We start from the raw sequence: 57,671 nt of genomic DNA on the forward strand, positions 1-57,671 counted from the left end.
ATAGTGATGGCAGCCAGGGCATTCGGGAAATTATATTCTCCGATCAACTGTGTGCGAACCTGATGGCGTTCACCGTCCTTGCCGGCTTTCCATTCGAAAGCGAGATAAGGCGAATTGTCAGTAATCTGTCCGTTGACATAGAGATCATCTTCAGTTCCATAAGAAATCAGGTTCAATCCCTGCGCGATATTCATCAAATAAGCGTTATCGTGATGAATAAAGGTGATGGCATCTTTCTTACGGAGGAAATCATATAACTCTCCTTTAGTCTTAATCACTCCTTCGAAAGAACCGAATCCTTCCAGGTGAGCTTTACCTACATTGGTGATAATGCCATAATCCGGTTCGGCTATTTCACAAAGAAACTTGATTTCTCCCGGATGATTGGCACCCATCTCGATAACAGCAAGGTCATGCTCCGGTTTCAAACGCAATAGGGTGGTCGGTACACCGATGTGGTTGTTGAGATTACCTAAAGTATAAAGCACGTTATGGGCTTGGCAGAGAACACTGGAAATTAATTCTTTGGTGGTCGTTTTCCCATTAGTGCCCGTAATACCGATCACACGCGTTCCGAGTTGGCGGCGATGATAGTTGGCAAGTTGCTGCATTGTCTGCAAGCAGTTGTCTACAAGTATATATCGTTTATCACCTTCTACGGCATATTCGGCTTCATCAATAATGGCAAATGCGCATCCGGAGTCTAGCGCTAGTTTTGCAAATGCATTACCGTTGAATGACTCACCTTTCAAGGCGATAAACAAAGAACCGTCCGGGCAGTTCCGGCTATCAGTAGTTACTGATTGGCAATCCAGAAAAATCTGGTAAAGAGCAGAAAGTTTCATAACCTGATCTTTTATTTAAAACGCTGCAAAGATAGGCTATTCTTTCGGATTTGATGGGAGTTCGGACAGATTTTTACTTAGGCATATACCAAAGGAAGAGTCAGTATCATCCGGCATCCGTCCGTATAGGAAGAGTCGATCCGGAGGCTGCCTCCTAACTTCTCGGCAATGCTCCGGCATATCGGCAGTCCGAGACCGGTGCCTTGTGTGAAAGAATTCATTTTGTAGAAACGCTCAAATACCGCCTCCTGCTGATCTTTCGGAATACCAGTTCCTGTATCGGTGACACTGATTTCAATTTTCTTTTCAGCTTCCAGTACGGAATAAGCTATGCGGATACTGCCATGAGTTGTAAATTTGGCGGCATTATGTGCCAGGTTGTTCAACACCTGTGATATGCGTTCCGAATTACTGCGTATGAGCAGGTTTTCTTTTGCAGGTTCGAACAGAACTTCCACATCCTTTTGCCTGTTGTCTTTGGCCACTTCAGAGGCAAGTTGACAGATCGTATTCATATCTGTTTCATCATCTGTGGGCAGTTGCTCATATTGATCCAGTTCCGACAGAGCGAGCACGTCAGTGACCAGTCGGAGCAAGTCGTTACTGTTGCTCTTGATAATATTGACAAACTCCTGTGTTTCCGGACTATTGCTGTAGTGATCGCTTAACACCTGCGAGAAGCCTACAATAGAGTTGAGCGGTGTACGGATTTCATGGGTCATGCTCTGGATGAACGTTGTCTTCATCCGGCTGCTCGCTTCCGCTATGTCTTTGGCTTTACGTAATTCTTCCCTCGACACCGTAAGTTCCTCATTCTTTGTTTTGAGTTCTGCTTCCGAAACTTTCAGTTTGCGTTTCAGGAAGTTTTCTCTATAAAGGAATAAGAATAGAATACCTAATAAAATAATCAATGAGATAATCAATGTTGTTTTATTATGCAACTCCTTTTCCTGTGCCTGGAGCATTAGTTCTTTCTTTTCGGCATTGAGTTTCTCAACGTTTAGCAAGGTGGCAAATTCGCTGCTGGCTACTTGCTCATTGGCTATTTTTAAGGAGTCGTCGGTGTTGATATACATTTGCAGATATTTGACTGCCATGTTCATATTCCCCATCTTCTGGTAGATTTCTCCCTGTGTACGATAGTGACTGCTGCTAAGTATACTTTCGCTTAAACGGTGCTCTTCCTTTTCTTGCATCTCTGCAGCTTCCAATGCTTTTTGATATTGCCTGGTCTGCTGATAGTACAAACATTCTATATTATACAGTCTCTTTTTGATCGATTCCAGTCTTTTATCCTGTTCGAATGCAATCTGACATTCCTTCAATATTTTTTCGGCTGCCTGAAAGTCACCGAACTTGCTGTAGTAGTTAACGTACTCCAACTTGGCAGATATTTGCTGTGTAGAAGAATTGGCTGTTGAAATGGCCTTTTCCACAGCTCTCAATGCTTCTTTTTGTTTTTTCTGGCTGATGTAATAGTTGGCTATCTGGGCATACGTCTGGGAAATATTATAGTTTTCGATATTGTATTTTTCAGTTAGTTCGATTTCCTTCAACCGCCATTCGAAGGCCATCGAATCGAATCTTTTGATAGTGTAGATTTGCGACATAATGTTGTAGCAACGGGACAAACCGGTTTTGTCATCCTCTTTCTGAGCTTCTTTTAACATATTTTGCACTTCATAAAGTGCTATGTTTGTTCTGCTTGTTTTTAAGTAATAGGTAACTAGCCTGTTGGCCCATGCAAAATAATAATATTTAGGCTGATGAGTGGCTTTGGCGAATTCTTTTACTTTGTTGGTATAGTGGATGACACTATCTTCATTGGTTCCCTGAAAATAATAGTAATCCAGTCGGGTGGCTATGGCTACTGCCTGCATTCGTTCATCATGCCGTTCACCGGCCATTCTGAACAATGTGTCGGACATGCTAAGCACAACAGGCTCTAATAGGTATTCTTGACAACGTTGATAATATTCATAGAGAGTAGAGTCAACATTGAAAGTTTCAGCCTCTTTTTGAGCTTTAGCAGTAGTGGTAAAGAACAAAATGAGGAAAAGAAATCCTACGTGAAATAGGGTTAATCGGCTCATGGTATGAATTTTTCGGTTTCTTCTATAGTTTGCAAATATACGTTTATTTCTTCTTTTTAGTACGAATACTTGCTTTTTTTATCTACATTTGTAGGCGATCTAAAAGGAATGTTGTCAATGATGAAACCTATATCTCCTATTTATATAAATGTAAAAGGGCGGTTGCTCGATCTTGCTACTCCGCAGGTGATGGGAATATTGAATGTAACTCCCGATTCTTTTTATTCCCGCAGCCGGATGCAGACCAAAGAGGACATTGCTGCCCGGGCCCGTCAGATACTTGATGAAGGTGCTTCGATAATTGATATAGGCGCCTATTCTTCACGGCCGAATGCCGAACATATTTCTGCTGAAGAAGAGATGAACAGACTGCGTACCGGTCTGGAAATCCTGAACCATAATCATCCGGAAGCTATTATCTCTGTTGATACTTTCCGGGCTGATGTAGCCGAAGAATGTGTGAAAGAATATGGAGTTGCTATGATTAATGACATAGCTGCCGGTGAAATGGATCACCGGATGTTTCAGACAGTAGCCGACTTGGGAGTGCCCTATATTATGATGCATATGAAGGGAACACCCCAAAGTATGCAGAAAGAACCGTCTTATGATAACCTGATTAAAGATGTTTTCCTGTATTTCGCTCGTAAAGTGCAGCAACTTCGCGACTTGGGAGTGAAAGATATCATTCTCGATCCGGGATTCGGATTCGGAAAAACATTGGAGCATAATTATGAACTGATGGCGCATCTGGAAGAATTCCACATATTCGAACTTCCCGTTTTAGTGGGAGTTTCGCGGAAATCAATGATTTATAAATTATTGGGAGGAACCCCGCAAGATTCATTAAACGGGACAACCGTATTGGACACTGTTGCGTTGATGAAAGGAGCGCACATCCTGCGTGTACATGATGTGCGTGAGGCGGTGGAAGCTGTCCGGATCACAGAGAAATTAAAAATAGAGAGTGGATATGACAAATAAGAGGAGGGTGCATGTTTTTTGAGTTTGGCATAAAAGATTTTATCGATATCCTGCTGGTAGCTTTTGTTTTGTACTATACCTACAAACTGATGAAAGCTTCCGGCTCCATCAAGGTATTCACCGGAATTTTGGTTTTTATTCTGATCTGGCTGGTGGTGACACAAGTGCTGGAGATGAAACTGTTGGGTTCTATTTTCGACACATTGATGAATGTGGGTGTAATAGCGTTGATTGTGCTTTTTCAAGATGAGATACGCCGTTTTCTTTTGACTTTGGGATCTCACCGGCATGTCAGTGCATTGGCCCGTCTCTTTAGCGGATCGAAGAAAGAATCGTTGAAGCACGATGATATCATGCCCGTGGTAATGGCCTGTTTAAGCATGGGGAAACAAAAAGTCGGCGCATTGATTGTCATTGAGCATAATACTCCTTTAGATGAAGTCGTTCGTACAGGCGAATTGATTGATGCGGCAATCAATCAGCGTTTAATCGAGAATATCTTTTTCAAGAATAGCCCGTTGCACGATGGAGCGATGGTTATCAGCAAAAAACGTATCAAGGCGGCGGGATGTATCCTTCCTGTTTCCCATGATTTGAATATACCGAAAGAACTTGGCTTGCGGCATCGCGCAGCGATGGGAATCTCTCAACAGTCGGACGCACATGCCATTATTGTTTCAGAGGAAACGGGCGCTATCTCCGTAGCCTATCGCGGACAATTCTACCTCCGCCTGAATGCGGAAGAACTGGAAAGTCTATTGACAAAAGAAAACTGATTTTATTGTAATCACATACCGGACAAATGGTCGGAAGATGAGCATGGTAAAATGCCTCTCATCTTCCGACCATTGTTGTTTTATCTGCTATTTGGCGCTATTTTGCTTTATTTCCAACCCTTTTTGAATGATAATTATGCCCTTCTTTTTAGGTGAATCGCCTACCTTTGCCGTATACTATTAAAATTCTATTTTTGAATAAACCATGAAAAACAGATTGATTGCTTTACTGGTACTTTTTACAGTTATTTTCTTTAGTACTGCACAGGCGCAAACTACTGCACGGAAGTTTGAGGCAGGCAAGAACACATTCTTGCTGGATGGAAAACCGTTTGTGGTGAAGGCTGCCGAGTTGCATTACACCCGCATCCCGCAAGCTTATTGGGAGCATCGCATTGAGATGTGCAAGGCATTAGGCATGAATACTATTTGTATTTATATTTTCTGGAATATCCATGAACANCATCGCATTGAGATGTGCAAGGCATTAGGCATGAATACTATTTGTATTTATATTTTCTGGAATATCCATGAACAGGAAGAAGGAAAGTTCGATTTTTCCGGTCAGAATGATATTGCAACTTTCTGCCGTGCGGCACAGAAACACGGTATGTATGTCATTGTCCGTCCTGGTCCGTATGTATGTGCGGAGTGGGAGATGGGGGGACTTCCCTGGTGGCTGTTGAAGAAAAAAGATATAGCCTTGCGTACGCTCGATCCCTATTATATGGAACGGGTAGGCATCTTTATGAAAGAGGTCGGTAAGCAACTGGCTCCGCTGCAAGTGAATAAAGGGGGAAATATCATCATGGTACAGGTAGAGAATGAATACGGTTCTTATGGAATCGACAAACCTTATGTCTCTGCCGTGCGCGACCTGGTTCGTGAATCCGGTTTTTCCGATGTACCTCTGTTTCAATGTGACTGGAGCAGTAACTTCACCAATAACGCGCTCGATGACCTGATTTGGACGGTGAACTTTGGAACAGGTGCCAATATCGACCAGCAATTTAAAAGACTCAAAGAACTTCGTCCTGAAACTCCGTTGATGTGTAGCGAGTTCTGGAGCGGATGGTTCGACCACTGGGGACGCAAACATGAGACACGTCCTGCAAAAGATATGGTACAGGGCATCAAGGATATGCTCGACCGGAACATCTCTTTCAGTCTGTATATGACTCACGGAGGAACGACTTTCGGACATTGGGGAGGTGCGAACAACCCGGCTTATTCCGCCATGTGCAGCTCATACGATTATGATGCTCCGATTAGCGAACCCGGATGGACGACCGACAAGTTTTTCTTGCTTCGTGACTTGTTGAAAAACTATCTTCCGGCAGGTGAGACGTTGCCCGCAGTGCCCGCAGCTCTGCCTGTTATTGAAATCCCCGAGTTTCACTTCCATAAAGTGGCTCCGCTTTTCTCAAATCTGCCGGAGGCAAAACAAACGGTGGATATTCAACCGATGGAACAATTCAACCAGGGATGGGGAACGATTCTGTATCGCACCACATTGCCCGAAACGACTCTTGCAGGCACCACTTTGAAAATTACGGAAGTGCACGACTGGGCGCAGATATATGCCGACGGTAAACTGCTGGCACGCTTGGACCGTCGTAAGGGAGAATTTACAACGACCCTGCCCGCGCTGAAAAAAGGCACACAACTGGATATTCTTGTGGAAGCAATGGGACGTGTTAACTTTGACAAATCCATCCACGACCGCAAAGGAATCACTGAAAAGGTGGAACTTATTTCGGGTAACCAGACTAAGGAATTGAAAAACTGGACTGTATATAACTTCCCGGTAGATTATTCCTTTATAAAAGATAAGAAATATAGCGATACAAAGATATTACCGACTATGCCTGCCTATTATAAGAGCACCTTTACACTGGATAAAGTAGGAGATACTTTCCTGGATATGAGTACATGGGGAAAAGGTATGGTCTGGGTGAACGGTCATGCAATGGGGCGTTTCTGGGAAATCGGTCCGCAGCAGACTCTCTTTATGCCGGGGTGCTGGCTGAAAGAAGGAGAGAATGAAATCCTCGTTCTGGATTTGAAAGGTCCTACCCGGGCTTCCATCAAAGGTTTGAAGAAACCAATTCTCGATGTGCTTCGTGAAAAAGCTCCCGAAACACACCGCAAGGATGGAGAAAAACTGAAACTGACGGGTGAGAAAGTGGTCCATGAAGGAGCTTTCACTCCGGGTAACGGCTGGCAGGAAGTGCGATTTGCCACTCTGGTGAAAGGACGTTATTTCTGTCTGGAAGCACTTTCTCCACAAGCAAATGATAACATCGCAGCGATAGCAGAGTTTGATGTCCTGGGAGNGGTGAAAGGACGTTATTTCTGTCTGGAAGCACTTTCTCCACAAGCAAATGATAACATCGCAGCGATAGCAGAGTTTGATGTCCTGGGAGCTGATGGTAAACCGGTATCCCGCGAACATTGGAAGATTCGTTATGCCGATAGTGAAGAAACGCGTAGTGGCAACCGTACAGCCGACAAGATATTCGACTTGCAGGAATCCACTTTCTGGATGACAGTGGACAATGTTCCTTATCCTCATCAATTGGTAATTGACTTGAGCAAAGTGGAAAATGTGACCGGTTTCCGCTATCTGCCTCGTGCCGAAAAAGGGTATCCGGGTATGATTAAGGAATATCGTGTATATGTGAAACCTGCTGATTTCAACTACTAAACAGTGAATGAACAAGAATAAAACAATGGATGAAAAAGCATTGAAATGATGATGAATATGAAGAAAAATATAATTCTTTTCGCATTCCTATTTGTGGGAGTGTTGACTGGGTATTGCCAGCAATCTGCTTACCTGTTTGTTTACTTCACCGGCAATCGCATGAGTGAAGAAGCCGTCCGGATGGCTGTTAGCCTCGATGGATATAATTATAAAGCCTTGAATGGAAATCAGCCGGTACTTGATTCCCGTGTGATTAGTTCAACAGGTGGAGTACGTGATCCCCATATCTTGCGCTGTGAAGATGGGAAGACATTTTATATGGTGGTGACAGATATGGTGTCCGGCAATGGATGGAGTTCTAACCGTGCCATGATATTATTGAAATCAAAAGACCTTGTACACTGGACTTCCAATATCGTGAATATCCAGAAAAAATATCCCAATCAGGAGGATCTGAAACGTGTGTGGGCTCCACAAACTATTTATGATAGGGAAGCAGGAAAGTACATGGTTTACTGGTCCATGCAACATGGCAATGGTCCCGATATCATTTATTATGCTTATGCCGACAAAGATTTTACCGATATAGAAGGAGAACCGAAGCCACTGTTTCTTCCGGAAAACAAAAAATCATGTATTGACGGCGACATTATTTACAAAGATAAACTCTATCATTTGTTCTACAAAACGGAAGGGAATGGAAATGGAATTAAAAAGGCCACTACCTCCTCTCTAACCTCCGGCCAATGGACAGAATCGGATGACTATAAACAGCAGACGAAGGATCCGGTAGAAGGTTCGGGTATTTTCCCGCTGGTTGGTTCCGATAAGTATATTTTGATGTATGATGTATATACGAAAGGTAAATACCAGTTTACCGAAAGTTCCGATCTGGAACATTTCAAAGTGATTGACCATGCTATCAGTATGGATTTCCATCCGCGCCATGGCACTGTCATACCGATTACCCCAAAAGAGTTGAAACGCCTCTTCAAGGCCTATGGCAAACCCGAAGGTTTCTGAACTAAAATATCTCGTGGGACAGGAGAAAAACACCTGTCCCTGATTTGTTAAACCAATTGTTTTTCAGGCGGGTAATCTTCGCTTCCCAGTGAGTATTCCCATCCTTTTGTTTTCTTTTGAGTTATTCTGATAAGATGGATTCAACTAGTTGTAATCCAGGAAAACAGTATACGATATGGGGAAAAGTGTATATTTTACCCTTGTTTACTTGTTTCTTATATATTTTTAAGTGTATAATTACCAATTATTATATGAAACACGCTTGTTAGAATGATGAAAATCTTAACTTTGCGATTGATAATCTTAATGCAATATATACCATGAGAAAATTATTCCTCTTTTTAGTTGTCTTGTTTTTGTCGTTCCAGCAGCTCACTTTAGCTGCAATCAAAGAAATGACGAGTACACCCGATTCGGTTTATCTGTTTTCTTTTGCAACTTCCGGAGACGACGGACGCAGCGGACTCCGTTTTGCCTGGAGTACAGATAAAGAAAATTGGTTTGAAATTGGCCGGAACTACGGATATCTCCGGTGCGATTATAGCCGCTGGGGATCACAGAAGAAAATGCTCGATCCTTATTTGAAACAATCGTCCGATGGCGAATGGATTTGTACCTGGAAACTGAATGACCATGATGGATACGGCCAAGCTACTTCCAAGGATTTAATCAACTGGACCAGTCAGAAATATCCCCGTACTACGCCGGATTTTGACGGAGTGAGAGTGAAAGCTATTGTTGCCGGAGAAGAGCAGAAAGGAAATATCAACCGGGTAGTTTGGACCTTGGTGGATGGATTGGATAAAAATTATGGCTGGAATCAATATCGGAACTCATTACATGGAGAACGTCCGATACAGGATGGAGAACGTTTTGCCGGTTTGAAGCCTGTAAAAGCAACGGTCACTGTACAACCGGAAGGCGCAAAAGCCATTAGTGATGTATTGCTGGGCGCTTTTTTTGAAGACATCAATTATTCGGCAGACGGAGGACTCTATGCAGAACTTATCCAAAACCGCGACTTCGAGTACGACCCTTCGGACAGGGAAGGAGATAAGAACTGGAACAGCACTCATTCCTGGGCACTGAAAGGAGAGAAAACGACTTTCACTATTGATACTACCGACCCTATTCATATCAATAACCCACATTATGCCGTGCTGAATGTAGAACAACCGGGAGCTGCATTAGAAAATACAGGTTTTGATGGAATCGCACTGAACACCGGAGAGAAATATGATTTTTCCATCTTCGCCCGGGTTCCGCAGGCTAAATCAAATAAATTGCAGGTTCGTCTGGTAGATGGAAAAGGAAATGTGTGTGGAGAGACTTCTCTAACAGTGTCTTCCCGTCAATGGAAAACATATAAAGCGGTAATAACTGCTAAAGCTACTGCGGACACTCATCTCGAAATCATCCCTCAATCTGTTGGTGAATTGAATCTGGACATGATTTCCCTATTCCCGCAGAATACATTTAAAGGACGTAAGAACGGGCTTCGCAAAGATCTGGCTCAAGTGTTGGCTGATATTCATCCCCGTTTCATCCGTTTCCCCGGTGGCTGTGTGGCTCATGGTGATGGCTTGAAAAACATTTATCAATGGAAAAATACAGTAGGTCCGTTGGAAACAAGAAAAGCACAGCGTAACCTTTGGGGATACCATCAAAGCATGGGATTGGGTTATTTTGAATATTTCCAGTTTTGCGAAGATATTGGTGCGGAACCGCTTCCAGTGCTGGCGGCCGGTGTTCCTTGCCAGAACTCTGCCTGTCACGGCGACTTGAGAGGAGGACAACAAGGTGGTATCCCGATGAGCGAAATGGGAGCTTATATTCAGGATATTCTTGATCTGATAGAATGGGCAAACGGTGACGCTAAGAAGACCAAATGGGGAAAGGTACGTGCCGAAGCCGGGCATCCGAAACCTTTCAATCTGAAATACATCGGTATCGGAAATGAAGATCTTATCACTGATATCTTCGAAGAACGCTTCACAATGATCTTCAATGCCATCAAAGAAAAATATCCTGAAATGATTGTTGTCGGTACAGTGGGACCGTTCAATGAGGGTACAGACTACGTGGAAGGATGGAAGCTGGCGGACAAACTGGGTATTCCGATGGTCGACGAACATTATTACCAGACTCCGGGATGGTTCCTGAACAACCAGGATTTCTACGACAAATACGATCGTTCGAAAAAGACAAAAGTATACTTGGGCGAATATGCAACTCACATACCGGGACGAAAGGCGAATATCGAAACAGCACTGACAGAAGCTCTTTATCTTGCTGCCTTGGAACGTAATGGAGATGTTGTACACATGACTTCCTATGCCCCTCTTCTCGCTAAAGAAGGACATACTCAGTGGAATCCGGATTTGATTTACTTCAATAACCGGGAAGTGAAACCTACCACCGGCTACTATGTTCAGAAACTCTACGGACAGAATGCCGGAAACGAATATTTGCCGTCAAAGATCACTCTTGATAATAGAGACGATCAAGTGCGGAAACGCATTGCCGCTTCTATTGTCCGTGACTCGGCAAGTGGCGACGTGATTGTGAAGCTGGTCAATTTACTTCCCGTAGAGGTGAATACGAATGTCGACCTTTCCGGAATCGGTGCTATACAGTCTTCTGCAAAAAGAACCGTACTGACCGGCAAACCGACCGATACCCCGCTACCTGTTGAAGACACAATGGAAGTAGCAGAAAAGTTTGACTATCAATTACCTGCCTATTCTTTTACGGTGATCCGCATAAAGAAGGCAAATGAGAAATAACAGAAAAAAGTGAAGATAATAACGACATAAATAATATGAAGAAGATAATAAGTACCCTGCTGGCTAGTTGCTGTCTGACTTCTCTGATAGCACAGGAAGTGGTAGTGAAAGGGCCGGATGAAAAACTGCAATTGGTTGTATCTGCTTCTCCAGCCGAAAAGCCGAGTTATTCGATTACCTACAATGGAAAGACAATGTTGGAGAAATCTCCTTTGGGTATGAATACGAATATCGGTGACTTTGCAAAAGGGATGAAACTGACAGGACACGCTGTTACTCCGATCGATACTGTCTACCATCAGGATCGTATTAAAACCTCCAAAGTGCATTATCAGGCAAACGAACTGATTTGTAATTTTGAGAATTCGAAAGGGCAGAAAATAGATGTAGTCTTTCGTGTCAGCAATCACGATGTAGCTTTTCGCTATACTCTTCCGCGTCAGGATGGAAAAGGAAGTGTAACGGTAACTGCCGAAGAAACCGGCTTTCGCTTTCCGCAACAAACAACTACTTTCTTATGTCCGCAAAGCGATGCCATGATAGGTTGGAAGCGTACCAAACCCAGTTATGAGGAAGAGTATAAGGCAGATGCTCCCATGAGTGACCGTTCGCAGTACGGGCATGGCTACACGTTCCCTTGTCTGTTCCGTATCGGTGACGATGGTTGGGTATTAGTCAGCGAAACAGGTGTAGACAGTCGTTATTGCGGTTCTCGTTTGAGCGATGTAAGCGAAGGTAATCTGTATACGGTTGCTTTCCCGATGGCAGCAGAAAATAACGGTAACGGAACTTCTGCTCCGGCGTTTGCCCTTCCCAGTGCTACTCCCTGGCGTACCATAACTGTTGGCGAAACCTTGAAACCGATTGTGGAAACAACCGTTATCTGGGATGTCGTACGTCCTCTTTATGAAACGAAGCATGACTACCGTTTCGGACGCGGCACATGGAGCTGGATTCTCTGGCAGGATGGTAGTATTAACTATGACGATCAGGTGCGCTATATTGATTTTGCAGCTGCAATGGGGTATGAGTATGCCTTGATCGATAACTGGTGGGATACGAACATCGGCCGTGACCGCATGAAATCTTTGATAGAATACGCACGAAGCAAAGGAGTTGAACTCTTCTTATGGTATAGCTCTTCCGGCTATTGGAATGATATTGAGCAGGGGCCGGTGAATCACATGGACAATGCTATTATCCGCAAACGTGAAATGAAATGGTTGCAAAGTCTTGGAGTGAAAGGAATCAAAGTTGATTTCTTTGGTGGCGACAAGCAGGAAACGATGCGCCTGTATGAAGATATTTTGAGTGATGCTGACGACCACGGTCTGATGGTAATCTTCCACGGTTGCACCATCCCTCGCGGATGGGAACGTATGTACCCGAACTATGTAGGCAGCGAGGCTGTACTGGCCTCCGAAAATATGGTTTTCGGCCAGCACTTCTGTGATGAAGAGGCTTTCAATGCCTGTCTGCATCCGTTTATCCGCAACGCGGTGGGTTGCATGGAATTCGGTGGTTGTTTCCTGAACAAACGGCTGAATCGCAACAATGACGGAGGAACTACCCGCCGTACTACTGATATATTTCAATTAGCCACTACCGTATTATTCCAGAATCCGGTACAGAATTTTGCGCTTGCTCCCAACAACCTGAAAGATGTTTCCCCTGTTTGTGTGGACTATATGAAAACGGTTCCTACCACGTGGGATGAAACACGTTTCATTGACGGATATCCGGGAAAATATGTAGTCTTGGCACGTCGCCACGGTGACACCTGGTATCTGGCTGCTGTGAATGCCGGGAAAGAAATCGTAAAGTTGAAACTGGATTTAGATATGTTTGCCGGAAAAACCGTTTCTCTGTATAAGGATGATAAAAAAGGAGAACCTCAACTTGTGACGTTGAAAGTAAAAGAAAGCGGAAAAGTGCAACTGGAAATCCTTCCACAGGGAGGTGTTGTATTGGTGAACAACTAGATGATATTTCTTTTGGATGTGAGTTCGGGATAAATACCCTTATCCCGAACTCACATTTTTATTTGTTATTTACTTGTGGCTTGGTGGCAACAGTATTTATTGTGCAATAAATAACTGCTGTGTATGAGGAAAATAAACGATTTTTTTGTTGGTCTTTTAGCGTAAAGATGTTATCTTCGTTTATTGTTCAACCTTAAAACGGAAAACCATGCATACAAAACTAGTAAGTCTTTTCATAGCGTTGTTTCTGTGTTTGCCATTGTTTGCACAGAAAGAGTCAGTCCCCAGAATAGATAGTGAGGGAGTTTATTTAATTCCCGATGAGATGCCGAAGTTTCCGGGAGGCATGCAAGCCATGATGAAATACTTGGCAACTAACGTAAAATACCCTGTCGAAGCCCAGAAGAAAGGAGTTTCCGGTCGGGTGATTATCCAGTTCGTAGTGATGGAAGATGGAACACCGGGACAGGGAAAGGTAGTGAGAGGAGTTGATCCGCTGTTGGATGAAGAGGCTTTGCGCGTGGTGAAAACAATGCCTAAATGGTCACCCGGAATGGCGGATGGCAAGGCTGTCAAAGTGCGTTTCACTATTCCTGTAATGTTTAGCCTGTCGAAAAAGCAAAATGGCAATACTCCGAATATGAATATTCCTGAACTTACTGTCCCTAGCGGTCAGGAAGTCACTAATAAGAGTCTGGAGGGAGTATGGCAAAGCTGTCTTGTGCAGCCCGGTGCACATGATTTTCGGATTGCATTATTACCGGTCTTAAAAGTAATTTCTGCCGATAAAACATTTATAAACATCATGACACGTGGCAGGGATGCGAAATCGAATGCCATTATATTTTCCCAGGGAGAGTATCGTTTGCCTTCAGACAGCGTGTATGTCGAGATATTGGGAAAATCGTCCGATCCTGTTTTCGTTCCGGGAACAGAGAATGAAATTAGTGTTGAACGTCTCCACGACAATCTGATTAAGTTATCGTTCTCAATGCCCGATAAAGAAAAACGATGGGTGGAGTATTGGTTCCGTGTTCCGTCGCCTGATGTGAAGATAATGGCTGATTGATAATTTCTCTCTGTATAGATTTGCCATTGTTGAAGGAAGAGTACATTCGTTTTAGAAGACTTATTTGAAACGATAGTTCCCGGAAAGTTTCGTTTTGAATCGTTGCGGGATCTTATGGAAATTCAAGAAAATACCCTTCACCTTTCACAATGCCCTATTCATCGGCATTAGCGGGTGAAGGGCAGGCTTTCACTTTCCTTTCACCTTTCTACCCTGGTTTTCACAGATTGTCTAGTCTGCTAAATCTTTTATCTATAGTTGGCAGAAGAAGTGTTAGCAGATAGCTTCCAGACTATTATAGGAAAACTTCTTTTCTATAAGGGATAAACTTCCTTTGTATAGGAACCAAACTTTCTTTGCATCATAAGAAAACTATAAATGCAAGCTTTGATTATATAAATGAAACTTGCATTTATATAATCAAAGCTTTTGTTTTTATAAACGCAACTTGCAATTATAGATTGCATTTAATGAAAAACAAGTTTACATACTGGTAATAAGAAGTTTACCAGTAATCAAAAGAAAGTTTGTTATTAATGAAAAAGAAGTTAGTTAGTAATGAGTGGGAAACAGGTTAGATATGTTTTTAGAAGTAACAGGTGGAGAAGAATTATACAGGGTTAAGAAAACGGAGGGTGAAAGGCGGATGAAAGAGCAGCCTTCACCCGCTAATGCCGATGAATAGGGCATTGTGAAGGGTGAAGGCTGTACTTGTAAAATTGAAAAACAGGTGTTAGAGGGAAATTTACCGATTGGTTACTGTTTATTTCCCCAGTGTGAGATGGTGGGAATAAAGTTGAAACTTTATAATTTTAAGTCTACTCTCTTTCCCCTATAAGAAACAGATTGATCGAATGTCATAGCATCACCGTCACCACAACCTTTTCCCGGTTCTACAATGATAATGTTGAATTTACGATTTTTCAGCATTCCTTTGTAGTTACCTTGCCGGTCGTTAATCGTCAGGGTACGGTCTTTATCATTCCATTTCATGGCAATGGTAGTGTATGCTCCCTTTTCGTAATTGTAGTTGTCGAACTCATCTTCGTAAAGAGTCAATTCAGCGTCGGCGCCCGGATAAATGCGAAGTGTCAGATTATCCCATTTCTTTTCGGTGGAATATTGTACAGCCGGTCCCCAGGGTAGGATAGAACCAGCACGGACATAGACAGGCATGATGTCGATAGGCACTTCACGCTGGATGGTTTGTCCGCCTTTCAGGCTTTTCCCGGTCCAGAAATCAATCCATTGGGCACCTGCGGGTAGATAAACATCTGTCTTTCCTATCTTATTCATATTCTTCTGATAGCCGTTCTGTTTGTCGTCCTGCCATGTATAAAGCGAATCAGTTACGGGGCGGACAAGGAAATTACGGCCAAACATATACTCTGTATCCATCTCGAGTACTTTCTTATCTTTAGGAAAATCCATCATGAGTGGTCGGATGATGCTGCCCGCTTTGTTGGTAACTTCCCATGAAGTGCTGTAGAGATAGGGCAAAAGGCGATAGCGCAGGTGAGTATATTTTTCGAGTGCGTCATACGCCCAGTCTCCTTTCTTGCCGAACTGGTATATTTCCACAGCTACCGGACTGGAATTGTGTGAACGCATGATCGGCTGGAATGCTCCCCACTGATACCAGCGCACGTGCAATTCATGATAAGCGATATTGTGTACATTATTGTTGTATTTCCGTGCGAAGAATCCGCCTAGGTCGGTATTCCAGTATGGTATGCCGCATAGTGAGTAATTTAGTCCTGCCGCCAGTTGTTTCTTCATCACTTCCCAGGTGGAGACTACATCGCCGCTCCATGAATGTGACGCATAACGTTGCTGTCCTAGGAAAGACGAACGTGTGAGCAGGAATACCCGCTTGTCGGAAGTGGTGGCACGTTGATGTCCGTATACACCCTTGTTGGACATCAAAGGAAAAGCGTTGTGCACTCTGCGGAATGAACCCAGATAAGTGGGGGTATCGAAATCTTTGTCCTTGATTTCCAGATGATCCGGCTCGGTAGAGTCGAGCCACCAGCCATCCATTCCGAGATCGAAGATATTCTTTTTCATTTCTGCCCAATACATATCGCGTGCTGTCGGATTGAACGGGTCGTAAGGTTTTACTCCGGCTTTGGGAGGCCATGTCTCGAAGTGAAGCAATGCTTTCAGGCTATCCATTTTCTGGTACATCTCTGTCCACGGACCGAACGAGGCCCATACTGAAATCATGATATGTGCATTCTGTTTATGTACATAGTCGATCATTTCTTTCGGACTTTTGATGCGTGGCGTTCCATAATTAGCATTTCTGTCTTCTCCGTTCGGGAGGAATTTCATGTATTCCGGATCACCCATTTTGTTGATATAGCGTGGGTTTTGGAATTTCATCGAGTTCCAGTTTTCATTGCATCCCCAGTATTGCCAGTCCTGGATGATACCGTCCAGTGGTACTTTCAGTTCACGGTACTTGTCTACTACTTCGCAGAGTTCGTCCGGACTTTTATAGCGTTCGCGGCATTGCCAGAATCCCAGTGTCCAGAGCGGATAGAGCGGGGCCTGACCGGTCAGCTCGCGCACTCCGGCTATTACACCGTCCGCATTGCCGCCGTAAATGAAATAATAATCAGCGCAATCGCCTACTTCCGAGTCGAACGACATCTCTTGCGGATTGTCGAGGAAAGTAGTAGGAGAATAATTATCCCAATAAAGGGCATATCCCTTGACGGAATGAATGAATGGAATGCAGATACTCATATTTTGATTGCGGAGAAACAGTTTCTAATTGCGTTGGTTCACTTTACCCGTCTGCTGCTGTCCCAAACCGTAGATTACTTCGTCTTTATCCAGCAAAAAAGCCTGGCGGACATTGAAAGACGGAACACCTGCATCATTGAAAGGAGTGAATTGTGTTCCGTAATCCTTGTCCGTCAACAGACGTTGACCGGACGAATCGAAAAAATGGATACCACCGGTCTCCGGGTTCACTTCCACTTGGATAAGACGGCTGCTTAATGTCACATTTTTCCCCTTTTCACCGAAAGAAACAGGAGTCGACTCGGGCGTTTTGACAATGACCAGACTTTCTTTATTGCAAGATTTCTGACTGGGCGTCTTATAAACCCTGACAATGGTGGGTGAATAAAACTCTACGTTGACATCCATCCCCTGTGTGGCACACTTGATGCCTTGTGAGGTACGCTGTACATTTTGTGCTGTACCATTGCCTGCTGCAACCATTGTTGCACATACAAGCAAGAAACCGGCTTTTCTAATAAGATTCATTTTCATGGTTTTAAGTGCTTTATGATGCAGCAAAAGTAGGGCAGAGGCAAGTAAAACAGACAACAATCAGGTTGAAACAAATAGTAATCACGTTGATTTTTTCACTTTTTCGGCATATTCTGACGGGCGGCATCCATACATTTCCTGAAAACATTTGCTTAAATAACTGGAACTGCTAAAACCTGTGTGTTCCGCAATTTCCGTAATGCTTAGCTTGCCCTCTGTTATCAGTTGTGCTGCCCGTTGCAGACGAATGTTGCGGATAAAGAGGCTGGGAGACTGATCGAGCATAGTCACCAGTTTGCGGTATAATCCCGTTCGCTCCATACAGAGGTCGCGGCTTAGTTGCTCCACCGAATAGCCATTGACGTGCAGATTCTGTTCCACCAGTTTGATGGCTTGTGCCAGAAATGCAGATTCTTCCGTATCCTGTTGCTGATGGTCGGGAGACGTTTCTTCTATGCCACAGGTTAGAGAATTATTTTGTTCGATCAGGTTGCGGATACGGAGTAATAGAATCTCTTCTTTATGCTTGCGTTCCATTTCCTTTCTGCTCCAATAGATATACAACCGGATACCGGTGAAAGCAATCAGTAATAAAATGACTGCATACAGGATATAAGCCGTGGTTGTTTTCCACCACGGTGCATGGATGGTTAATTTTATTGCTGTCACTTTGCCGTTCCACTGAAGAGGATTGTCCGAAGCCATGACTTTGAATGTATAATCTCCCGGTGGTAAATTTGTAAACAGCTTGAAGAAGACCTTTCCCCACGGTCGCATTTCCCTGTCTTCCTGCAAATGTACTCATCCATTGCGGGTCGATACCTTCCAGTTGATAACGGTAGTATGTGCGTTCATGATTGATATAATTCAATGCCGAAAATTCGAAAGTCAGGAAGTTTTGGTTATAGTCCAGTTCGATTTCGGTTGTATAAGGAGCAGCTTTGGACAGGATGATGCGGTTGCCATATTCTTTTCCTGTATTCACTTTCTCTCCATACAAGCGTAAGGCTGTGAAAACCGGCGGATCAGGAAGCATCGGATGAATGGAGTCCTTGTCGGGATGGAATATGCTAAAGCCATCAATACCACCCAAATAGAGAGTGCCGTCGGAAGAACTGAATACGGCATCTTTTATGTATTCGCCGTCCAAAGCACCGTCCAACTGATTGAACCGGGTGAAACTGATGTTCTTATTCTCCGGATTTATGTGGATGCGTGTGACACCGTTACTGGTCGTTACCCAGATGTCTCGATATTTGTCCTCAATGATACCCTGGATAAAGTTATTGCTCAATCCGTTTTCACGATAGAAGATACGTGGGGCAGAGTCGTTTTCGCTGGTAAAAAGTTCCAGTCCGTCAGGAGTTCCTGCCCATGTCCAGCCGCGTGTGTCGGTATATAATGTATTGTATACTTTATTTCTGAAATGATGGTTCTTGTTGGGGGGCAACCGATTCAGGATTTCAGGAGAATTTGTAGGGATAGCTGCCGGCTTCAATACATGGGATTTCTGCTCATTGACTGTCAGTCGATAAATTCGGGAATGAGCTTTCAGATAGATATTTCCATCTTTATCTTCGGCGAAAGATTCAATATTGATTTCTTCTTCCGGGGAGACGGGAAATGCATTGCGACCTATATGAGTCAGTTTATGCATGGACGGGTGATGATATAATAAACCCCGATTGAAAGTTCCGAGCCATAACCCTCCTTGTCGGTCTTGAAAGACAGTGCTGATTTCGGTAGAGACAATCTGTCCGTTTCCGGTTTCCAATAGGGGGATGTATTTTTGTGTTCCTGTGTGGAGGTCAATCATCCAAAACCCGTGAACGCAACTGATATAGGCTTTCTCACCATTAGGGGTAATGATAAGGGTGTTGAGAGTATAGTTCTGTTCGAAGAGTTTTTTCCATGTGCGCTTGTGGCTATTGAAATAGAATAAACCGCCTTTACGCCCGTTGCGTAGTTGATAGAAGCCGTCTGCACTTTTGACGACGAGAGAAGTATTTTGATATTCAGCCTGTTCGGATGCAGGATAAGCGGCTATATTGTATACAGTTTTTTGGTCGGCTATGTGGTAACAGGACACTTCGCCTGTGTCATAGAATAAATATAGGGAGGTACTGTCGGCATTCAGGTTCTGCAATTTTCCGGAATACTTGCCGGGCAAGGTTATACGGGTCTTGTTGTTTAATTCCAGTAATTCGTTAGCTATGAGTAGCCAGATGTGTCCTGAATCGTCTACAAAAAGGTCTTCTACGGGGGCTTGTATCTCTCTGTTCTTAAAGTAAGCATCTAAATCAGGAATGTATTCCTCTCTGTACAGGTCAATGCACATCAGTTTGTGAGTATCTTTAATCCATAACAGAGAATCCCCACTCTGGTAAATGCGGTAATGCCCGTTATATTGGTTTAATGGATATACGTATTCCGTGGTGCGGTGAAGATAGCTGAAATGTACACCGTCGTATAGATTTACATTACCGCTGGTGGTGAATACCATTCTTCCGTCGGGCAACTGGAGGATATAACGTATTTGGTTATCACTCAATCCTTGCGACGCATTGATGGTGGTGAACAGGAATTCACCGGCATATATGAACGGTGTCATCCTGAAACAGAAAAATAAGCAGAGCAGAATCCGTATGTTTCTCAAACTATTGGTAGTCATGGCTATGTTTCAAGATTACAAAGATAAAAAAAGTCGGCTTATGAAGCACGACTTTTCTATCTGTTAAAGGCAGTTATTTATCATTCAGCTGATAAAAAGTGGCATTTTGACTTAATTTTGGGCTTTTATGAATGATATTCAGACGAATGTTTGTATATAAAGCTTTACTTTTGCGATGAATCTGACATTATAAACATATCATTACCATGAAAGCAAGATTTGCATTATTTTTATTGTTTGCTATTTTATCATTAAAACTCTCTGTGGTCTTTGCGCAGGAAAACATATTCACCGTCCGGCAGCCGGATTATCAGAAAAGCCCTTATACGGGAATGACTCGTCAGCACTGGATACAGGCAGGCGAGTATTTATTAAAAGGTGCATTTAACTATATACATACATTAGACGATCAAATGTATTTTCCGAAACAGCTGGATAAAACATATCCGAGAAATACGGGAGAAATTCCGGTAGCAAAGCTGGAAGGTCTGGCACGGACTCTATTTGTAGCTGCTCCTCTTTTGAAAGATAATCCAGAACTGGAGATGAACGGGATAAAAGTGGCAGACTATTATCGTTATCAACTGATAAATATCTCTAACCCTGAAAGTAGGAGCTATATTCCGCATCGTACGGGAGGTCCCAGTCAGACATTGTTGGAACTGGGCTCTTTGGCAATCTCGATGAAAGCTGCACAGGAAGTGTTATGGAATCCTCTCACTAAGAAACAGAAAGATTCACTGGCTGCTACCATGTTGAGTTATGGAGAGGGACCGACTATTGGTTCCAACTGGATGTTTTTCAATGTCTTTATCTTGAGTTTTCTGAAAGATCAGGGATATGCCGTGAATGAAAGCTATCTGGAGTCGAACCTGCAAAAACTTCTCGCACGCTATCGGGGCGAAGGCTGGTACAATGACGCTCCGGCTTATGACTATTATAGTGCGTGGGCTTATCAGACTTACGGACCTATTTGGGCGGAAATGTTCGGGAAGAAACAATACCCTCAATATGCAAGGCAGTTTATGGAAAATCAGCATGACATGGTTGATAATTATCCATTTCTGTTCAGCCGTGATGGCAGGATGAATATGTGGGGACGGAGTATCTGTTATCGTTTTGCCGTTACTGCTCCTTTGTCTTTGTATGAATATGACAAAAGTGGTAATGTGAATTATGGATGGATGAGAAGGATAGCTTCTTCTACGTTGTTGCAATTTTTAGAACGTCCGGAATTTCTGGAAGATGGTGTTCCGACAATGGGTTTCTACGGACCTTTTGCTCCTGCTGTTCAGATTTATAGTTGCCGGGGTAGTGTTTATTGGTGCGGAAAAGCTTTTCTTAGTTTGTTGTTGCCGGAAAACTCTAACTATTGGTCGGCTACAGAGAATAACGGTCCTTGGGAGAAAGAACTGAAAAAAGGGGAAGTGTATAATAAGTTCCAGCAGGGAACTAATCTATTGATAACCAATTACCCGAATTGTGGCGGATCTGAAATGCGTTCATGGTGTCATGAGACTGTGGCAAAAGATTGGCAGAAATTCCGCAGTACCGAAAATTATAATAAACTGGCTTACCATACAGAGTTCCCCTGGATGGCAGATGGGAAGAATGGGGAGATTTCCATGAATTATGGAACAAGGAATAAAAAAGGGGAATGGGAAGTGTTGCGGTTGTATACGTTCAAAAGTTTCGAAAATGGAATTTATCGTCGTGACGCTGTGCTCGAAACGGATAGCACTGTGAAGTATCAGTTGGCGGATATTCCTCTGCCGGATGGAATTCTGCGGGTAGATAAGGTGACTGTTTCAGAACCGGCGGAGATTTGTTTGGGACATTATTCCCTGCCTCGTCTGGATTCCGATATAAAGGAAACATGTTGCAAGGTGGGTAAACAGAATATTCCGGTACTCTCTAACGGAAAATATGAATTGGCAATGATACCATTGACAGGTTGGGAGAAAACATATACGGTATATCCGGAGGGAGTGCATCCTGTAAGTGAGAAATGTGCATTAAATATGGTTTCCGATCAGTTATCCGGTGAAAAAATATATGTGACACTTCAATTATGGAAGAAGAATGAGAAAAGAGGTTTTACTTCAAAAGAGCTGACACCGGTGAAATCTGTCCATGTGTCAGAGGATAAGAAACAGGTGACGGTTTGTTTATCAAACGGTGAAATAAAAACTATTTCGTTTGAGTAATGAATCCCATTCAAGTAACTGATATTTAATTAAGAAACATATTGCTATCATGAAAGAGAAGATTGTTTGGATTTTTGTCGTTTTATATCTGTGTAGCTTTCATTTGAATGCCCAAAATGCAGAAAATAATCCTACTGGCGGCGGGTATCAAGTTGCAGCTGAAGGAGCTTGGTGTTGGTTTGCCGATCCGAGAGCCTTGCATTATGAAAACAAGGAGGGAACTATAAATAAGACATATATCGGTTACATCGATATTCATGGTAATATAAAGGCGATGCAGTATGACTTTCAAAAGAAGGAACAGGAAGAAGTATTGATCCGTTCGTATTTTCAGCCGGACGATCATAACAATCCCACTTTTCTTGTATTGCCCGATGAAAGAATCATGATTTTCTATTCAAGACATACGGATGAACCTTGTTTTTATTACAGAGTCTCCCGAATACCGGGGGATATTACTACTTTAGGTGAAGAAAAGAGGATTGAAACAAAAAATAATACGACTTATCCTTCTCCGTTTATTCTGTCGGATGATCCTGAACATATTTATTTATGCTGGCGTGGAATCGGTTGGCATCCGACTATTGCCAAGCTTTCATTACCGGACGGCAAAGATGAGGTGGATGTAGTATGGGGACCGTATCAAATCGTACAATCTACCGGCGCCCGTCCGTATGCGAAATACATGTCTAACGGGAAAGATAAGATTTATTTGACTTACACCACGGGACATCCGGATAATGAACTTCCCAACTTCCTTTATTTTAATTATATCGATATCAAAACATTGCAGTTGACTGATGTCAGGGGAACCGTACTTTCTACTATTGCCGACGGCACATTTAAGGTGAACAAGACAGGTGATTATGCGAAACAATACCCGTCTACGGTAGTGGATAATCCTTCTGAACGTGACTGGGTATGGCAAATAGCTTCGGACAGGAACGGAAATCCGGTGATAGCAATGGTACATATCAGCGATAATAAAGAATCTCATGATTATTACTATGCAAAATGGAACGGACACGAGTGGAAAAAGACTTTTCTTATTAATGCCGGTGGACATTTTCATCAGACGCCGAATTTAGAAAAGTGTTATAGTGCCGGTATGGCTATCGATCCGTCGAATGTTAATGAGGTATATTGCTCATTACCGGTAGAGGGAAAATATGGTAAGGTGTATGAGATTGTAAGATTTATCATGAGTGAAGATGGAGAGGTTATTTCTAAGGAGGCAGTCACAAAAGACTCGCAACTGAATAATGTCCGTCCTTATATGATACCGGCTTCAGAGGGTACCCCATTGCGGCTGACTTGGATGTATGGCAACTATTATGATTGGATTGTCAGTTTACAACATCCACAAGGCTATTCTACAGGAATAGCCTGCGACTTCAAAGGATTCCCCGATAGAAAAAAGAAGAAGATGATAGCGGCATCCGGCAAAGAAATACGATTTGATCCTGAAAAACCTTTTGTGCTGGAACAGACGATTACTCTTGGCGCAGATAATTATCAAGGTTGCTTGTTGCAACTCGGTGATCTGGAATATTATCTAAACGGAGAAACGATGAAACCTGAAATCAGATATAAAGGGAAGGTATATACCAGCACAAATGTATTGGGAACATCGGATTGTTGGAAAACACAGGCTCGTGGAACCGGTGGCAAGTGGTATACTCCGCAGAAATATGGGGAGGTTCGTTTGAGGATGGAATATAAGAAAGGTGTTTTATGTGTATATATAAATGACTTGCTCGATCAGAGAATTGACTTTGATTGAAAGCGAGCGAACTCTTTTATGGAGTGGGCTAATAAGTGGAATCCTCGTTTATATCGTATTATATAATAAATGAGGACTAAGTTCGAAGTACAAATTCTCCATAATATCATACATTTAATAGAGAATGATTGTTTTTAGCCCTTTTTTGACATATAAGTAGACCTTTATATTTTATGTATCATCTATCTTTGTAGACAAGAAATCTTATTTAATATCATGAATATGAATAGACATTGTGGAATAATTAAGTTTATATTATTAGGGGTGGTTTGTATATCATTACTGCCTGTATCAGTGCATGCACAGAAGTATACGGAGTTTATCCCCGGTGAAGTTTGGAAAGATACGGATGGAAATCCGATCAATGCCCATGGTGGCGGCCTTCTTTATCACGATGGTACTTACTATTGGTATGGCGAATACAAGAAAGGGAAAACCATTTTGCCTGACTGGGCTACGTGGGAGTGTTATCGTACGGATGTGACCGGAGTAGGTTGTTACTCTTCTAAAGACTTGCTGAATTGGAAATTTGAGGGTATTGTACTTCCGGCAGTTAAAGACGATCCGAATCATGACCTGCATCCCTCCAAAGTATTGGAACGTCCGAAAGTGGTTTATAATAAGAAAACGGGCAAATTTGTAATGTGGGCCCATGTGGAAAGTGCTGATTACAGTAAGGCTTGTGCCGGAGTGGCAGTTTCCGATTCTCCTGTCGGTCCGTTCGTTTATCAGGGAAGTTTTCGTCCGAACAATGCGATGAGCCGCGATCAGACTGTTTTTGTGGATGATGATGGACGTGCTTATCAGTTTTATTCTTCAGAAAATAATGAAACGATGTATATCAGTCTTCTGACTGATGATTATCTGAAACCGAGCGGACGTTTTACACGCAATTTCGTAAAAGAATCGAGAGAGGCTCCGGCAGTATTTAAATATAATGGTAAATATTATATGTTGAGTTCCGGTTGTACTGGCTGGGATCCTAATATAGCCGAGATCGCAGTAGCCGATTCTATTATGGGAACATGGAAGACAATCGGAAATCCTTGTACGGGACCGGATGCGGATAAAACGTTTTATGCCCAGAGTACTTATGTCCAGCCTGTTGTCGGAAAGAAGAATGCATATATTGCCATGTTCGACCGTTGGAAGAAGAAGGATTTGGAAGATTCCCGTTATGTATGGCTGCCTGTGTTGGTAAAAGATGGGAAAATAACTATCCCTTGGCATGAAAAATGGAACCTTTCTATCTTTGACAAATAAAAAATAAATATGAAACGGATACTGCTACTACTTTGCGGAATAATGCTCGTTCCCGTTATTGCCTGTTCCCAGCATTTGGTTGAAGTGGGAAAGGGGTATAGCTGTACTTCGGTCAATACGACGGTCTTTCGGAATAATTCGCTGGTTACACACGGTGATGAACAATATATCAGTTATTACGATAACGATGGCTATCTGGTACTTGGAAAGCGGAAACTGGATTCGGAACAATGGACATTACATCGCACCCAATATCAGGGAAATGTGAAGGATGCTCATAATATAATTAGTATGATGATAGATGGAGAAGGATACATGCACGTATCTTTTGACCATCACGGACATCCATTGAATTACTGCCGGAGCATTGCTCCCGGTTCTTTGGAACTGGGGGATAAAATGCCCATGACCGGAGTTGACGAAGGAAATGTCACCTATCCGGAGTTCTATCCTTTATCCGGAGGAGATTTATTGTTTGTTTACCGCTCCGGTTCTTCGGGTCGTGGAAATCTGGTAATGAACCGTTATTCGCTGAAAGAACACAAATGGACTCGTGTGCAGGATATACTGATCGACGGAGAAAATAAACGGAATGCCTATTGGCAGTTATATGTTGATGAGAAAGGGACGATTCATCTTTCATGGGTATGGCGCGAGACCTGGCATGTGGAAACAAACCATGATATTTGTTATGCCCGTTCTTTTGATAATGGGGTAACTTGGTATAAGACGAGTGGAGAACGATATGAACTCCCGATCAAATTGTCCAATGCGGAGTATGCCTGTCGTTTACCTCAAAACTGTGAGTTGATTAATCAGACGAGCATGAGTGCTGATGCAGGAGGAAATCCGTATATAGCTACTTATTGGCGGGAATCCGACAGTGATGTTCCTCAATACCGCATCGTCTGGAATGACGGGAAGATGTGGCATCAACGGCAGATAACCGATCGCCAGACACCTTTTACCTTGAAGGGTGGAGGTACGAAAATGATCCCTATTGCCCGTCCGCGTATTGTGGTAGAAGGTGGAGAAGTCTTTTATATTTTCCGTGACGAAGAACGGGGAAGCCGTGTGTCGATGGCACATGCGACTGATGTGGGTACGAGTAAGTGGACGATAACGGATCTGACGGATTTTTCGGTGGATGCCTGGGAACCCTCTCATGATACGGAACTTTGGAAAAAGCAGCGGAAACTGCATCTCTTTGTACAACACACCCGTCAGGGAGACGGTGAACGCACAGCGGAAATTGAGCCTCAAATGATATATGTATTGGAAACGAATATGGATACAAATAAATAAAGATATGAAGAAACTATATGTAACTCTTTTTTCTGCACTCTTTCTAGGCGGTGCAATCTGTGCAAGTTGTACGGATAAGAAGGATGCTTCTGCTGAAGAAGTGATAAACACTATTCATAAAGTGAATAATTATTGGCAGACGAATCATCCGGAACACGGACGTTCTTTTTGGGATAATGCCGCCTATCACACCGGAAATATGGAAGCTTATTTTTTGACTAAGCAGCCGGAGTATTTGGAATACTCGAAAGCCTGGGCGGAACATAATGAATGGAAAGGGGCAAAATCAGATCATAAGGAAAACTGGAAGTACAGTTACGGTGAAAGTGATGATTATGTGCTTTTCGGTGACTATCAGATTTGTTTTCAGACGTATGCCGATCTCTATAATATGGAACCGGATACACAGAAAATAGCCCGTGCCCGCGAAGTGATGGAATATCAGATGAGTACCCCCAATCATGATTATTGGTGGTGGGCAGATGGCTTATATATGGTCATGCCGGTCATGACAAAGATGTATAACATTACTAAGAATCCGCTCTATTTGGAGAAACTGCATGAATACCTCGCCTATGCTGATAGTATTATGTATGATGAAGAGGCCGGACTTTATTACCGGGATGGAAAATACGTGTATCCTAAACACAAAAGTGTGAACGGCAAAAAGGATTTTTGGGCACGTGGAGACGGCTGGGTATTGGCCGGATTGGCAAAAGTCTTGAAAGAACTTCCTGAAACAGATAAGTATCGTCCGGAATATATAGATCGTTTCCGTACCCTGGCTAAGTCGGTTGCTGCTTGTCAACAGCCGGAAGGTTACTGGACACGCAGTATGCTCGATCCATTGCATGCACCGGGACCGGAAACCAGTGGAACGGCTTTCTTTACCTATGGTTTACAATGGGGAATCAATAACGGTTTCCTAGATGCTGCAGAATATCAGCCGGTGGTTGAAAAAGCATGGAAATATCTCTCAACAGTTGCTTTGCAGCCTGATGGCAAGATTGGTTATGTGCAACCGATTGGTGAGAAAGCGATACCCGGTCAGGTGGTAGACGCAAACTCCACTTCGAATTTTGGAGTAGGTGCGTTTCTATTGGCAGCCTGCGAACGGGTTCGTTATTTGAATAAATAAATACAGGCACGGATTACACGGGTTTCGCAGCTCTTAGAGGCATGCCTTAATATAAGTCAACAGCGTAATCCGTGTAAGCCGTGCCTAAAATTTAATTCAGCATCAAGCTCATATATGGCTTTAACGGCTGAAGTATTCTATTGGTTAATTCGCTAATATTCATCTGTATATGCGTACCGGGCAGTCGCTCGGTACTATACATGCACTTCCCTTTACACAGGTAATAATAACCGTTATTGACAGATAATTGTTTATCCGATAATTCCAACTGCATTTCATCTTCGGGAAAAGCTGCGGCATAGATTTGCAGCACTTCTTTGGCATTGATGATACGTGCCATGCCTAGCGGATGTTGAGGCTGTTTCTCTTCGGGAGGCAAGATTTGAACCATGCACTTATATCCGGTGTGTTGCCGGATAGCATACAACAGGCTATATTCCACATCTTTATTTTCAGCGCAAAGCTCATTGATAATGATATGTTTGTCTCCTTTATATATAATGGTTATTCCTTTGATTTCGTTTTCCTGTCTGGCTACAAATAAATAACCTCCACTAATGGCAAGATCGGTCATAATAACCTGAAAGTCTTCCGATGTGTGCTGAATACAGCAAGCCCGTTCGGAAAGCTTCTTATTCAAATAGGAATAGACCTCCTCCTGAAATTCTGAAACAACACTGACCGCTATCTCTTTAGAAGGGATAAACTCGGGCAAAACGATCTCTTTAGTTGAATACTTGAATACCGAAGCATATCCCATACGGGCATAATAATCAAACAACCAGGGTTCTGCCGGTATTAATGTGCTGAAGTGTACTCCATTCCGTAACATCCGGGCGAAAGACTGTGATAAAAGCTCGCGCATGACCCCTTTGCTTCGGAAATCGGGATGCGTACAGGCTCCTGAAATATAGGAGGTCTGTACAGTCTCTCCACCAAAAGTCATCGGATAAGGAAGCATCTGAAGCGCAGAGATTACCTCATCGCCACTTTGGATGGCGACATTCACCTCTGTTTTATAGCGCAGTCTGAAGTACATTTCAACGAATTCTTCACTATCGTCAAAACAGATTTTCCACAATGCTTTTACTTGCTCCTTTATCATCATATTTATAATGGATTTACCATTTTACCATATTCATGGGATGCTCTTTGAGGCAAGCCATATATTTTTCCAGAATCGTTGCCGGCTGGTAAGACAGTTTGGCTTTGCGTAAACCCTCAATACCTAAATCCTCTTCCCGGTTGATATAGATATATTGTTCGGGAATCCGGTTGGCAAATTCATAATTAATCATGGCATACGCACCTTCAATACTGGTATCCGCTTTTTCTACATGTACGCCGAATGTTTCATGATTGATAGGCATACCGAATGTGAATGCGACAATTTTACCGTTCACATGCAAGATACCTCCCGTCAGTCCGAGTGCCTCGAAGTTGTGGAGAGCATAAATCAGGGCGCGACGTTCGTTGCCTGTCCCCTCCTGTTGGTCACAGTTATTCACTTTACACCACTCTGCTTCCAGATCCAGACATTCCTGAATACGGTCCGGGGTAATCGGTGTGTATTCGTAATCCGGATAAGTGTTGCGGAACCGGTTGATATGATTTCTTTTCGCTTGGAATTTCTTCCCTTTCAGCGTAGATAGATCACTTCTCAAATAAATATAATCCGCATAGTCGCGGTCTTCTGTGAAAGTGAACTGTTCCGGAAGGATAGCTTCGAGATCAGCGCGCATATTGCTGCACACTCCCAGCATACAGAAATGCTGGTTCTCTTTGCGGGCATCTTCTATCAGTTCCCACAATACTGCTTTCAAATCTCCTGTGCCTACGGGCATCATATAAGCAAGTTGTTCTCCCGCCCAGAACTTGAATACCAAAAAGTTGTCGACCACTGCGAATTGAGTGTCATATAAGAACCTCCAACTGCAAAGATTGGAGAATGAAAGATCGCAATTGCGGCGATCACTTTTCATCGTGAATGAGGTGATTGTGTCTTTGTCTGCTAATGTGATATCTTTAAATGGAATCATAAAATTGCTTTTTGCGTTTAACTCTTTATATAACGGAAAATCAAGAGATTTTGTTTTTACAAGACACCTAATAATCGAAGGATTGTAGGTGTGAGCAGTGCGGTGAAGATTCCATTCAGTGTCAGTCCCAGACTGGCGTATGCTCCATATTTGCTGCTGATATCCATTGCGGTGGAAGTTCCGACAGCATGAGCGGCTGTCCCCATCGAAAGCCCTTGGGCGATCGGACTGCCTACACGCATGATTTTCATGGTCTTAAAACCACAGATCGCTCCTAATAAACCTACTGCCACAACAACTGCCGCCGTCAGTGACGGAATACCGCCAATGGCTTTGGTTACTTCCATCGCAATCGGAGTCGTAACCGATTTGGGAGCCAGAGACAGGATTACTTCTTGGGAAGCTCCCATGAACTTCGCAATCAGCACTACTGAAATAACTCCGACAATGCAGCCTGCCAGTTGAGACAGAAGGATAGGCAGTAACTGCTTTTTTATCATTTCCAATTGAAGATATAAAGGTACGCCTAAAGCAACAACAGCCGGGCGGAGCCAGAACTCGATCAAATGTCCTCCTTTATTATAGGTCTCGTATGAGATATTTGTCATTTTAAGGAAGATGATTAATAGGGCGATGGTCAGCAATATAGGATTTAATAATACCAGTCCTGTTTTCTTCTGAAGCAATTTGGCAAAGAAGAAAATCCCGAAGGTGATAGCCAACAGGAAGAAATTATTCTCTAAGAAGCTCATTTGTCTTTATTCGTTAAGTTGATTTTATCTTTAAGGTGCAGTTTCTCCGACAGATGGAAATCCGTCAGGTGAAGTTTGCGCGCCAGCTTAATCTGACGTGCCAGCCTGAACTTGCGGACGATTTGATGTACCCATCCCGTAACGACAAGTACAAGCGCGGTGCTGATAATGGTCGCTGTCACTATCGGCCAGAACTCTGCCGCAATGACATCAAAGTATAGCATAAGAGCCACACCGGGCGGAACGAAAAAGAATCCTAAGTTGGCAACCAGAAAGTCGGACAATCCCTGTACCCAGTGTAACTTAATCCAACCTAATTTTAAAAAGAGGGTGAGCAGCAGCATACCGATGATGCTGGAGGGGAGCTTGATACCCGTAAGATAAACTATTAATTCACCCAAAGCCAAACAGCCAAATAAAATGGCGCACTGACGTATCATAACTAATAACCTATTGATTTTGTTTGAAAACGCTGCAAAGGTATGAAAAATAGGAGTACAGTGTTAAATATTACAATATTTTAGACTTGGAAGAGAAAAATAGGCGAAATTGTAATGTGGATATTGCAAAATTGAGTACTTTTGCACCGCAAATTACAAATTGTAAGGACGTTTTATAATAATATTCAATATATCTATGCTCAATTTAATCAACCAAATCGTGGCGCGTGCGAAAGCAAATCGCCAACGTATTGTTCTTCCGGAAGGAACTGAAGAACGCACATTGAAAGCTGCCAATATGATTTTGACAGACGAAGTAGCCGATCTAATTTTACTGGGTAAACCGGCAGAAATTAATGAACTTGCTGCAAAATGGGGATTGGGAAACATCGGTAAAGCTACTATCATTGATCCTGAAACTTCTCCGAAACACGAAGAATATGCGCAGTTGTTGTGTGAACTTCGTAAAAAGAAGGGGATGACTATCGAAGAAGCCCGCAAGTTAACGAATGATCCTTTATTCTTTGGTTGTTTAATGATTAAGAGCGGTGATGCTGACGGTCAGTTGGCTGGTGCCCGTAACACTACTGGTAATGTATTGCGTCCTGCTTTGCAGATTATCAAGACTGCGCCGGGAATCACTTGCGTGTCTGGTGCTATGTTGCTTTTGACTCATGCTCCTGAATACGGAAAGAATGGCATTTTGGTCATGGGTGACGTTGCTGTAACTCCGGTTCCGGACGCTAATCAGCTGGCACAGATTGCTATTTGTACTGCGCAGACTGCGAAAGCCGTTGCCGGTATTGAAAATCCGAAAGTAGCTCTGTTGAGCTTTTCAACCAAGGGTTCCGCTAAACACGAAGTAGTGGATAAAGTGGTAGAAGCTACTAAGATTGCAAAAGAGATGGCTCCTACTCTTGATTTGGATGGTGAAATGCAGGCTGACGCTGCTCTTGTACCGGAAGTGGGTGCTAGCAAAGCGCCGGGTTCTCCAGTAGCCGGAGAAGCAAATGTGCTGATCGTTCCAAGTTTGGAAGTTGGTAATATTTCTTATAAATTAGTTCAACGTCTGGGACATGCTGACGCTGTTGGTCCGATTCTTCAGGGTATTGCCTGTCCGGTAAACGACTTGTCTCGTGGTTGTTCTATCGAAGATGTATATCGCATGATTGCTATCACAGCTAATCAGGCCATTGCAGCAAAAGCGAATAAATAAGTATTAGATATAAACTATTAAGTATAAATCGACAACGACATGAAGATTCTGGTATTGAACTGCGGAAGTTCATCTATTAAATATAAATTGTTCGATATGACCACCAAAGAGGTGATTGCACAAGGTGGTATCGAAAAAATCGGTCTGAAAGGATCATTCTTGAAACTTACTTTGCCGAATGGTGAAAAGAAAATATTGGAGAAAGATATTCCTGAACATACAGTAGGAGTAGAGTTTATCCTGAACACGCTGATTAATCCTGAATACGGCGCTATTAAATCTTTGGATGAGATCAATGCAGTAGGTCACCGTATGGTACACGGAGGCGAGCGTTTCAGCGAATCTGTATTGCTGAACAAGGAAGTGCTGGAAGCTTTCGCTGCTTGCAATGACTTGGCTCCGCTTCACAATCCTGCTAACTTGAAAGGGGTAAATGCAGTTTCTGCTATTCTTCCTAACATTCCGCAGGTAGGTGTATTCGATACGGCTTTCCATCAGACAATGCCGGATTATGCTTACATGTATGCTATTCCTCACGAACTGTATGAAAAGTATGGTGTACGTCGTTATGGCTTCCACGGAACTTCTCATCGTTATGTGTCAAAACGTGTATGTGAATTCTTGGGTGTAAATCCGGTAGGACAGAAAATTATCACTTGCCACATTGGTAACGGTGGTTCTATCGCTGCTATCAAAGATGGTAAATGTATGGATACTACTATGGGCTTGACTCCATTGGAAGGCTTGATGATGGGTACTCGTAGCGGTGATATTGATGCCGGTGCAGTAACATTTATCATGGAAAAAGAAGGCTTGAACACAACCGGTGTTTCCAATCTGTTGAACAAGAAGAGCGGTGTACTGGGCATTTCGGGTGTATCAAGCGATATGCGTGAACTCTTGGCTGCTTGTGCGGCTGGCAATGAGAAAGCTATCCTTGCAGAGAAGATGTACTATTACCGTATTAAGAAATATATCGGTGCTTATGCTGCTGCATTGGGCGGTGTGGATATTATCCTGTTTACTGGTGGTGTAGGTGAGAACCAGATGGAATGTCGTCGTGAAGTTTGTAAGGATATGGAATTCATGGGTATCGAACTTGATAACGAAGTAAATGCTAAGGTTCGCGGTGAAGAAGCAATCATTTCTACTCCTGCTTCTAAAGTGAAAGTAGTAGTGATCCCAACAGATGAAGAACTGTTGATCGCATCGGATACAATGGATATCCTGAATAAGTAATAATTTTATTGCTGATATACAAAAAAAAGATGGACTCGATTTCGAGTCCATCTTTTTTTTGTCTTACTTTGCATATCAAATAGTTATATCCCGTTTTTGATATGCGTTACTCCGTCATAATTCCCGTTTATAATCGTCCCGATGAAGTGGATGAATTATTGCAAAGTCTTACTGTACAACACTTTAAGGGTTTTGAGGTTGTTGTTGTTGAAGATGGTTCTTCCATTCCCTGTAAAGGAGTAGTAGACCGGTATGCAGATCGGTTGAATATAAAATATTTCTCTAAACCCAATTCCGGTCCGGGACAAACCCGTAATTACGGAGCAGAACGTAGCGAAGGCGAATACCTTATTATATTGGATTCTGATGTCATCCTTCCCGAAGGCTACTTCGATGCGGTAGAGAAGGAGCTCACCACTTCTCCTGCCGATGCTTTTGGTGGCCCCGACCGTGCACACGATTCTTTCACTGATATTCAGAAGGCAATTAACTATTCCATGACCTCTTTCTTCACGACCGGAGGTATCCGTGGCGGAAAAAAGAAGATGGACAAATTCTATCCCCGTAGTTTTAATATGGGAGTTCGCCGGGGAGTGTACGAGGCTTTGGGAGGTTTTTCAAAGATGCGTTTTGGGGAGGATATTGATTTCAGTATCCGTATCTTTAAGAATGGGTACACTTGTCGTCTTTTTCCTGATGCCTGGGTATATCATAAACGTCGGACTGACTTGAAAAAATTCTTCAAGCAGGTGCATAACTCCGGCATTGCCCGTATTAATCTTTATAAGAAATATCCGGATTCTCTGAAACTGGTGCATTTGCTTCCAGCCGTATTTACATTGGGAGTGGCGCTTCTATTATTAGGAACCCCCTTCTGCCTCTTCAGTTTCACGCCTATCATTCTCTATGCATTACTCGTATGCATTGATTCTACTATTCAGAATAAAAGTCTGTCTATTGGCGTTTATTCCATTGCCGCCGCATTTATACAGCTTATCGGCTATGGTACAGGCTTTTGGCGCGCATGGTGGCAGCGTTGTATCAGAGGGAAGGATGAGTTTGAGGCTTTCCAAAAGAATTTTTATAAGTAATCCATTTTTTATTTGCCTATTACCATTCCTATTTTTGTTTAAAAGGAATGTTGTCTGACACCCGGGTGTCAGACAAGTTATACTTTCATGGAAAAAAAGTAATGGATGCAATCGAAGAAATTTTTATAGGCTATATCTTTTTTCATTTAGTGGAGTGCAAATCACATTTCTTATTCTTCCCTTAAACCCCAGCAATTTGTCGCCTATCTGTTTCAATGGGAAGATAAGTGTTTCCTGATACCAAATGCTGTCTTTACGCAGGCTTTTCTGATTGTAAACTACACCGATTCGTCCTTCCAAACGTTCTTGTAGCTCTCCGTTTATGTAAAGTGAGGTCCCTTTGGCATCTCCCTCTACACGAACCTTTGTCCATTTTTCCACAGGCAAACGATAGGAATGGAAGATGAATTCATAGCCGTCGCGCGAGAATGCGAATTTACCCGTATTTTGCCAGTTCGCGGTGAAAACAGAATGGGGACCTTTGAATAAGACCGCATCGATATTGGGCTTTGGATCTGCGTAGATTTCAAATTCCACACTATATGGATAACCGATTTCGGGTATAGAGGTAAGAACCGAGTCGTTACCTTGCAGGATAATTTCCTGGCCGGAAAGCGTTAGGTCTTTTCTGTCATCTATGCTGGCCTGTAGATTTACGCCCGGTGCTTCCGGTGTTGTCCTGCACCACGTTTCGAAGGTTTCAAACGGTATGTTTCTTGTGTTTTCTCCTTTCCAAAGTTTCTCGCTCATAACCTGCATGGCAGGAAAGGTGCGTATATGTACATCCTGTTGGCTGATTCCATTTCCGACACGGTCGTTCCATACAGCAAACATGGCTCCTAATAAATTAGTAGACTGCTCTATCATTTCTCCCTCTTGCATCATTCGTGGTGACCAACTCTCATATATCCATTGATGATCCAGAAAGTTATGGTAGTAATTCACGGCTGGTACGATATATAGAAATGCATCGCATGTATTAATCGCTTTGGCTCCTTCCTGCAGTGCGGTTTCTAAGTCTAGCCAGCTATAATTCCATGCATTGACCGTTTTTCCTTTCAGATTTACGGGGGTATTTCCTTTCATGTGTTTCAGACTTCCCCATAATCGCGGATTTTTTCCATATTTGGTGATATACTTCAGATAGTATTCAGTGAAATAGCGGAATTGTTCCGCTTCTTTGAGGTTGTACTCATCAGTGCCGATATGTACGTCCGGTCCGACAAATATCGGGTGATCTCCCGAGAGATATTCGTCAAACAAAGTATCAAGGAAATCATATACCTCTTTTTTATAGAGGTCGAGATGATCCATACCATATTCTTTTTTGTCGGCTGCCAGTATCGGATTGTAATGAGTGAAAGCGAGTGAGTGTGCCGGAACATCAATTTCTGGGATGATATTGATTCCATATCGTGCGGCCATTTGCTGGAAGTTGCGGAATTCTTCTTTGGTGTAGGAACCATCTTTGGATGTGAGTCCCGGAAAACGGTCGCTTTCCAATCTGAAGGCGGCGTATGTTTTGTTCCAGTCATTATCGAAAAACTCAACGAAACCATTATCATTCAGATGTATTTGCAGTTCATTCATTTTATAGAACGAGAGAATTTTTACGTAATCCTGCAAATAGTCCATTGTGAAAAATTTCCTGGCTACGTCAATCATCAGTCCGCGGTGAGCATACTGCGGATAATCCAATGCTTTTCCTTTCATGAGTCCAAAAGGCTGGTTATGGATCATTTGCAACAGTGTGCGAGTTCCCCAGAATACTCCTTTTACGGTGGAGGCTTCGATGGTTACATGGTTGCGTATATCCAGTTCATAGCTTTCTTCTCCCAATGATGAAGGCGATTTTTTCACTGACAGATAGATAGAATGATTTTTCGGTTTTCCGGAGGTTACCTGATAATTCCAGCCGAACATATCTTTTAAGTCTTTTGCCATTATTTCCGCAGTTTCTTTCAACAGGCTTTCTGCTTCCGGAGCGATTATAATCTTTCCTGTTTCCGGTAGTGTCAGTTTGCCTTTTGCCCCATTCCAATGTTGTAAGGAGGGAATCACCTGCGGGATATCCGTTTGAGCGTATACTGTCATTCCTAATAGTAGTAAGATGGATAAGATGCTTATTCTCTTTTTCATATTTATTAGATGTTTATATATTAATCTTGATAGCGCAAAACTACGATATTTGGAAGTAAAGGGATTCTAAAAATAGACTTATAGCTTCCAAAATTCATTTTTTCAGTTATATAGGAGTATCTTTGTGACTTAATTTGATTAATAATGGAAAGTAAACACAAACTATCCATCAACCAGTGGGCACTGGAAGACCGCCCACGGGAAAAAATGATGGAGAAGGGAGCAGCCGCATTGAGTGATGCCGAACTACTCGCTATATTGATTGGCTCCGGAAATACGGAAGAAAGTGCTGTCGAATTGATGAGACGCCTGCTCCTGTCTTGTGATAACAATCTGAATTCATTGGCAAAATGGGAAGTGTGTGACTATTCCTCTTTCAAAGGTATGGGACCCGCAAAGAGCATTACAGTGATGGCAGCCTTGGAATTAGGCAAACGAAGAAAGCTGCAAGAAACCAAAGAGAGACTTCGAATCACTTGCTCAAAAGATATCTATGATATTTTCCAACCGATCATGTGTGACTTGGAACAGGAAGAATTCTGGGTGCTCCTATTGAACCAGGCAACCAAACTAATTGATAAGGTACGTATAAGTACTGGTGGCATAGACGGAACTTATACCGATGTGCGCACCATTCTCCGGGAAGCATTGCTGCAAAGAGCTACACAAATCGCGGTGGTGCATAACCATCCTTCGGGAAATATTCATCCCAGCCAACCGGACAGGAGTTTGACAGAGCATATCCATAAAGCGGCGGAAACGATGAATATCCGTCTGATAGATCACGTCATCGTTTGTGAAGACGGATTTTTCAGCTTTGCAGATGAGGGCCTACTCTAATTAGTAATACTACCTTATTTAAGTGAGAATATCTTATTTATTCTCACTCCTGCATTCATTTTTATACTGCGTGGGCGTCAAGCCTGTGTACTGTTTGAATGCAGTACTGAAATAACGTAAAGTAGTGAAACCTATCTGATCTGATATTTCAGTAAATGTCAGATCGGTGGTTTTTATCAGAGTAATGGCTTGCTCCAACCTGAATTTGTTGATATAGTCATTTGCCCCCATATCGGTGATAGCCTTCAACTTGTTGTAAAGAGATGTTTTACTCATTCCGATCTCTCTGCAGATAAAAGGAATATCTAAAGACGGATTGCTGATATTCTCGGAAATGAGCTTGTTAAACTTTAACAAGAACGTTTCATCCGCCTGGCTGAAAGTACTCTCCAGCGGTTGAGGGAAGTTGCCTATATGTTGATAGTGCTCTTTCGTTTGCTCCCGGTTGTATAGCCGGTTCTGTATAATCTTAACAAGAGTGTCTATCTCAAAAGGTTTTCCCAGATAAGCGTCCGCCCCGATTTTATACCCATACAGTCGGCTCTGTTCATCATTGCGTGCCGTGAGCAGAATCACAGGAATATGACTGATGCCGATATTCTCTTTTACCGCTTTGCACAGTTCGTATCCATTCATAACCGGCATCATCACATCGCTCACTATAATATCCGGAACTTGCTTTTGCGCTATTTCGAAAGCTTCCCGGCCATCATGTGCTATATAAATTGCTTTGAATAAGGATTTCAATTCTTTGGAGAGGAAATCTGTCAGGTTATGATTGTCGTCTACCAATAGCACTGTGTAATTCTGCGTAGAGAAGTCGAGTGTCTCGGGAGCGTTGATCTCATGATCTACGTCCGGTGTAATCAATTCATTGATGTAAGGTTTCGGCTGGCAGATGACTTCGCCCGACTCCAATCCCAAAGGTAAGTCGAAGAAGAAAGTGGCTCCTCCCGCTTCGTTGTTCATGGCTCCGATTTTACCTTTATGCAATTCCACCAGCATCTTGGCGTATGAAAGTCCGACTCCGCTACCGCCAATTTCCTGCTTGCCTTGATAGAAACGGATGAATACTTTCTCCATGTCTTCCTCTTGCATACCTTCTCCCTGATCCAAAACGGAAACACGGACGTATGAGTCATTTTTGCTGGTACGGATAGTGACGGTTGTGTTTTTAGGACTGTGTTTCAGTGCGTTCGTCAATAAGTTTGTGACTACGATTGTACACATACCCTTGTCAAATACCACCTCTTTTATGCTGTCGTCGAGCTGATAATCTATTTGCACTTCCTGGGCAGCTCCCTCGTCCGTAAAATCGGCACCAATCTCCTTTATCCATGAGTTAAATGGATAGGCTTGGAGTTTCAACTTGGTTTCTCCTACTTCCATCTTACGTACGTCCAGCACCATGTTGATAAGATCTTTCATCCGTTGAGCCTGTTTATGTATATTCTTCAACGGTGGATAAATGGCATCTGTAGAAGGAAGTGTCTTTAATATGCGGCTTAGCGGGGCATATATGAGTGTGAGCGGAGTTCGCAGTTCATGGCTGATATTAATCAGAAAACGAACTTTTTCTTCATACACATTCTGCTCGTGTTCTTTCATCATCCATTTCATCTTGTTTTCTTTGCGTCGAAGCAGAACGAAAACAATTTGTACCACAATGCCTATGCAAGCAATGATGCAGAGAGAAACGAACCACCAGCTTCTGTACCAGGGTGGCAGTACGTTTAATGTGAAAAGAAACTGGGGAGTTGTTTCATTTCCTTCCTGTGTGTTACAGCTCACCATGATGGGATAACTTCCCGGAGCAAGAGATGGGATCATCAATTCAGGGTTGTAGCCTTCGGTTTTAAGGTCTCCCATTTGGAAATGATAGACTTTGAGCCGGAGAATGTCCGCACCATAAGTCATGACACGGATCTTAATGTTTTTACTGTTCCAGGGGATGGATATCTTGTCTTGATTGAGCTGATACATCCTGTTCTCTCCGTTTATAGTCAGTTCGGCAAGGCGTATTTCCGGAGAGTCACTACTCTTTTCTATTTGAGTGTCTGCATTGATACATAGTAAGCCTTTTACACCTCCCATATAGATGTTGCCTTTGGGGGAAATGAGACGGGGCTCGGCCAAGTATTCATTGGGGGAAATTCCATCCGCTTCTCCGAACCATACAAAACGTTTGGTATCGGTGAGCCATATAAAGAGTTTCTGTTCAGCTCCTATCCACACTTTTCCTTTATTGTCGCATAACACGGTATTTACTTCATTAAATAAGGTGGTAGGAATTCTTTCGAATTTGCGGGTATCAGGGTGATAGGTGTACAGGCCACGGGTGCCTGCAATCCAGAATACGCCCTTGTCATCCCTGGATACAGCATTGAAGAATCCCTGTGGAGCACTTGCAAATATCTCCACTGTGTCTTTTTTACGATCCAGTCTATATATATTATAAGGATCGTTCAGGTAAATGGCAGTGGAATCATATCCAATGGAACTCAACAAGCCTTTTATTTTCACTTCTTTGGCACAAGGGACAGGAGTGAGTTGCCGGGTGGAAGTATGGTAGCGGTAAGGAGGCGAACTTAATATTAAGATCGAATTGGGAGTATCCCGGTATAAGTTGATTGGCTGTCCGCTATAGCGGATGTGATGCTCTAATGAAGGGCTCATAATAGCGAAAGGACGCTTCTTTCCTGTCTTTTTATCGAATATGAAGATACCTTTGGAAAAGGCAGATACTAACAATTCGTTGGGTGTGAAGCTGGTGATGGAGACCATCTTGTCTCCCCAAGTGTCGGGATAGTGCACAAATGTTTCTGTAGAAGGAATGAATTTATTGATACCTCCTCCGTCCGTAGCGATCCAGAGTTCTTCGGAAGCCGGTTCCTGATATAGTTGTAATACCGTACTTTGACTTAATCCTTTGTTGTGCCCTAACACAACATTAGTGTAAGTTCTCATGGATACTTCACGAATGTTGATAACCCCTTCACGTTTACTTCCCGCCCATATATTTCCGGCAGAGTCGCTATGCAGGCAGAGTATTGTATTTGTGGGAAGGGAATGATTATCTCCGGAGATATGTTCGAGTACGGTAATATTGCCGGTTGTGGGATCGAGGATATTGATACCTCCCCCGTCTGTTCCCATCCATATTTTTTGTTTGAATTCGGTCATGCACAATACGATGTCACTGCTCAAACGGGAGTTTTGAGTGGTATAGCTGGCTATCAATTTTCCCTGGGCGGAGAAACACTTGACGCCATTGTTGTAGGTTGACAGCCATATTCTTTGTTGGGAGTCTATGATGATTCCTACGTTGTCGTTCCCGTATTGGAAAGGAAATGGGGTTATCTCGAAATTCTTGAGGTTCATTTGCAGTATTCCCTGTTGCCAGCTTAGACACAATATGGTATCGGGTTTCCACATTTGTATGGATCGTATAATGAACGGCTCGTCGGTCTTGAATTCCCGTATGAGAGAAATCGTGTTGGTGGCATAAGAATATTTATATATCTTGTTGATCCCTCCGAACAGAAGCCCGTCTGCTATTTTGCAGATCGATTTGGCAATGATGGGCTGATTATTTAGTTTGGGGATAAAGAAGTTGTCGTGAATAAGAGAATAACGGGCGATTCCTGTGGTGGTCAGTATCCAGGTTGTCTGCTGATTATCTTCAATAATTTGCAGGATACTGTCGTTAGGCAGGGAATTTTCATTATCAGGTTGTGCGGTGTACTTTTTGAGTTCCGTTCCATCAAATCTGATTAGTCCTGTCGGAGTACCGATCCAGATGAATCCCTTTTGTTCGGTATAGATACAGCTGATGATAGACGGCATTCCGTTTTGGGAACCAATCAGTTTAAAGTCGTAATGGTTACCTATACTTATTGCTGGAAATGTGCCTACGATAAGAAAAGCCAGTAAGCAGAAAAAGTGTTTTATCCAAATACTTTTTTTCATCAGTCAAGATTATTAAGGGGAGATTAGTGAAACAAAAGTATGATTAATTCCGCTAAAACAAAAGAAATATTTCCAAAAACCGCCACAAAGACGTTCAAAAACGGAATATGGATGTTTTTGGAAACATTTTGGCGATTTTATGAACTCGCCATTCTGCCAATCAATCTATTTTTGTGGTGTATTTCAATGCCGGATAGTGTGGGCTATTGGCAAATGGAACTCAAAAAAACTTTTAGTATTAACTTTAATATAATGTTATGAAGAAAATGCAGATTAGGATGCAACTGGTGTGTCTCTTTTCAATGCTTTTACTGTTCTTCCCTGTGGAGCTCTTTGCTCAACAGGGCACTATCACTGGTAAGGTGGTAGACGAACGTGGCGAGTCCGTAATCGGAGCAACCGTTATGGTGAAAGGTTCTACTGATGGTACCATTACCGATTTGGATGGAAACTTTAAAATTAACGGTAAAGTAGGTACAACGATAACTGTCAACTATGTGGGCTATGCTCCTTTGGAAGTGAAAATCACTAAGCTAACAGGAAATCGGTTCGTGATGAAGGAAGACTCCAAAACTTTAGATGAAGTGGTGGTAGTCGGTATGGGAACACAGAAACGTAATACTATTACAGCGGCTGTAGCAACAGTTAATGCGGATGCAATCGCTACCCGTCCTGTGACGGATGTAACCAGCGCCTTACAAGGTAATGTGGCTGGTTTGAACTTTGCTTCGGATGCTTCTGAAAGCGGTACCGGTGGTGAAGTTGGCGGAGAAATCAAATTTAATATTCGCGGTATCGGTTCTATTAATGGTGGAGAGCCTTATGTATTGGTGGATGGTGTGGAACAGAGCTTGCAGAATGTAAATCCTGCCGATATAGAAAGTATCAGTGTATTGAAAGATGCTTCTGCAGCAGCCGTGTATGGTGCTCGTGCTGCGTATGGTGTGGTGTTAGTAACGACCAAGAGCGGTAAACAGGATAAAGCCCGGGTGACTTATCGCGGTTCTGTGGGTATGAGTGCACCTATCAACATGCCCGAGATGATGAACTCTGTAGAGTTTGCCAATTATAAAAATGCGTACCGTTCGGCAATTGGTGAGTCTCCATACTTCTCACAGGAGACTATTGATTTGATGAATCAGTTTTTGCAGAACCCCTATGGTGAAGGTCTGCCCGGTATTACCGCCAATCAGGAGAATACCGGTTGGCGTGGCGGTGAATCGCAGTATGCCAATACCGACTGGTTTGATTATTTCTATAAAAACAAATCTTTGCGTCATTCACACAATCTAAGTATCTCCGGTGGATCGGACAAAGTGACTTATTATGTCGGTCTGGGTTATACTTACCAGGGTGGTTTGCTGGATCGTGTAGAAGACTCTCTGGATAAATACAACGTGAATACCAAATTTCAGATCAAGCCGAATGACTGGTTGAAGTTTAACTTCAATAACAATATCACGTTGAATCTGATTTCCCGCCCGCTCCCCGATATGTCTATTCTTTATCATCAGATAGCTCGTTCGCAGCCTAATATGGTGACTGAAGTTCCTATTTCCGGGCTTTATAATCTTCCTTCATGGAATGAAGCTTTGTATCTGGACAATGTGGGCTATTCGCAGAACCGCATTTCTGATGCCATGACTTTTGCAGCTACTGTTACGCCTCTGAAAGGCTGGGACATTATCGGAGAGATGAAAGTTCGTTTTGATGTGCAGAATGATGAATTCTTGCAGAAGCAGCCCCGTACCACACGGCCCGACGGAACCATAGAGAATGTTACCGCTCCCCGGCAGGGATATTCTTATCCCGGTATCGAATATTCGAATTCTTTGTGGGGATCAATGACTCGTGGAAATCAATTCAACTATTATTTGTCTCCCAGTGTGTCGTCTTCATATACGAATCAATGGGGTGACCATTTCTTTAAGGCAATGGCCGGTTTCCAGATGGAAGTGCAGCAAAACTCAAGCATGTATGCGTATAAAGACGGAGTGATGAGCGATGATACATTCTCTTTTGACAATGCAAACGGAAAAGCCTATAATAGTGAAGCGCGTGACCATTGGGCAACCATGGGATTCTATACCCGTTTGAACTGGAACTACCAGAATGTCTATTTTCTGGAATTTAGCGGACGTTATGATGGTTCGTCACGTTTCGCTTCCGGCAATCGTTGGGGATTTTTCCCTTCTTTCTCTGCCGGTTATGACATTGCCCGTACCGACTACTTCAAGCAATGGAGCTTGCCTGTTTCACAGTTGAAAGTGCGTTTGTCTTACGGACGTTTAGGCAATCAGAATGAAGCCGGACTATATGATTATCTGAACTTCATGACATTGAGACCGGACTATTCAAATGCATGGTTGCTTTCCGGTGTCACTTCGGCTACTCCGGTACGTGGTACAGTCGCTTTAACACCTTCTATGGTAAGCCCGTACATTACATGGGAAAAAGTGGATAATGCCAACTTAGGTTTCGACCTGACTTTGCTTAACAATCGTTTGACGATTACGGCGGATATTTACCAACGTACGACCAAAGACATGATTGGCCCGGCTGAAGCAATTCCTGATATTGGCGGTATTGCTGTTGACCAACGTGCTAAAGTAAATAATGCAACACTACGTAACCGTGGATGGGAATTGTCGGTTAACTGGTCTGACCAGCTGAAGAATGGTTTCAGTTATGGAATCGGTTTCAATATCTTTGACTACAAAGCAGTGGTAACCAAATACAATAATCCGGAAGGATTGATTTATAACAACCACACCGGTCTGGTTCGTAACAAAGGTTATTACCAGGGAATGGATTTAGGTGAAATCTGGGGATATGAAGCAAATGATCTGTTTCTCACCAACCAGGAAGTGGATGAATATCTGAGAGAAGTAGACATGTCTTTCTTCAAACCGAATAAGGATTGGCAACGTGGTGATTTGAAATATATCGATTCGAACGGTGATGGTAAAATTGATCCGGGTTCGGGTACATTGAAAGATCACGGTGATTTGAAAATTATCGGTAATACGACTCCTCGTTACTCCTTCGGTCTGAACTTACATGCCGGTTATAAAGGTTTTGAAGTTTCCGCATTGTTCCAGGGAGTCATGAAACGTGATTTCCCGATGGCTGCAAGTACTTATCTGTTTAGCGGTGATTCCAACTTCTTTAAAGAACATTTGGATTATTATAATGTGTACAACCCAGGGGCTTACCTGCCGCGTCTGACAAAACCCGACAGTCCTGAATATAATGCGAACGTAGGTTACAACACTTCACGTTATTTATTGAACGCAGCTTATATGCGACTCAAAAACTTGATGATTTCTTATAACTTCCAGCCTAAACTGGTTAAGAAGATGGGATTGGAGAACTTGAAAGTGTATTTCACTTGTGATAATCTCTTCACGATTGACAATTTGCCGGACGTATTCGATCCTGAAACCTTGAATCAGGTAAATACATGGGCTGGGGGTAGTAACGAAACTGCTCCGGGATTGACTTCCCCAATGAAGCAAAATGGTAACGGAAAGGTATATCCGTTGAATAAAAACTACGTATTTGGTATTGAATTTACCTTTTAAACCATAAGATATGAAAAGAATATATATAATGGCTTTTGTAGCCGCTTCAATATTACCATTTTCATCCTGTTCAGATTTTCTGGATAGAGAACCGATAACCAAGCCGGAAGCCGGTAATTTTCTGACAGGTGCCATACAGGTTGAAAACTATATTAACGGACTATATATGACGTTGCCGTCTTTTAGTAAGTTCGGTTTGGGAGTTCGCAGTGAAGAAAAGAATAGTGACAATATTATTGCAGAAAAGTATGATGCCCGTTTGCATGGACAGAATAACCAGTTTAGCGGAGCTTCCGATTGGCAGACTGGTTATCAGAACCTGCGTAAAGTGAACTATTTTTTCCATAATTATAAAGTACCCGAAGCACAGGAAAACGAAGATGTACTGTCGTTGAAAGGGGAGGCTTACTTTTTACGTGCCTATTGGCATTTCGATTTATTGAAGAAATTCGGTTCTATTCCGGTAATGGATGCTTTTTGGGATGAGAATGCGACAATCGCAGGATTACAGATTCCCGCAAAGACACGTAATGAGGTAGCCCGATTTATTTTGAGTGATTTGGTTGAGGCGAAGAATCTGTTGCATTCGCGCGGTAAATATTCCGGAATTCGTATCAATAAAGAAGCTGCCATGGTTTTGGCAATGAATGTGGCGTTGTATGAAGGAACTTGGGAAAAGTATCACAGCAGCGATGATTTTGCATCTTCCACTAACGAATCAAATTATTTCTTGGGTGAAGTTATTAACTGGGGAAATGAACTGTTCGGTTGTGGCATTGATCTGTATAAAACCGGGCAAAATCCGGGAGATGCTTTTGCGGCATTGTTCAATAGCAAAGATTTGTCAGGAATGGGCGAAGTGCTATTGTGGAGGAAATATTCGAGTGATGAAGGAGTCTTTCATGATGTCAACGGTAATCTGAAGGCAGGTGTTGTCGACTCGGAAGGAGCTGCCGGAATTACTCAAAGCCTGGTGGATAATTATCTGAATGCCGATGGAACATTTATTGATCCGACAAATGAGAAATTTAAGGATTTTAAGGAAACATTTGAAGGCCGTGACCCTAGATTGATTCAAACGGTGATGAATGAAGGTGCCAAATTTGCTTCTGCCACTACTGCGACCCCAATGCATCTGGAAGAATATACGGATGAGAAGAAGAATACTATTAGTCCTCCTAAATTGGCAGGAGATGGAAACACACGTTCTTTGACGGGTTATCACATCCGTTTGGGAATAGATACCACCTTTGTAAGTGGTAATGGTGAGACTGCTTTACCTATTATTCGTTATGCCGAAGGTCTTTTGGCTTATGCAGAAGCTGCTGCTGAACTGGAAATGTGGAGCGATGATATAGCGAATAAGACATTGAAAGCGCTTCGTGAACGTGCAGGAGTGAAATATCTGGCACCGGCAAAGGATGCTAATTTCACCGATTTCGGTTATACATTGACTCCTGTTTTACAGGAAATCCGTCGTGAACGCCGTTCTGAACTTGCTTTGCAAGGTTTCCGGCTGGATGATCTCATGCGTTGGAAAGCCGATAAACTGATTGTCGGAAAGTGTGGTAAAGGTGCTTATGTAGGTGATGAATCTATTTTATTCAAATCTTACAGTCCGGATAATCAGAAAAGAATCAGAGAGCGTCTGACCCTTGATGATAACAAATGGGCGGATCCGATGGCCGGGACTCTGCCAAGCGGATATCAATTCCATGCAGATAGGGATTATCTGTTACCGATCCCTCCTTCAGAATTGGAATTGAACAAAAAGTTGAGACAAAACCCGAAATGGTAATCATTAATAATGATATAATAGGATAGATTATGAAGAAATATTTCTATAGATTATTACCAATTTGCCTGTTTATCCTTGTAATGACAGGCTGTAATGACACCGAGACGGTTATCTCTATCGGAGAAGCCCGGAATCTGGTGGCCGAAATCAGTACTCAAAGTGCTGCTATCGGAGATAATGTGACCTTTACTGTGAAGGTAGATCAGCAAGACAATCAGTTGGCACTCGAAGAAGATATAGACGTTGTTCTGACTTTTGCAGGTAAGAATGTAGGAGGAAAGGATGTCCCTGTATCTGATGTCTTTGAAGGCTTTGCTGGTCATCTTTTTATGAAGAAAGGTGAGAAACAGGGATTTACCGAATTTAAGGTAAAGAACGATCTGGCTAAATATCCTATATCGGGTACTATCACCGCTTATGTCAGAGGATACAAGATCAATGCGGCTGAACGTCCGATTGTGGTATCTGATAAACACTACACCATCTTGTCATTGAAGAACAATTCGGACAATACGGTGAAAGAGTATGGCTCATTTATTCTGGTCGCTACGGTAGGAGCGTCAGCTAAGGAAGATGTAGTCGTTCATATTGATGCGGGTGAAGATGCGGATAAATATGAGAATCTGCCGAGCGAATTGGTGGTGAAAGCCGGGTATAAAACAGCTGAATCTGAACTTATATGGGTGAAAGGAGAGAAAGGACCGAATACTTTCACTTCTGTGTCTATGTCTTTTGCTACCGATTCTGAAATTCATCCGGTATATGGGGACGAGTTGGAAATTAAGGTTACTGATACGGATGCAGGTTTGACTCCGGGCACCGAGTTAACCAATGAGCAATGGGTTTATACAGATCCGGATCAGATATTTGTATCAGCCAGCAATAAAAAGGCTGTAGAAAAATGGGATGAGGTCAGAGCTGCGTCAGCACTATTGATAAAGGAGGGTGATCCGCATCCGAATGAAGCGTTAGCTGCTGAAGGATGGACATTCCTGAATTCTTATGAGTTCCATCCGATTGATGCTTTGACAGAAGGTACCGGACTCCCCAATCAGTATGGTAATCGTCCTCCACGTTTTATGGCGGCACAGAATGTGGCTAACACACAGAAAGTACAAGCGGTTGTAAATGAGAAATATGCAACGATGACTCAAGATGGATATTTGAAAATGTGGTGTGCGTATGATCCGGGAATCAGTGTGACAGGGGAAATTACGGGAACAAGAGATTTTGGAGTTTCCTCCCTCTATGCAAGTAAGTTTGATGGTGTGCCTACGGGTGCTGATTCTTGGGAATCCAGCAATGTACGCATTTTGCCGGGCACTCGTGTGGAAGTTAGAATCCGTGTGCGTGGAAAGAAACACTCTTTCAACTCGGCAGTCTGGTTCCAAGGAAATATCAGAGGTGTGCAATGGTCTACCTATGGTGAGGTTGATCTTCTGGAAAATCCGGCTACCAATGCGAATCCGAATGGCGCTTGGCAGACTTTCCACTGGAATGATATATCCACTTCATCCGGTGATAAGTATAAACCGTCTTCAGGACAGTTGATAATATCGGATATGGATGAATTCGATATCTATTGGATGGAATGGAGAGATAATAACGAGATTGCTTTAGGTATTAATGGTAAAGAGAATGTACGCATGAGGACTGACGGCAGCTATACCGGAATAGCTAATGGAACGGCTTCATGGAACTCGTCTACACATTGGCCGTTTACGGACAAATACAATACGGAAGGGTTACATTTACTATTGACATTTGCCGGATGTAATGAATGGGCGCTTGGTGACGCTGCGGTAGAACAGGCTGCTAAAGATGGTAGTTGGGCAAACGACTTTAAGCATATTTCTTATCAGGAAAGTAAGTCTAGCAATGATACGCCACGTATGGAAATCGACTGGATACGTTTCTATAAGAAGCCAACCTACGACTATTTTGGAAGTGGTACTCCAACGCGTAACAAACCAATGTATTAATGGTTGTTGAAATAAAGATATTTAATCGAACAAACTTTTATATAGTTATGAAAAAGGTTTATCACTTATTGAGCGTTGCACTGCTGGGCGCAATGGCACTAACCTCTTGCGAAGAGGACAAGATAGTGAATGAAAATAACGGTGAAGGGAACGAAACCGACAAGAATCTGACTGATTATTCATTTATAGCTTCTATTAAACAGTCCGCCCCTTTGGGTCGCAGCAATTTGCAGAATGGAGTGTATACATGGAATAAAGGAGATGCTGTTACATTATGGAATCGCAACTTCGGAGCCGGCTATGATTTCTCTATCACCCCGGGGTATAATGACAACCAACCTGACAAATCTGCTGAATTCACAGGAAAAGCTGCTGTAGAAAATGGCCATAAGCTGATTGCGGTATTTCCACGGAAAGAAGCAAAAACATTTAATGACCTGGCTACCTTTTCTATGCCGGAGACATTTACTCAGACTGGAAAAACAGCAGAACTGGCAGCCACTACCTATATGGTTGCCACCGGGGATGTGACTGATAATAAGATTCCTGCATTAACGTTTTCACCATTGACTGCATTGATACAGTTTGGTTTGAAAAACACGTCGGACCGGGAACTGAAGATTCGCTATATTACGCTGGAGAGTGATGATGATGTATTTCCCGCAGAGTTGAAGATCGACGAAGACGGAGTGGTACAGAGTCTTTCAGGTATGCGTAACAAACTGACACTTGACATGAGTGGACAAGCATTGGCGCAGAATGAAACATTAAACGGGTATTTGAATATATTACCTACAACCTATGGTGATACCCGGTTGATGAAAAGTACGACCGAACTGAATATTACAGTAAGCGTTTTGAATAATGAAGTGGAACAGGATATTATCCTGCTGAAAAAAGTAAAAGTCAAAGATTTGGAGGATAACATCGGACTTGATATGGATGCTACTGCCAATCAGTTTGCAGCCGGCAAGCATTATAAAATGGATTTTGAGGTAGATTATCGTTTCAGAATTCCTGATGAGGGCTATATGATCGATGATGATGGAAATATTCATATCTATAATAAGACTGGATTATTCGGATGGAATAAAATTGCGGATGAATACCGTAAGGCAACTGTTACTTTAGAAAAAGAATATATCGATGAACCGGCAGGGGATGGAATAAAAGTGATTGATATGGGTAATGAACTTTGGGAACCTATTAGTGCGTTTGGAGGTGTATTTGAAGGTAATGGTGTTACCATCCGCAATTTGCAAATAGCTAATAAAGGTTTTATAGCTACCAATACGGGAACTATCCGGAATTTGACTTTGGAAAATGTAAGTTTCTCTGCTGATATCACAGAGGGAGCAGGAGCATTGGCTGCCGAAAGTTCAACGAGTGTCATTCAGAATTGTACAGTCAAGGGAGTGACTGTAACCGTTATAAAACCGGTAGTTTTTGGTGGTTTGATCGGTCGAAACTCCGAAGGAAGAATAGAAGGTTGTCAAGTTATCAGTGGAACTATTAACCTTAATTTGAGTGGTGCTGGTAATTCTAATTATGGTGGCTTGGTTGGTGAGCATTTTAATGGAACGGCTCTTATTATAAATTCGTATGTCGGTGCAGATGTAACAATCAAGCATCCTAGTAACTCTAGTGGTGCATCCTGTGTCGGCGGACTTGTTGGCTGGAACAACTCCGGTAAAGTCAAAGGTTGTTACTCATTAGCCAAACTTGAGGTTTCTTGTTCCGGACAAGTAGGAGGACTTATAGGGGCTAATAGTAACGGTACGGTTCTGGCCTGTTATGTAGCCGGTTCAATTAGTGGAACTATCTATAATAATACTGGCGGTTTCATTGCACAGAATACCATTAATAATGCTGATGCTACTGTGACGGCTTGCTACTCGACCACGCAGATAAATGTGACTAATAATGCTGGAAGTAATAAATTGGGAGCTTTCGTCGCTTCGAATTCAACAGGAATCAACCAGTGTTATTTCGTAGGCGAGACGGTGACTAATCCTGTAGGAAGCGGATCTGTAAATGGAATTAGTAAGGTAACAGCTACTCAACTCAAGGATAAGAAACGTCAGATGAATCTGGCAATAGAAGCCAAGGATCCAGAATTTGGTTTTAGCTTTAAAGTGAATGAGGATGCCGGAACTAATATATACTGTCCGTTGATTCTACAGGGGGCTGTGAAAGAACCTGGCTTCGGTGGATCAGATTTTGGAGATGGTGGTGATATTTAAATAACTGATAACAGAAAAAAATAAATCATGAATAAAATCTATTCTTTATTAGGGATCGGGCTGCTAAGTGCAGCCACCCTAAGCTCTTGTAAAGAAGATGTTTTCATTGAAGGTGGGGATGAACTGCAACGGGGAGAATCACAGACTTATGTGGCTGTTGCTTCTATCCGGGGGTATGAAAATACGGACAAAGAATCGTCTACACGTGCCAACGTACAAGATGACGGTAGTTCCTTTATGTGGAATGCCGATGATAAGGTTACACTTTGGAATGGAACAAATGGCTATGATTTCACAACCATAAATTATGATGAGAGTGAACCGTCTGGAAATGTGGAATTTGCAGGGAATGGTAACTTTGAAGAGGGAGCTACTGTTTGGGGAATCTATCCGAAAAAAGATGTTCCGACTTCAGGGAATGTTTTCACTTTTACGTTGGGAGATGCTACGCAAAGTGCCCAAAAAGCAGAGCTGCAGAATACGATGCACATGCTTGCTAAAGGCACGGTGAATGGGACTACCGTCACCAATCTTAAGTTTGAACATTTGACAGCTCTTTATCAGTTTAAATTCACCAATCGAAGACCGGATGCCTATAAAGTGACAAAGGTGGTTGTTTCGGCTGATGCTGCTATTTTCCCAAAAACGTTGACAGTTTCGGGAGAAGAGAAAACGTATGGTGATAAAAGTAATAGTCTGACTTTGTCTATGACAAGTTTGGAAATGGCAAAGAATGAAGTTGCATACGGTTATTTGAGTTTCTTCCCGATGGCAGACATGACAAAGGATACAGAATTAACCTTTACTGCTACGATAGAAAAAGTGGGAGATTCTTCCTCTACGGAAACAATAGAGAAAAAAGGAAAGATCAGTGAACTTTATAATGCCGAATCGGTGGTAGCAGGAGATGAATATAAATATGTGGCTGGAAAGCGATATGGTATATCATTTATGCTGGTGGCAGACTTGGGATATGAGGAGACTGAAGCGGGTAAGTATTTAGTCAAGAAAGAAGATGGGTTGATAAATTTGGCAAGTGAACCGACTGTTATGACGAATGTTGCTACGGTAATTACATTAGATGCTGATCTTGATATGTCGACTAAAGAGGCATGGGTACCGGTTACGGAGTTTAAAGGTGCATTGGACGGCAATGGCAAGACTATTTCCGGTCTTACAATTGAAGCAACAGGAAACGATGCCGGTTTGTTTATAACTAATAATGGTATCATTAAAAATTTAACCCTTAAAGATGTAACAGTGAAACAAGTGTCAGGCGCAGCTGGAGCATTTGCAGCAATAAATACTGGAACGATTCAGAATTGCGTTATTGATGGAGGAGCGTTGACTGTCAATGGAGCAGATGCTAAGTTGGGGGCTATTACCGGACATAATCAGACTGGTGCGTCAATGATAAAGGATTGTAAGGTAAAAGGTAATGTGGTACTGACTGTTGCCGGTGGTAAAGTAAATGCCGGTGGATTGGCAGGTGTGAACGGATGGTGGTCTAAGGCACAAATACAAGGTTCTTCGATTGACAAGGAGGTATCCTTTGTATATAGAGGTAATGGTGAAGGTGCCATCGGAGGACTTGTGGGTTGGAATGTTCAGGGAACCATAACTGGCTGTTATTCTTTGATGACTATTACTGCATTTACAGCTGTGAATGCCGGTGGTCTGGTGGGAGGAAACGAAGGACCTGTAACCGCTTCGTTTGCTGCTGGTGAAATAGTGGCCAAAGCGTCCGGAAATATTGGCGGTTTGGTGAAAAATGGTGGAACTTTGACAGGATGTTATTCAACTTCTGTGCTTTCTGGCACTGCTTCTGTTACCATTTGTGGAATATCAACGGGATCAGTGACAGCAAACGAATGTTATTTTATGTCCGACGGAGTTTCGAATCCGGGTGGAAACTTACCAACTTCAACTAAGGTAAGCGATGCTGCTGCCCTGATTGATAAAATTGCATCCATGAATCAAGCGATAGCTGGCTCTGGTTACAAGTATGTTGAAAATACAGGAACCGACAGTGCCAGAGTACCTTTACTCATTCAACCGGATGAATAATAACTGACAGGTATTAGTTTGAATCCCCTTATTTATCCTTGTTTTGTATATGAAGAGGACAAATAGGGGGATTCGTATCTGGAATATACTATCTTTGTGTGTCGAAGACATCTTTGGGTTGATTGCGACATACAACATGACATTCATCGTAAAATAAAACTTTATATGAGACGAATCTTTGTTAGCTTACTGCTTTTATCTCTGTTTTTTATGGGCTATGCCCATGAGCCGGAATTTTCAACAGCCGGTTTCTTCCGGTTGCCGGATACCGGGCGTGATGTGTACTCGATGAATCCTGCCTGGCGTTTTTATAAAGGAAGTGCGGTGGGTGCCGAAGCAAAAGAATTTAACGACAAAGCCTGGCAGGTGGTGTCTTTACCTAATGGTATTGAGTATCTTCCTACTGAGGCTAGTGGTTGCATCAATTATCAGGGGGAAGTATGGTATCGTAAACACTTTACTCCATCCGAAGCATTGAAAGGAAAGAAACTGTTTCTCCACTTTGAAGCCATTATGGGTAAAAGTAAGATTTATGTAAACGGTAAATTATTGGCAGAGCACTTTGGAGGCTATCTTCCCGTATCGGTAGATGTGACTGATGCATTGAAGTGGGGAGAGGACAATGTGATTGCGGTGTGGGCTGATAATAGCGACGATCCGACCTATGCGCCTGGAAAACCACAAGATGTGTTAGATTATGCCTACTTGGGAGGTATTTATCGGGATTGCTGGCTGATTGCACATAATTATGTGTTTATCACGGATCCGAATTACGAGAACGAAATAGCAGGAGGCGGACTGTTTATTGCCACCGATCGTGTATCGGAGCAATCGACAGATATTCTCTTGAAAGCGCATATACGTAATGAAGACAAACAGGGCTTTGCAGGAAAAATTTCCTATTCTTTAGTAGACCGTGCAGGAAAAGAAGTGGCATCGTCAGATGTGAAACTGAATATCCGTAAAGGGACTGCGACAAGTCATAATGGAAAGATGAAAGTGAAGCAGCCGCATTTATGGACTCCTGAATCACCTTATCTGTATAATCTGTGTGTGCGTATTTATGATAAGAATGGAAATGTAGTAGATGGTTATCGTCGTCGTGTCGGTATCCGTAGTATCGAATTTAAGGGAAAAGATGGCTTCTGGCTGAATGGAAAACCTTATGGTAAACCTTTGATGGGAGCTAATCGGCATCAGGATTTTGCAGTTGTAGGAAATGCGGTTGCCAATAGTATTCACTGGCGTGACGCCAAGAAACTGAAAGATTTGGGGCTGGAAGTAATCCGTAATGCACATTGTCCGCAAGATCCTGCTTTTATGGATGCTTGTGATGAACTTGGTCTGTTTGTTATCGTGAATACTCCGGGATGGCAATTCTGGAATAACGAACCCATTTTTGCCAAACGGGTTTATAATGATATACGTAATATGGTTCGTCGTGACCGTAACCATCCTTGTGTATGGCTGTGGGAACCGATCTTGAATGAAACATGGTATCCGGAAGATTTTGCCGGGTGTGTGAAAGGGATTGTTGATGAGGAATATCCTTATCCGTCCTGCTATTCCGGTTGTGATGTGCAAGCCAAGGGCTCGCAATATTTTCCGGTACAGTTTGCCCATCCGATGGATCTTTCAAAACGTGATCCTAAAATTACATATTTTACACGCGAGTGGGGAGATAATGTCGATGATTGGAGTTCGCACAATTCTCCAAGTCGCACAGCCCGTAACTGGGGAGAACAGCCTATGCTTATACAGGCTGCTCATTACGCTTCTCCTTATTATAATTACATTTGCTATGATGGTTTGTATAAAGAGTCTCCCTGGCATGTGGGCGGATGCTTGTGGCATTCGTTTGATCATCAGCGGGGATACCATCCGGACCCGTTCTATGGTGGATTGATGGATGTATTCCGTCAGCCTAAGTATTCCTATTATATGTTTAAGGCGCAACGTCCGGCTGTCGTTTCCGAGAGTTTGGCAGAAAGCGGACCGATGGTTTATATTGCTCACGAGATGACACCGTTCTCAAGCAGAGATGTAACGGTGTATTCCAACTGCGATGAAGTTCGTTTGACTGTGAATAAAGATGGGCAAACTTATACCTATAAAAAAGACAAGACACGAAAAGGAATGCCTTCTCCGGTAATAACTTTCCCCGGGATATTTGACTTTATGGTTGATAAGAAGATGACTCGTGAAAAGCATGATGCGGACGTCTATTTCCTGGCAGAGGGACTGATGGATGGCAAGGTGGTGGCTACACATAAAGTAATGCCCGCCCGCCGTGCAGAACAGATTCGTTTGAGAGTAGACAACGAAGGAATCGGACTGCGTGCTGATGGATCTGATTTTGTTACTGTTGTGGCAGAAATCACAGATAAGAATGGAAATGTAAAGCGTTTGAATAATTATTATATCAAGTTCTTTGTAGAAGGAGAGGGACGTATTTTGGGCGGAGCTAATGTATTGGCAAATCCTGCTCCGGTGAAATGGGGCAGTGCTCCCGTATTGATCCAGTCGACCACGACTCCCGGAAAGATTAAGGTAAGAGCCAGTGTTTTGTTTGAGGGATCACAGATGCCCGTAAGCGGTGAACTGGAACTAACATCTTCCGCTCCAATGTATCCATTGATATTTGATAAGAAAGAAGAAGCGTTGCCTAAGCCATCCGAATCGTTCTCCATGGACAAGAAGAGTGATGCTGAACTGGAGTTGGAACGCCGCCGTCGTGAACTGAATGAATTAAAACTGAAAGAAGTGGAGCAACAACAGACAGATTTCGGTGAGAAAGTAGATTTAGACTACTCATTACAACAATTTACTGTTCCGGTGTGTTTTTTAGTAACCGGAGATAGAGAGTAAATGATATATTCTTTAGGCACGGGATACGCATTCCGTGCCTAATTTTTTATGTTTCATTTTTTATCTCTATCTTTGCGATACATAATAAATAAGGACGTATGGAAAAAATTGAAATAGAAGAGAAGATTGTAGCTATGCTAAAGACAGTGTACGATCCGGAGATTCCGGTCAATGTATACGATCTTGGACTGATTTATAAGATTGACGTCTCCGATAGTGGAGAAGCGGCACTCGATATGACGCTGACAGCTCCCAATTGTCCGGCTGCTGATTTTATTATGGAGGATATTCGCCAAAAAGTGGAGTCAGTAGAAGGAGTGAATTCCGCCACCATCAATCTGGTCTTCGAACCTGAATGGGATAAAGACATGATGAGTGAAGAAGCCAAATTGGAATTAGGTTTTCTTTAATCGTTCTATGTCAGGCAGTGCTCTGATTTTATAAGTTGTAATTCGTTATTAGATCTCGTAACTGGTAATTAAATGAAGAACATTTATTTTCTTTCCGATGCACATCTTGGTTCTCGTGCTATTGAGCACGGGCGTACTCAAGAACGGCGTTTGGTGAACTTCCTCGATAGTATAAAGCATAAGGCTTCCGCCATTTATCTACTGGGAGATATGTTCGACTTCTGGTATGAATTCCGGCTGGTAGTTCCTAAGGGGTACACCCGTTTCTTGGGGAAGCTCTCCGAACTAACAGATATGGGTGTAGAGGTGCATTTTTTTATAGGTAATCATGACATCTGGTGTGGAGACTATCTCACCAAAGAGTGTGGTGTCATCATGCATCGCGAACCATTGACTACTGAAATCTACGGAAAGGAGTTTTATCTTGCTCATGGTGACGGCTTGGGTGATCCGGATAAGAAGTTCAAGCTACTTCGTTCGATGTTCCACAGCAAAACTTTGCAAACGATGTTTTCTGCTATTCATCCCCGCTGGAGTGTTGAATTGGGTTTAACATGGGCTAAGCACAGCCGACAAAAACGGGCGGACGGAAAGGAACCGGATTATATGGGAGAAAACAAGGAACACTTGGTACTATATACCAAAGACTACTTGAAAAGCCATCCCAATATCAACTTCTTTATTTACGGACATCGTCACATTGAACTGGATTTGATGTTGAGCGCCACCTCCCGTGTGTTGATTTTGGGAGACTGGATTAACTTCTTCTCTTATGCCGTGTTTGACGGAGAGAATCTCTTTTTGGAAGAGTATATCGAGGGAGAGACACAGGTCTAATTATGTTTCAACAAAATAAAAGGTCAGGCATAATACGGAACAAAATATAAAACAAGGGCACAAAGAAGTAGCAGAAAAATAACCTGCCATCTTTGTGCCTTTGTCGTTAGAGAATCTTCAATGCTTATTAGTTAAATCTTCCTTTCTGCTCAAAACACCCGCTCGTTATTCGGCAAAGTTGGTGTATAAGCGGAACTCGTGTGCAGGAACACTGATCTTTTTTTCTCCCTCCACGGGATT

At 42.7% G+C, this 57,671-nt stretch carries 33 protein-coding genes and 2 pseudogenes (2 of these 35 only partly in view); 24 read left to right on the forward strand and 11 right to left on the reverse strand.

Going from position 1 to position 57,671, the window contains the following annotated elements:
* Together KQP79_RS10225 and KQP79_RS10230 are read right to left on the reverse strand one after the other, a co-directional pair.
* A protein-coding gene (locus KQP79_RS10225; protein WP_004305082.1) for a UDP-N-acetylmuramoyl-tripeptide--D-alanyl-D-alanine ligase crosses the window boundary here: on the reverse strand, positions 1-845 show its 5' portion. Its footprint begins 451 nt before the window's first position; the window shows 845 of its 1,296 coding nt (coding positions 1-845); the start codon lies at positions 843-845; its stop codon lies off the left edge, out of view.
* 77 nt (positions 846-922) lie between these two features.
* Positions 923-2,938, reverse strand: a complete 2,016-nt coding sequence (locus tag KQP79_RS10230; protein WP_004305080.1) for a sensor histidine kinase — start codon at positions 2,936-2,938, stop codon at positions 923-925.
* Positions 2,939-3,055: 117 nt separating this feature from the next.
* Between KQP79_RS10230 and folP the strand changes: the two genes are divergently transcribed.
* From folP to KQP79_RS10265, 7 genes are all read left to right on the forward strand, one after another.
* The gene (gene folP, locus KQP79_RS10235; RefSeq protein ID WP_182281629.1) at positions 3,056-3,922 is read left to right on the forward strand and encodes a dihydropteroate synthase; all 867 of its coding nucleotides are present in this window, start codon (positions 3,056-3,058) and stop codon (positions 3,920-3,922) included.
* An 11-nt stretch (positions 3,923-3,933) separates the two neighbouring features.
* Positions 3,934-4,698: a diadenylate cyclase CdaA gene (cdaA, locus tag KQP79_RS10240; RefSeq protein WP_004309664.1), complete on the forward strand. Its 765-nt coding sequence runs from the start codon at positions 3,934-3,936 to the stop codon at positions 4,696-4,698.
* A 205-nt stretch (positions 4,699-4,903) separates the two neighbouring features.
* A complete protein-coding gene (locus KQP79_RS10245; RefSeq protein ID WP_264386631.1) occupies positions 4,904-7,405 on the forward strand; it encodes a beta-galactosidase in 2,502 nt (833 codons plus the stop codon).
* Positions 7,406-7,450: 45 nt separating this feature from the next.
* A complete protein-coding gene (locus KQP79_RS10250) occupies positions 7,451-8,428 on the forward strand; it encodes a glycoside hydrolase family 43 protein (protein WP_061447977.1) in 978 nt (325 codons plus the stop codon).
* Positions 8,429-8,748: 320 nt separating this feature from the next.
* Positions 8,749-11,214: an alpha-L-arabinofuranosidase C-terminal domain-containing protein gene (locus KQP79_RS10255; RefSeq protein ID WP_061447978.1), complete on the forward strand. Its 2,466-nt coding sequence runs from the start codon at positions 8,749-8,751 to the stop codon at positions 11,212-11,214.
* Positions 11,215-11,249: 35 nt separating this feature from the next.
* Positions 11,250-13,196 (forward strand): glycoside hydrolase family 97 protein, encoded by a 1,947-nt coding sequence (locus tag KQP79_RS10260; RefSeq protein ID WP_234120586.1) that lies wholly within the window; start codon positions 11,250-11,252, stop codon positions 13,194-13,196.
* A gap of 208 nt (positions 13,197-13,404) precedes the next feature.
* Entirely contained in the window at positions 13,405-14,265 is an 861-nt protein-coding gene (locus tag KQP79_RS10265; RefSeq protein WP_004299723.1) for a TonB family protein, read from the forward strand.
* 804 nt (positions 14,266-15,069) lie between these two features.
* On the opposite strand, the pseudogene KQP79_RS10270 reads toward KQP79_RS10265, so the two are convergent.
* Together KQP79_RS10270 and KQP79_RS10275 are read right to left on the reverse strand one after the other, a co-directional pair.
* A pseudogene (locus KQP79_RS10270) lies at positions 15,070-17,550 on the reverse strand (glycoside hydrolase family 31 protein).
* 81 nt (positions 17,551-17,631) lie between these two features.
* Positions 17,632-20,221 (reverse strand): annotated as a pseudogene (locus KQP79_RS10275) (helix-turn-helix domain-containing protein).
* A gap of 206 nt (positions 20,222-20,427) precedes the next feature.
* On the opposite strand from KQP79_RS10275, the gene KQP79_RS10280 reads away from it, so the two are divergent.
* From KQP79_RS10280 to KQP79_RS10300, 5 genes are all read left to right on the forward strand, one after another.
* Positions 20,428-22,428, forward strand: coding sequence for a DUF2264 domain-containing protein (locus KQP79_RS10280; RefSeq protein ID WP_061447981.1), 2,001 nt, complete (start codon positions 20,428-20,430; stop codon positions 22,426-22,428).
* Between the two features lie 49 nt (positions 22,429-22,477).
* Positions 22,478-24,211 carry a BNR repeat-containing protein gene (locus KQP79_RS10285; RefSeq protein WP_004309676.1) on the forward strand — a complete coding sequence of 578 codons (1,734 nt, stop codon included), beginning with the start codon at positions 22,478-22,480 and terminating at the stop codon, positions 24,209-24,211.
* A gap of 222 nt (positions 24,212-24,433) precedes the next feature.
* Complete coding sequence (locus tag KQP79_RS10290; RefSeq protein ID WP_022198972.1) at positions 24,434-25,474, forward strand: glycoside hydrolase family 43 protein; 1,041 nt, start codon at positions 24,434-24,436, stop codon at positions 25,472-25,474.
* Between the two features lie 9 nt (positions 25,475-25,483).
* Positions 25,484-26,779: a BNR repeat-containing protein gene (locus KQP79_RS10295; RefSeq protein ID WP_004322201.1), complete on the forward strand. Its 1,296-nt coding sequence runs from the start codon at positions 25,484-25,486 to the stop codon at positions 26,777-26,779.
* A 4-nt stretch (positions 26,780-26,783) separates the two neighbouring features.
* A complete protein-coding gene (locus tag KQP79_RS10300) occupies positions 26,784-27,917 on the forward strand; it encodes a glycoside hydrolase family 88 protein (RefSeq protein ID WP_004309679.1) in 1,134 nt (377 codons plus the stop codon).
* Between the two features lie 91 nt (positions 27,918-28,008).
* Here KQP79_RS10300 and KQP79_RS10305 read toward each other — a convergent pair whose 3' ends face one another.
* The 4 genes from KQP79_RS10305 to KQP79_RS10320 are packed head-to-tail and all read right to left on the reverse strand — an operon-like array spanning position 28,009 to position 31,148.
* The gene (locus tag KQP79_RS10305; protein ID WP_004305059.1) at positions 28,009-29,025 is read right to left on the reverse strand and encodes a GNAT family N-acetyltransferase; all 1,017 of its coding nucleotides are present in this window, start codon (positions 29,023-29,025) and stop codon (positions 28,009-28,011) included.
* A 13-nt stretch (positions 29,026-29,038) separates the two neighbouring features.
* Positions 29,039-29,956 (reverse strand): DUF2156 domain-containing protein, encoded by a 918-nt coding sequence (locus KQP79_RS10310; protein ID WP_004305058.1) that lies wholly within the window; start codon positions 29,954-29,956, stop codon positions 29,039-29,041.
* A 56-nt stretch (positions 29,957-30,012) separates the two neighbouring features.
* Positions 30,013-30,708 (reverse strand): LrgB family protein, encoded by a 696-nt coding sequence (locus KQP79_RS10315; protein ID WP_004305057.1) that lies wholly within the window; start codon positions 30,706-30,708, stop codon positions 30,013-30,015.
* On the reverse strand, positions 30,705-31,148 hold the full coding sequence (locus KQP79_RS10320; protein WP_004305056.1) for a CidA/LrgA family protein: 444 nt from the start codon (positions 31,146-31,148) through the stop codon (positions 30,705-30,707). The genes KQP79_RS10315 and KQP79_RS10320 overlap by 4 nt, the downstream gene beginning before the upstream one ends.
* 196 nt (positions 31,149-31,344) lie before the next feature.
* Here KQP79_RS10320 and pta point away from each other — a divergent pair, with 196 nt between their 5' ends.
* The 3 genes from pta to KQP79_RS10335 all read left to right on the forward strand — a co-directional run bounded on the left by pta (position 31,345) and on the right by KQP79_RS10335 (position 34,694).
* Positions 31,345-32,364, forward strand: coding sequence for a phosphate acetyltransferase (gene pta, locus KQP79_RS10325; protein WP_004305055.1), 1,020 nt, complete (start codon positions 31,345-31,347; stop codon positions 32,362-32,364).
* Positions 32,365-32,403: 39 nt separating this feature from the next.
* On the forward strand, positions 32,404-33,603 hold the full coding sequence (locus tag KQP79_RS10330; RefSeq protein ID WP_004305054.1) for an acetate kinase: 1,200 nt from the start codon (positions 32,404-32,406) through the stop codon (positions 33,601-33,603).
* A gap of 101 nt (positions 33,604-33,704) precedes the next feature.
* Positions 33,705-34,694, forward strand: a complete 990-nt coding sequence (locus KQP79_RS10335) for a glycosyltransferase (RefSeq protein WP_004310643.1) — start codon at positions 33,705-33,707, stop codon at positions 34,692-34,694.
* A 123-nt stretch (positions 34,695-34,817) separates the two neighbouring features.
* Here the strand turns inward: KQP79_RS10335 and KQP79_RS10340 are convergent, their stop codons facing one another.
* On the reverse strand, positions 34,818-36,833 hold the full coding sequence (locus KQP79_RS10340; RefSeq protein WP_004310642.1) for a family 20 glycosylhydrolase: 2,016 nt from the start codon (positions 36,831-36,833) through the stop codon (positions 34,818-34,820).
* Positions 36,834-36,977: 144 nt separating this feature from the next.
* On the opposite strand from KQP79_RS10340, the gene radC reads away from it, so the two are divergent.
* On the forward strand, positions 36,978-37,673 hold the full coding sequence (gene radC, locus KQP79_RS10345; protein WP_004299741.1) for a RadC family protein: 696 nt from the start codon (positions 36,978-36,980) through the stop codon (positions 37,671-37,673).
* Positions 37,674-37,706: 33 nt separating this feature from the next.
* Here the strand turns inward: radC and KQP79_RS10350 are convergent, their stop codons facing one another.
* The gene (locus tag KQP79_RS10350; protein WP_022198971.1) at positions 37,707-41,642 is read right to left on the reverse strand and encodes a response regulator; all 3,936 of its coding nucleotides are present in this window, start codon (positions 41,640-41,642) and stop codon (positions 37,707-37,709) included.
* Positions 41,643-41,899: 257 nt separating this feature from the next.
* On the opposite strand from KQP79_RS10350, the gene KQP79_RS10355 reads away from it, so the two are divergent.
* The 8 genes from KQP79_RS10355 to KQP79_RS10390 all read left to right on the forward strand — a co-directional run bounded on the left by KQP79_RS10355 (position 41,900) and on the right by KQP79_RS10390 (position 57,431).
* Complete coding sequence (locus tag KQP79_RS10355; RefSeq protein ID WP_061447982.1) at positions 41,900-45,226, forward strand: SusC/RagA family TonB-linked outer membrane protein; 3,327 nt, start codon at positions 41,900-41,902, stop codon at positions 45,224-45,226.
* Positions 45,227-45,236: 10 nt separating this feature from the next.
* Positions 45,237-47,024 (forward strand): RagB/SusD family nutrient uptake outer membrane protein, encoded by a 1,788-nt coding sequence (locus KQP79_RS10360; RefSeq protein ID WP_138343215.1) that lies wholly within the window; start codon positions 45,237-45,239, stop codon positions 47,022-47,024.
* Between the two features lie 29 nt (positions 47,025-47,053).
* Positions 47,054-49,006: a DUF5006 domain-containing protein gene (locus KQP79_RS10365; protein ID WP_004310520.1), complete on the forward strand. Its 1,953-nt coding sequence runs from the start codon at positions 47,054-47,056 to the stop codon at positions 49,004-49,006.
* A gap of 47 nt (positions 49,007-49,053) precedes the next feature.
* Positions 49,054-51,249 carry a hypothetical protein gene (locus KQP79_RS10370; RefSeq protein ID WP_022198969.1) on the forward strand — a complete coding sequence of 732 codons (2,196 nt, stop codon included), beginning with the start codon at positions 49,054-49,056 and terminating at the stop codon, positions 51,247-51,249.
* A gap of 27 nt (positions 51,250-51,276) precedes the next feature.
* A complete protein-coding gene (locus KQP79_RS10375) occupies positions 51,277-53,316 on the forward strand; it encodes a GLUG motif-containing protein (RefSeq protein ID WP_004310518.1) in 2,040 nt (679 codons plus the stop codon).
* A gap of 165 nt (positions 53,317-53,481) precedes the next feature.
* Positions 53,482-56,184 carry a glycoside hydrolase family 2 protein gene (locus KQP79_RS10380; protein ID WP_022198968.1) on the forward strand — a complete coding sequence of 901 codons (2,703 nt, stop codon included), beginning with the start codon at positions 53,482-53,484 and terminating at the stop codon, positions 56,182-56,184.
* A gap of 98 nt (positions 56,185-56,282) precedes the next feature.
* On the forward strand, positions 56,283-56,594 hold the full coding sequence (locus tag KQP79_RS10385; protein ID WP_004299750.1) for an iron-sulfur cluster assembly protein: 312 nt from the start codon (positions 56,283-56,285) through the stop codon (positions 56,592-56,594).
* A 72-nt stretch (positions 56,595-56,666) separates the two neighbouring features.
* Entirely contained in the window at positions 56,667-57,431 is a 765-nt protein-coding gene (locus tag KQP79_RS10390; protein WP_004299751.1) for a UDP-2,3-diacylglucosamine diphosphatase, read from the forward strand.
* A 165-nt stretch (positions 57,432-57,596) separates the two neighbouring features.
* Here KQP79_RS10390 and KQP79_RS10395 read toward each other — a convergent pair whose 3' ends face one another.
* Positions 57,597-57,671 carry the final stretch of an alpha-amylase family glycosyl hydrolase gene (locus tag KQP79_RS10395; protein WP_004305044.1) on the reverse strand. Its footprint extends 2,202 nt past the window's final position, so the window shows 75 of its 2,277 coding nt (coding positions 2,203-2,277); its start codon lies off the right edge, out of view; its stop codon occupies positions 57,597-57,599.

It is taken from the genome of Bacteroides sp. DH3716P, from assembly GCF_025914115.1.
Taxonomy (GTDB): domain Bacteria; phylum Bacteroidota; class Bacteroidia; order Bacteroidales; family Bacteroidaceae; genus Bacteroides; species Bacteroides ovatus.

Coding starts and splice junctions, on each gene's coding strand:
- KQP79_RS10230 (WP_004305080.1), bottom strand. CDS start 2,938: ATGAGCCGATTAACCCTATTTCACGTAGGATTTCTTTTCCTCATTTTG.
- folP (WP_182281629.1), top strand. CDS start 3,056: ATGATGAAACCTATATCTCCTATTTATATAAATGTAAAAGGGCGGTTG.
- cdaA (WP_004309664.1), top strand. CDS start 3,934: ATGTTTTTTGAGTTTGGCATAAAAGATTTTATCGATATCCTGCTGGTA.
- KQP79_RS10250 (WP_061447977.1), top strand. CDS start 7,451: ATGATGATGAATATGAAGAAAAATATAATTCTTTTCGCATTCCTATTT.
- KQP79_RS10255 (WP_061447978.1), top strand. CDS start 8,749: ATGAGAAAATTATTCCTCTTTTTAGTTGTCTTGTTTTTGTCGTTCCAG.
- KQP79_RS10260 (WP_234120586.1), top strand. CDS start 11,250: ATGAAGAAGATAATAAGTACCCTGCTGGCTAGTTGCTGTCTGACTTCT.
- KQP79_RS10265 (WP_004299723.1), top strand. CDS start 13,405: ATGCATACAAAACTAGTAAGTCTTTTCATAGCGTTGTTTCTGTGTTTG.
- KQP79_RS10280 (WP_061447981.1), top strand. CDS start 20,428: ATGAAAGCAAGATTTGCATTATTTTTATTGTTTGCTATTTTATCATTA.
- KQP79_RS10285 (WP_004309676.1), top strand. CDS start 22,478: ATGAAAGAGAAGATTGTTTGGATTTTTGTCGTTTTATATCTGTGTAGC.
- KQP79_RS10290 (WP_022198972.1), top strand. CDS start 24,434: ATGAATAGACATTGTGGAATAATTAAGTTTATATTATTAGGGGTGGTT.
- KQP79_RS10295 (WP_004322201.1), top strand. CDS start 25,484: ATGAAACGGATACTGCTACTACTTTGCGGAATAATGCTCGTTCCCGTT.
- KQP79_RS10300 (WP_004309679.1), top strand. CDS start 26,784: ATGAAGAAACTATATGTAACTCTTTTTTCTGCACTCTTTCTAGGCGGT.
- KQP79_RS10305 (WP_004305059.1), bottom strand. CDS start 29,025: ATGATGATAAAGGAGCAAGTAAAAGCATTGTGGAAAATCTGTTTTGAC.
- KQP79_RS10310 (WP_004305058.1), bottom strand. CDS start 29,956: ATGATTCCATTTAAAGATATCACATTAGCAGACAAAGACACAATCACC.
- KQP79_RS10315 (WP_004305057.1), bottom strand. CDS start 30,708: ATGAGCTTCTTAGAGAATAATTTCTTCCTGTTGGCTATCACCTTCGGG.
- KQP79_RS10320 (WP_004305056.1), bottom strand. CDS start 31,148: ATGATACGTCAGTGCGCCATTTTATTTGGCTGTTTGGCTTTGGGTGAA.
- pta (WP_004305055.1), top strand. CDS start 31,345: ATGCTCAATTTAATCAACCAAATCGTGGCGCGTGCGAAAGCAAATCGC.
- KQP79_RS10330 (WP_004305054.1), top strand. CDS start 32,404: ATGAAGATTCTGGTATTGAACTGCGGAAGTTCATCTATTAAATATAAA.
- KQP79_RS10335 (WP_004310643.1), top strand. CDS start 33,705: ATGCGTTACTCCGTCATAATTCCCGTTTATAATCGTCCCGATGAAGTG.
- KQP79_RS10340 (WP_004310642.1), bottom strand. CDS start 36,833: ATGAAAAAGAGAATAAGCATCTTATCCATCTTACTACTATTAGGAATG.
- radC (WP_004299741.1), top strand. CDS start 36,978: ATGGAAAGTAAACACAAACTATCCATCAACCAGTGGGCACTGGAAGAC.
- KQP79_RS10350 (WP_022198971.1), bottom strand. CDS start 41,642: ATGAAAAAAAGTATTTGGATAAAACACTTTTTCTGCTTACTGGCTTTT.
- KQP79_RS10355 (WP_061447982.1), top strand. CDS start 41,900: ATGAAGAAAATGCAGATTAGGATGCAACTGGTGTGTCTCTTTTCAATG.
- KQP79_RS10360 (WP_138343215.1), top strand. CDS start 45,237: ATGAAAAGAATATATATAATGGCTTTTGTAGCCGCTTCAATATTACCA.
- KQP79_RS10365 (WP_004310520.1), top strand. CDS start 47,054: ATGAAGAAATATTTCTATAGATTATTACCAATTTGCCTGTTTATCCTT.
- KQP79_RS10370 (WP_022198969.1), top strand. CDS start 49,054: ATGAAAAAGGTTTATCACTTATTGAGCGTTGCACTGCTGGGCGCAATG.
- KQP79_RS10375 (WP_004310518.1), top strand. CDS start 51,277: ATGAATAAAATCTATTCTTTATTAGGGATCGGGCTGCTAAGTGCAGCC.
- KQP79_RS10380 (WP_022198968.1), top strand. CDS start 53,482: ATGAGACGAATCTTTGTTAGCTTACTGCTTTTATCTCTGTTTTTTATG.
- KQP79_RS10385 (WP_004299750.1), top strand. CDS start 56,283: ATGGAAAAAATTGAAATAGAAGAGAAGATTGTAGCTATGCTAAAGACA.
- KQP79_RS10390 (WP_004299751.1), top strand. CDS start 56,667: ATGAAGAACATTTATTTTCTTTCCGATGCACATCTTGGTTCTCGTGCT.